The following is a 57671-nucleotide window of genomic DNA, read 5'->3' as shown; positions in this document are numbered from 1 at the left end:
GACGGCAACCGCCTTATTCGCCCTCGCGCCCAATACGCTGGTGACGATGGCAAGGCATGGGTCGCCTTGAGCCAACGTTAACCGGCACTTTGGCGAACACACAAATTTCTTGCCACACTCCCGCCCCTGTCGCATAGCAGGGGCGCTGTTTTTTACCTATGAATCTCCACGAATATCAGGCCAAACAATTAATGGAACGCCACGGCGTGAAAGTGCCGCCGGGCGAACCGGCCACCAACCTCGACGAAGCCAAGGCGGCCATTGCGAAACTTTTTGACGCGGGCAACGCACGGGTGGTCGTAAAATCCCAAATCCACGCCGGCGGCCGTGGCAAAGGCACATTTAAAGACGGCTTCAAAGGCGGGGTACATTTGGCCGATAGCGTGGAGGATGCCACCGTCAAGGCCGAGGCAATGCTCGGCAACGTGTTGGTCACCAAACAAACCGGCGAGGCGGGCAAACAAGTCAACCGGTTGTTGATCACTTCCGCACAGGAAATCAAAAGTGAATTTTACGTGGCCGTGCTGCTCGACCGCGCGCTGGGCAAACCCATCGTCATGGCCAGCGCCGAGGGCGGCATGGACATCGAAGAGGTGGCGGATAAGACACCCGAGAAAATCATCAAAGAAGTCGTTGACCCCGCGCTGGGATTGCAACCGCACCAAGGCCGCAAGGTTGCCATCGCGCTGGGGCTGCGCGGTCGCCTCATCGGGCAAACCGCCGGATTGTTGCAAGCGCTCTATAACACGTGGCACGATTGCGATGCCTCGATGCTGGAAATCAATCCATTGGCGCACATCGCGAATGAAGACGACACCGAAGCGGTGGTGGCGCTGGACGCCAAAATGTCCATCGACAGCAACGCGCTCTTTCGCCATCCGGACATCGTCGCGATGCGCGATCTATCCGAGGAAGACCCACTCGAAGTAGAGGCCGGCGAGCACGACCTCAACTACATCAAGCTCGACGGCAACATCGCCTGCCTCGTCAACGGCGCCGGCCTCGCGATGGCCACTATGGACGCCATCAAACATTACGGCGGCGATCCCGCAAACTTTCTAGACGTCGGCGGCGGTGCCACAAAGGAACAGGTGAAAGCCGCCTTCGAAATCATCGTGGGCGACCCCAACGTACAAGCCATCCTTGTAAACATTTTTGGCGGCATTATGAATTGCAACACCATCGCCGAAGGCATCGTCGCCGCCGTGCAGGAAACCCAACTTACACTCCCACTCATAGTGCGCCTCGAAGGCAACAACGTCGAAGCCGGCCGCGCCACCCTCGCCGCATCAGGGCTAACGCTCATCACTGCTGAAAGCCTGTCGGAAGCCGCCGAAAAAGCGGTAGCCGCAGTAAGATAATTCCTATGTCCATTCTCGTAAAACCCGACACCAAATTTCTCATCCAAGGCATCACCGGTGGCTTTGGCGGTCGACACGCGCAGCTGAGCCTCGACTACGGCTCCCAGCTCGTGGCCGGCGTCACGCCCGGCAAGGGCGGACAAATGTTTGCCGACACGGTTCCTATTTTTGACAGCGTAGCCGAAGCGATGGCCGAAACCGGAGCCACGGCGAGTGCGGTTTTTGTGCCGCCGCCTTTTGCGGCCGATGCCATTCTTGAGGGGGCGGCGGCGGGATTGGATTTGGTGGTCTGTATCACCGAGGGCATTCCGGTGCGCGATATGATTTCGGTAAAAGAGGCGTTGAAAGACAGCTCCACCACGTTGCTCGGCCCTAACTGCCCCGGCGTGGTGACACCCGGCGAGGGCGAGGATTCGCACGGCGGTTGTCGCATTGGCATTGCACCGGGGTACATTCACAAAAAGGGAAACATCGGCGTCGTCTCCCGCAGCGGCACGCTCACTTACGAGGCGGTGTGGCAGCTCACCAGCCGCGGTGTGGGGCAATCCACCTGCGTGGGCATTGGTGGCGATCCCGTGCCGGGGATGACGCATCTCGATGTGTTAAAACTTTTCAATGATGACCCCGAAACCACGGGCATCATTATGATCGGCGAAATCGGCGGCACCGCTGAAGAAGAAGCCGCCGCGTGGGCCAAAGCACATTGCACCAAACCCATCGCCGGATTTATCGCCGGTGCCACCGCGCCTCCCGGACGCCGCATGGGTCACGCGGGCGCGATCGTCAGTGGCGGCAAAGGCACCGCCGAAGCCAAACAGGAAGCCTTCCGCGAAGCGGGCATCGGCGTGGCCGAAACGCCCTCGGAAATGGCCGACACGCTACTGAAAATGATGTAGCCCCCGCGCCGGATGAACGCATGGACTGGCTGCATGGAATCCTGAATCTCGCCGGGCTCTTACTGTGGGTCAGTTGGCGGACAGGCACGATGCCGCGCAGCCAACCCCCGCGCAACCTCGCCGGCCCCACGCCCCGCCAAGGCCCGGTGTATCGGCATTCTTGGATTTACCTGCTCGTGCTGCTGGCGTTGCTGGGCGGGCGCGCGGTTTTTTACAATCAATTCGGCCCGGGACTGGATTGGTATCCGCACCTCAACTTACTTGACGTATTTCACCCCTTTAAAAGCGATTCGCTTCCGCACGCGTTGGCCTACTCGGCGCTCAGCTTCGCGCACTGGCTGGCGGCACTGTATTTTTGCCTCGCGCTGCTGAGCACAGTGCAACCGCGCTCCGAGGTCACCGGTCAATGGCGCGAATTTCTCATAGCGCAATTCGGATGGCCGGGCGGGTTGCCGGTGCCCGCGCAATGGTTGGGAGTCTTGGCGCTCGCCGTTGGATTTCGATTTGTCGAGGCAAGCTGGATTGAATCGCTAGAGGCAATCAACATCCCCACAAACCATCTCCCTCTACTGGTGCTGCTGGATTTGCGGGCAATGATTTATTTAATCATGGTGCTGCTCGCGTTATATTTATTGAACTGCTTTGTGTATTTCGGCGAACAGACTGTTTGGAAAACCGTGGATGAATCCGGCAAGCGCCTCCTCGCGCCCCTGCGCATTCTGCCGTGGGAAACACGCAAGATGGATTTCGCCCCCATCGTGGCCTTGGCGATCGCCTACGGATTGAGCCACGCGCTCACGCCGGAACACGTAGCGAGCTTGCTGCACTAACCCAGCTTCGGAAAAAAAGTGTGAGCCGTCGCGCAGGTGGCTTCGCTCAATTCAATCAGCGACACGCCCTTCACTTCCGCCACGCGCTCGGCGGTGTGGCGCGTGTACGCGGGCTCGCAGCGTTTGCCGCGAAAGGGCATTGGCGCGAGAAAGGGGCTGTCAGTCTCCACCATCAATTGATCGAGTGGCGTGGCCTCGACAGTGTTGCGCACTTCCTGCGCGTTCTTAAAGGTCACAATGCCGGTGAAGCTCACCAGCGAGCCGAGGTCAAGAATGCGCCGCATACTCGCCGCGTCATCCACGAAACAATGAAACTGCCCCCGCACGCGGTCAGCGAATTCCTCAAAAATTTCCAGCGTGGGCTCCAGCGCGGCGCGTTGATGAATCACGGCGTTGAGTTTTAATTCCGCGGCCAACTCAAGTTGCTGGCGGAAGATGTTCACTTGGCGAGCCTTCCAAATGACATCTTCTGCCTCGGTACCGCCGTTGGTGCTGGGCAGCTGAAAATGGTCGATGCCCGTTTCGCCGATGGCCACCACTTTGGGATGCGCACACAGCTCGCGCAATTCGGGCCGCACATCTTCGGGCGCTTCGGCGAGATCATTGGGATGCCAGCCCACCACGGCGTACACCGGCGCGTGTGCCTCGGCGAGAGCCACGGCGCGTTGGCTGCTTTCGAGATCGGTACCGATGGTGATGATGCGCGTGATGCCCGCAGCGGCGGCGCGTTGGAGCAGCCCAGAAATATCCCTCTCAAAATCAGGGAAAGTTAAATGGGCGTGGGTGTCGAAAAAAGTTTCCATCTTGGTTACGGCAGGCGCATTGTGACGACGAAGATCGCGCACGGCAATCCCGCGATTTGCGCACAACCCGCTCTTTACAAACTCCCCAAACAGGTGCATATTGACTCGTGAGGGGTGCAACAAATCAGATGACTTTTTCCAGACTGTTCCAACTCCAACGCACCGGCTTTCTGGCGCTGATGATGAGCATAGTGCCCGCGGTCACTGCGCTGGAACTCACGCGCGAAATGTTCCAAGGTCGCGATTTCAAGGCCTCCGGTGGCCATGCGCAATTTGCGGTTCACAAATTCAAACTCGATGCACCCATGGTGAATGCCCTGAACTTTGGTATCGCCAAGCTAATCACGGCGCATGAAACGGTTTTTTCTCCACGCAAAGTCGGTCGCAATTTTAATGTGCGATTTCGGATTTTTGAAACATTCGAGGACTACCAAACTTACTCACGCCTGCGCTACAAAAAAAACGTGACCAAAGGCATCCTCGGCTATTTCAGCCCCAGTGCGCGGGAAATTGTCACCTGGAAACAACAGGCTCATCTCAGGTGGCGACTGGTGCCCACGCTGCTGCACGAAAGCTGCCACGCGATCATGGACGAGATGTACGGCCAGTTGCCCTTCTGGATGATCGAAGGCAGTGCCGATTGGTTTGGCGAAGCACCCGCGTGGCTGCTCAAAAGCAACGGCCTGCGCAACGACCAACACATGCGCTGGATTCGGCTCGACGAAATGCGGCGCAAGGGCCAACTGCCCCGCTTGCAAACTTATCTGCTCACAAAGGAATACGAAGATTGGGATAAAATGTTTAAGGGCAACATCGGCCAGGGCTACGATGTGGGATGGTCGGTTTTTGATTTCTTCATCAAGGCCGATCCAAATGGCCAGGCGATGCGGTTTTTGGGTGCCATCATCAACGATCCCAAAGTGCAACGCGCCCGCGGGCTCATAGGCAAAATGGAACAGGAATTTGCTCAGGCCATCAACCGCCACTGGCAGGGCGGCATCCCGTTACTCGAAAAAGGCTGGCACACATGGATTTCCATGCGCGCGGTCGAATCCCGCAAGGCCCTGCAGAAATTCCAGCAGGAACAGCGCGCGAAACAGCAAAAACGCTGATTTTTCCGGTGCCGAATTCAGGTTGCCTTCTCGGGTTTTTCTCGGTACTTTTCGCCACCCAATAACCCTATTCAAGGATTCTTATGGCTAAACCTATCTACCACAGCAGTATTGAAGGCGCCCAGCACGGCGGCAAGGGACTCGATGGCTTTCTGAAGTTCGCCAAAGAAGCCGGTGCCGCGGGCGCGCAGCCGAGCAATTATATGTTGGAGGAGGACGGCTCCGATGGCTCGAAATTTCGCAGCGCCTCCGACATCAAAGAAGCGTTTGAGAAAAACGGCCTCAAGCTCGACGGCGTCAGCGGCCACTGCGCGTTCTGGGTACACACCAGCGCTTGGACCGGCACCAAGAGTGGCCATGCGTTTATCCACGGGCAAAATCAGGATAAAAGCCCGGAAGAGCTGGAGCAATGGTACGAGGATTACCTGCTCCGCATGATGGATCTCTGCGCCGAGTTGGGCATCAAGATTCTACCGATGTTTTGGGGCGTTTCCCACGGCTGGGAATTGGCCACGGGTTATCCGTGGGGATTCTGGACCTCCCCGGACGGCGGCGATCTCAACAAGGAAGGCGATGAGCGGTTCGTGAACAAGACCGCCAAGATTCGCGCTCACGCCAACAGCCTCGGCATTTATCTCGCCCACGAGATTCACCCCGGCACCGCCGCCATGTGCGCGGAGGAGTTTGGCCATCTGGTGAAAATTTGTGATGGCGATAAAACCCTCACCGTCAACGCTGATCCCTCCCATTGCTGGGAAGGCGAAGATTGGGAAACGCGTTTCACTCACGCGGCCGTGAAAGATCGTGTGTACGCCTGCCACGTGAAGAATTTCGTCGTTCGCCCGAACGTGCCCTTACGCCGCATGGACGGCAACTGGCGCAACCGGGCCATGCAGTTCACCGACCTCGGCAGTGGCGATCTCAACATGGTGCGCTACGTGGAAACGCTCATCAACATCGGCTACCCCGCCCGTTACAATAAGATTATGGGCACCGAAACCGCCCCGCTTATCGCTGAGACTGAAAGCAACTACCGCGATCCGGACGCCACCGCCATCGAAGGCATCCAATACGTCCGCGACCAACTTTGCTTCCCGGTTTCCGAAGGCTCCTTCGAAGACGAAATGGGAGCCTGAAAAACGGCCGATACAGTCTTATCAGAACGGTCGCCATCGGCGGCCGTTTTTTAATGACCAATTCCCAAAACCCAACGACCAAGGAAAAACCAATCAACAAAACCCCAATGGATTCTTGATCATTGGTTCTTGGGATTTGGTCATTGAGAATTGGATACCACCCTCAACCCATCCCACGCCAACCGCACGCCTTCCGGCAGCTTGGCCTGATCGATATCGTGGTCATAGTAGTGAGTCAGATGTGTGAAAATCGTTTCCCTCGGGCCAATCTGTTCGGCGGCCGCTAGTGCCTCTCTCGTGCTCATGTGGGTCCAATGTTCCTCCGGTCGCAAGGCATCGAGTACGGCAACCTCCACGCCCTTTACCGCCTGCACCACTTCCTTCGGTACGGCCTTGGCATCGGTGAGGTAAGCCAGCTTCTTCTCTCCGCCCTGTTCGAACAAATAGCCCGTGGACCCCATATCGCCGTGTGGCAAATCCACCGGCGTGATGCGCAGATCGCCAATTTCAAACGGCCCGTCGACGACATTTTGTTCCGGCTTAAAATACCCCTTCTTCATTTCGCCGTCGTGAAACGAATGTGCGTGCACGCGGCGCAAGTGGCCCATTGTCGTCGCGTTCGCATAAATGGGCAGCGACCCTTTTCGGAGATCACAAAACCGCCGGCAATCATCCATGCCCATGATGTGGTCAGTGTGCGCATGCGTCACCAGCACCGCGTCCAGCCAGCGAATGTTTTCGCGCAAACATTGCGTACGAAAATCCGGTGTCGTGTCCACTACCAGTTTCACTTCATCAGTGACCACATAAATCGAACTCCTCAGCCGATGATTCTTGGGGTTTGCCAAAAACTCCGGCGGATACTCCTTCCCAATCACCGGTACCCCCTGCGAAGTACCCGTCCCCAAAAATGTGAACTCAAACGCCATGCGCCCGCAGGGATGCCCGAATGCGCCGGTGAACACAATTTTATTTTCCCGCGCACGTTTATCGGCACAATGCCCGCGGATGTTAGACACGCTGCGAATTCGAAATCTGGCGTTGGTCACCGATCTCACACTGGAGCTCGGGCCCGGCTACAATGCCATCAGTGGCGAGACGGGCGCGGGCAAGTCGATCCTCATCGGTGCTCTCAATCTTGTGCTGGGCGAACGCGCCGATCGTACGCTCATCCGCGCCGAGGCTGATCAATGCACCGTCGAGGCCAACTTCGATGTAGCCCAACTCGATGCGCCACTGCCCAGGTTTCTGGAAGAGCACGGTTTGGAACCCTGCGAGGAAAACCAATTGCTCCTCAAACGCACGTTCACGACCGCCGGCAGCAATCGCCAGTTCGTCAATGGTAGCGCCACCACTCTGGCTGTGCTCAAGCGGATTGGCGAATGGCTGGTGGACATGCACGGACCGCACGATCATCAGTCGCTGCTGCATCCCGCGCGACAGCTTGCCATACTCGATGCCTTTGGCGGACTGCAGCAACCGCGCGCCGCCTTCACCACCCTGCTCCAGCGCCGCACCGAGATTGAGCAGGCCAAGGCCGATCTCGTGGTCGATGAGGCCACCTACGCGCAACAGCTCGATCTGCTGCGGTTTCAGGTCAAGGAAATCACCGGTGCCGCGTTGGACCCCGCCGAAGAGGAAAATCTCGAAGCCGATTACCAACGCTCCAGTAACGCCGCACGTTTGCTAGAGTTATGCCAAGGCGCCTTACAGTTGGTCAGTGAAAACGAAGGATCCCTGCTCGACCGTTCCGGTGATCTCGGCCGGGTGCTGGCCGATCTGCAGCAGGTCGATGACAGCGCTGCCGGACTGGTGGAATTGCACGAAGAAGCCCGCGCCAATTTACAGGAACTGCAAAGTGCCCTGACCGTTTATGCCGATCGCGTGGACATTGATCCCGCCCAACTCGCCTCGCTAGAGGAACGCGTCAACCTCGCGCAATCGCTCAAGCGCAAGTACGGCGGCAGCATCGAGGCGGTAAATACCTTCGGCGAAGAAGCCGCGCAGAAGCTCGCCACGCTCGAGAGCCGCGATGAGGAATTGGCGCGGCTGAATGCCGAGTTGAATTCACTTGAGACCAACCTCATCCAAAGCGGCCAAAAACTATCCGCCCAACGCCAGAAGCTCATCCCCAAGCTGACCAAGGCCGTCACCTCCCATCTCAACGACCTCGGCTTTGCCCAAAGCCAGCTCGATGTCGCGCTCAGTTCCACCGATCGCCCCGCCGAGGTCAAGGCCTCCGGGCTGGACACCGTGGAGTTTCAATTCGCGCCCAACCCCGGCGAACCTGCCCGTCCGTTGCGAGCCATTGCCTCCTCCGGCGAACTCGCCCGCGTGATGCTGGCGCTCAAGACCGTGCTCGCCGCTGAAGATTCCATTCCCGTTTTGATCTTCGACGAAGTCGACGCCAATGTCGGCGGCGAAACCGCCCATGCCGTCGGCGAACGCATGCGACAAATTGCTGACCAACGTCAAGTCCTCTGCATCACGCACCTAGCGCCGGTTGCGGCCGCGGCGCAGGCCCATTACGTCGTCAGCAAAGCCGTCATCGACGGCCGCACCGAATCCAACATCACCCCCCTCAACGCCCAAGCCCGCGTCGACGAACTCGCCCGAATGCTCGGCGGCCAATCCACCGCCGCCCGCAAGCATGCGGAGGAATTGTTGAGGTAATTTTTTACCACAGAGAGCATGAGATGTTCAGGTCGCGGATTCGCAAGCTCGTCCCTCCATTGAGGCGCACTGAAAGGGTGAACTTGCGAGTCCGTTTTTTCTCCTCTGTGCTCTCTGTGTCTCTGTGGTTAATTTGAACAATCGTCGAAACCAATACGTCTCCCTTGGAAAGCTTGATTGAATCTGAAAACGGATTATTCTTTTGGCATGAACAGTATTAGACAGGCGATGGTTTTGTGCTTGGCGGCGAGCTGCGCGTGGGCCGCACCGGTGGAGTTTAACCGCGATGTGCGGGCGATTTTGTCGAAAAACTGTTTCTCGTGTCACGGGCAGGATGCGAAGAAGCGGAAGGGTAAGCTGCGGCTGGACACTGCGGACGGCGCGTTTGCATCCAAAAATGGAGCGGCAGCGATTGTGCCGGGGAATGTTTCGGAAAGTGAATTGTGGGCGCGGATTAATTCAACGGATTCGGATGAAGTGATGCCGCCGCTGAAAACGAAAAAATTCCTCACGCTCGAAGAGAAACAAACGCTCAAAACATGGATCGAGCAGGGGGCCAAGTACGAGGAGCACTGGGCTTTCATTGCGCCGAAGAAACCGGCGGCACCGAAAGGCGCGCCGAATCCGATTGATGCATTTTTGCAACAGCGTCTGACTCGGGAAGGTCTGAAACCCGCGCCCTTGGCCACGCCGGAGACGTTGGTGCGGCGCGTGTTTTTGGATCTGACGGGATTGCCGCCCACGCCCAAGGAGGTTGATGCTTTTCTCGCAGACAAATCGCCGGACAAGCTGGAGCGGTTGATCAGCGGTCTCATGAAGCGGCCGGCTTATGGCGAGCACATGGCGCGGTATTGGCTCGACCTCGCGCGGTATGCGGACACGCACGGGCTGCACCTCGACAACGAACGGTCCATGTGGCCGTACCGCGATTGGGTGGTGCGGGCGTTCAATCAGAACATCAAGTTCGATGATTTTACGCGCTGGCAGTTGGCCGGGGATTTGTTGCCGGAACCGACGTTGGACCAGAAGATTGCCTCGGGCTTCAACCGCTGCAATGTAAGCACCAGCGAGGGCGGAAGCATCGGGGAGGAATGGATTTACCGGTACGCGGTCGATCGCACCTCAACGGCGGTGGAGGTGTGGATGGGTCTCACGGCTGGTTGCGCGGTGTGCCACGATCACAAGTTTGATCCACTTTCGACCAAGGAATTTTACTCGATGTACTCCTTCTTCCACAGTGCGGCCGATCCGGCGATGGACGGCAATAAAAAGGACACGCCGCCGATCCTGCGCGTGCCGCGTCCGGGCGATCAGGAAAAGCTCGCGGCATTGGAAAAGAAAATTGAGGCGATGGAGAAACGCATTAGCGAAGCGGCATTGAAGGTGGCTTATATTGATCCCGCGCAGCTCGACGTGCCGCCCTCGCCGATCGTCAAAGAGAATGTGTGGATCGAGGATGCCGTGCCTGCGAAAGGCGCGGCGCAGGGCAATACGCCGTGGAAATTCGTGAGCAACCCGGAGCCGGTGTTCAGCGGCAGCAAGGCGACGGTGCGCGAGGCGGCAGGGTTGAGTCAGCATTTCTTCACCGGCGCCAACCCGCCGTTGATCGTTGAGAAAGGCATGAAACTGTTCGCGCACGTGTATCTGGATACGCTCAATCCGCCCAAGCAGATCATGCTGCAATTCAATGACGGCACTTGGGAGCATCGCGCGTACTGGGGCGAAAACAAGATCGAGTGGGGCACGGACAAATCGGTCAGCCGCCAACGCCTCGGCGATCTGCCGGAGGTGGGCAAGTGGGTGCGCTTGGAGGTGGACGCCGCCAAAGTGGGGCTGAAGCCGGGCGCGAAACTGAACGGTTGGGCGTTCACACAATTCGCCGGTAAAGTGTACTGGGACAAGGCAGGCGTAGCGTCCGTCACCGATCCAGTGGGCGATCCTGCGTTCTCATGGACGACGTGGAAAGCGCAGCCGGAAAACGTCCGCAAAAAGGATTTGCCCGATGCGGTGTGGCGCCGGTTGCGCGGCAAGACACCGGACAAGTGGACGGAGGCCGAGCAGAAGGAAGCCTTCCTGTTATGGGTCGAGCGCGTGTACGCCAATCCGCCAAAGGCCTTGGCGGATTTGAAAAATGAAAAGGCCGCGCTCGCGGGCGAGATGGAGGCTATCAGCAAGAATACTGCGATCACCTTCGTGATGGCGGACCTGCCCAAGCCACGCCAGAGCTACGTGATGGTTCGCGGCCAATACAATGTCCGCGGGGAAAAGGTCAGTCGCAATGTGCCGGCTTTCCTGCCGTCGCTGCCGGCCAAGCCGAAGGATCGCGATTACAACCGGCTGGATTTCGCCAACTGGCTGGTCAGCGGTCAGCATCCGCTCACCGCGCGCGTGGCGGTGAACCGCATGTGGCAGCAGTTCTTTGGCACAGGCCTTGTGAAAACGAGCGCGGACTTTGGCACGCAGGGCGATCTTCCGAGCCATCCCGAGTTGCTCGATTGGTTGGCCGTGCAATTCGTTGAGGACGACTGGGATATGCAACGGCTGATCACGCGACTGCTCACCAGCCACGCCTACCGCCAACGCTCCGCCGTCACGCCGGCGTTGCTGGAGAAGGATCCGGAAAACCGTCTGCTGGCCCGTGGCCCGCGGCATCGGCTGGATGCCGAGGTGTTGCGCGATCAGGTGCTGAGCCTCAGTGGATTGATGGTGCCCACGCTCGGCGGACGCGGGGTGAATCCTTATCAGCCGCCCAACATCTGGGAGCCGGTCGGGTTTGCCAGTAGCAACACGCGCAACTACAAGCAGGGCACGGGCGACGAACTGTATCGCCGCAGCATCTACACCTTCCTCAAGCGCACTGCGCCGCCGCCTTTTATGTCCAGCTTTGATGGCCCGAATCGCGAGCAAAGCTGCGCCGCACGCGGCCGGAGCAACACGCCGATGCAGGCGTTGCAGCTGATGAATGATGTGCAGCATGTTGAGGCGGCGCGCAATCTGGCCCAGCGCATTCTCAAGGAAGGCGGCGAGGACGCCGATGCCCGCGTCCGCTGGGCGTGGCGCGTGGCGACGGCCCGGCATCCCGCCGCGGCAGAGACCCAGATCATCACCAACGTACTGGCTGGTCATCGCGCGCGCTTTGCCAAGGACACCGAGGCGGCGAAGCAACTCATTGCCTTTGGCGAAAGCAAGGCCGACCCCGAACTCGCGCCTGTGGATCTCGCGGCGTGGACGCTGGTGGCTAATCTCCTTTTAAACCTCGACGAGGTCGTGAACAAAAACTGACATGAATCCCGCAAACGAATTTTTCCAACTGCAGAACCGCCGGCAATTTTTCCAGGGCGCCGGCCTCAAGGTGGGCGGCATCGCGTTGGCCTCCATGCTTGGCCAACGCGCGTGGGGCGCCCAGACCGGGGCCGGTGAGGACATGCATCCGGCCCTGCCCGACCTGCCACATTTTGCGCCCAAGGCTAAGCGGCTGATCTACCTGCACATGAACGGCGCGCCGTCGCAGATTGATCTCTTCGATCATAAACCGCGACTGACCGATCATTTCGATCAGGACCTGCCGGACTCCATCCGCAACGGCCAGCGCATCACCACGATGACCAGTGGCCAAAAGCGGTTTCCGGTGGCCCCGAGCAAATTCAAGTTCGAGCGGTGCGGCCAGTCGGGCATTGAGATGAGCGAGCTGTTGCCGCACATGAAAACCATTGCGGACGACATCACGATGATTCGTTCCGTGCACACCGAGGCGATCAATCACGATCCGGCTTGCACCTTTGCGATGACCGGCAGCGAGGTGCCCGGCAAACCCAGCCTCGGTTCCTGGCTCAGCTATGGGCTCGGCAGTGATTGCCAAAACCTACCGGCGTTCGTGGTGTTTACGCCCACCGTCAAGAATCCCAGTCAGGCGCTCTTCACGCGCATGTGGTCCAGCGGTTTTCTGGCGTCCAAGTACGATGGCGTGAAACTGCGCGGCAGTGGTGATCCGGTGTTGTACGTAAAAAATCCTCCCGGCGTGAATCCCGGCGACCGGCGTACGATGCTGGATGCGCTCGGTCAGTTGAACCAAAAGACCTTCGAACGCTTTGGCGATCCCGAGACGCAAACGCGCATTGCGCAATACGAGATGGCCTTTCGTATGCAGTCAAGCGTGCCGGACCTCACCGATCTTAGCGGCGAGAGTAAGGCCACTTTGGAAATGTACGGCCCGAACGCTACCAAGCCCGGCACCTACGCCCACTCGGCGCTGCTCACGCGGCGATTGATGGAGCGCGGCGTGCGCGTGGTGCAGATTCTCCATCGCGGCTGGGATCAGCACGGCTCGTTGCCCGCGCAGATCAAGAACCAGTGCATGGACACCGATCAACCGACCGCCGCGTTGATGAAGGATCTCAAGCAACGTGGTTTGCTGGATGACACGCTCGTGGTCTTCGGTGGCGAATTCGGTCGCACCGTGTACTGCCAGGGCAAACTCACGCGCGAAAATTACGGGCGCGATCATCATCCGCGTAACTTCTGCATGTGGGTCGCCGGCGCCGGCATTAAGACCGGCATCACCCACGGTGCTACTGATGATTTCAGCTACAACATCACTCGCGATCCCGTACACCTCAACGAGTTGAACGCCACCCTCCTCGATCGGATGGGCATCGATCACTCGCGCTTCACGTATCCGTTCCAAGGACTGGACCAACGCCTGACCGGCGTGGAGGAAGTGCACCCGATCAAGGCGCTGATGGCGTAGGCGCGATCATTAAGCGATCAACTCCTTGATCACGTGGCCGTGCACATCGGTGAGCCGGCGCTCGATGCCGTTGTGGTAGAACGTCAGCCGTTCGTGATCAATGCCGAGTAGGTGCAGTGCGGTGGCGTGAAAATCGTAGGAGTAGGTGGGGTTCACCGCCGCTTTCCAGCCAAGTTCATCCGTGGCACCATAGCTTGTTCCTCCCTGAATGCCGCCCCCGGCCAGCCACGCGGTGAAGGCGCCGGCATTGTGGTCGCGGCCTTGGCCTTTACTGCCTTGGGCGGCGGGTTGGCGGCCGAATTCGGTGGTGCAGATCACGAGCGTTTCATCGAGTAGCCCGCGCACCTTGAGATCCTTGAGGAGCGCGGCGGCGCCGCCATCGAGGACGCGGCCCCAGTAACCATGATCGCGCGGGAGATCCTCGTGGCTGTCCCAGTTGGGTCGGATTTTGCGCGCAGTGGTGTTTTCCGCGCCACAGAAAATTTGCACGAACCGCACGCCGCGCTCCACCAACCGTCGGGCCAGCAGGCATTGGCGGCCGAAGGGGCCGATGTCCGCATCTTCCAGCTGATACAGCTTTTGGGTGGCCGCACTTTCGCCGGTGATGCGTGTGGCTTCCGGGGCGCTCATCTGCAGCTTGGCGGCCATCTCATAAGCTTTGATGCGCGCTTCCAGCTCGGAATTGCCCGGGCGCTCCTGCGCGTGACGGCGATTGAGGAGAGTGAGCAGTTGATGATCGCGCGGGTGATTCTTGAAGGCCTCGGGCGCAAACAAATCAGCCAAAGGCGGTTTGTCTGCGGCGGTTTGCATGGGGGTCCCTTGTTGCTTGGCGGGGAGAAAACCGGCGCCCCAATTGAGCACCCCGCCGGGCGGCAAACCGCGCGGATCGGGCAGGACGACGTATGCCGGCAGGTTATCCGCCTCACTGCCGAGCCCATACGTCACCCACGCGCCCATCGAGGGAAAGCCGGGCAGGATGAAGCCACTGTTCATCATGAACATCGCCGGGCCGTGCAGCGCGGATTTGCTGTGCATGGAATGCACGAAGGCCATGTCGTCCACGCAGGTGGCCAACCGCGGGAAAAGCGCGCTCATGGGCCGACCGCAGGCGCCGTGTTTTTGGAACGCCCAGTGGCTGCCCTGACAATTACCGGGTTTGGACGCAAAGAATTGTAAATGACCTCCGGGATCGAACGGGGTGCCGGTGCGCTTGGCTAGCTCCGGTTTGTGGTCCCATGTATCCACCTGACTCATGCCGCCCGGGCAAAAAATTTGGATGACCGCCTTGGCTTTGGCGGGGTGATGGCCGACGGCTTGCGGCGCGCGTGCCAACAGATCGCCCAGCGCCATCAGGCCGAAGCCGCCACCCAGATGGCGGAGGAACTCTCGGCGTGAGCTAGTCGACATAGGCGAATTCATTGGCGTTGAGCAGCGCGTGGCAGAGCGCGAATAGCCCCTTGGCGCGGACCGTGTGCAGCGCGGCCTTGGCTTCAGACGGTACCGGCGGACGACCGAGGGCCAGTCGGAAGGCTTGGTCGATTTGATCTGCAGTATTTGCGCCGGCCTGCTGTTTCAAGCGCGCGGCAAAGTAACCGGCCTGCTTGAGCATAAACGGATTGTTGCTGAGCGTGAGCGCCTGCAGGGGGGTGGTGGTGGTGAGGCGCTTGGGCGTGAGGTTGGCGGGATCCGGGCAATCAAGCGTGGTGAGAAACTCATGCGGCGTGGTGCGGACGACAAACCGATAAATGCTGCGCCGCCAGAGGTCGGGAGTGTCCGGCGTGAGGTACTGGTAAATGGGGGCGTACGCCTCGGTGTATTTGAAGTCGCGATAGCCCGGGCCGCCGGCCTTGAGGTTGAGTTTGCCGCTGGTGGCGAGCACGGCATCCCGCATGGCTTCGGCCTGCAGTCGGCGCGGGTTTTGCCGCCAGAGCAAACGGTTATCCGCATCGGTGGCCGTGCCGTGGTCGGTGTGGGACACTTGCCGGTAGGCGGCGCTGGTGAGGATGAGCCGGTGGATGGCCTTGAGCGAACCGTTTTGTGCGTGCAACTCCACCGCCAGCCAATCGAGCAGGGCGGGATGCGAGGGCGTCTGGCCGCCGCGCCCAAAATCACTGGGCGTCTCCACTAAGCCGCGTCCGAAATGCCATTGCCACAGGCGATTGACCATCACGCGGTGGGTCAATGGGTTATCCGGATGGGTGATCCACTTGGCGAGCGCGGCACGGCGTTTGCCTTCGGGGGTGTCGTGATCGCCGAAGTCGGGCTTGAGCTCTTCCACCCAACGCAGCGTGCCCGGCGTGGCAGCTGCGCGCGGCGCCTCGGGATTGCCGCGTTGCAGCACCTTAACAACCGGCGGTTGCTCGGCGATCACGCCATAAAACTTCGGCGGCTCGCCGAGGGTGGCGAGTTCCTTTTCCAGTTGGACGGCTTGTTGGCGGAGCCGTTCCAGCTTCTGTTGTTCGGCTTCCGTCAACCTGCGGGGAGTCACCGGCACCAGTCGAGGGTCGCCGAAGCTGATTTGGTCGTGGGAATAACCGTTGCCGCCATCGGTCGAAATCAATGTGAGAAATCGCACGCTGGCGGGGATGTTGAATTTTACCGGCACGGCGTCGTTACGGCCGATTCGTTGGTGCGCCATGCGTTTGCCATCGAGCAACACCCAAAACTCCGCGCTGGGCGGCGCGGGCTGGCCTCCATAGCCAACTACCGTGCTGAAGCGCAGCGCCTTCAGGCCGGTGGCTTGCCGAATGGCGGCGAGGTCAAAAGTGATGCCGGCATTGGCGTGCAGGCCGAGCAGCGAATGGCCGGCTTGCGCGTAGTCCACGCCGCCCCATGTTGTGGAGTACTGGCTGGCCACGGGGCCGTTGCGAATCATGTCCCACGCCTTGCCGGCATTGGCGGGGAGACCGGTGGCTTTTAATCCGGTAGAACTGATTTGCGTTTCGCCCTCAGCCGGGACGAATACGCCATCCACAAAATCGGTCGTGCTCTTGGCATAGTGGCCCGGCTTCACGTTGCCGAGGTTGCCGAACTGGCGTTCCTGCACTTTGCCGGTGCGCGCGTCCAGCCCGATGCCTTTCCGTCCCGTCCCAAAGCCATTGCCGCCGCCAACCACATCGGCCAGATCCACGCCGCGGCCTTCCAGTTCGCCGATGGCAAACAGTGCCTGGTCCAGCTTGTCCTGAATCGCCTGTTTCCACGTTTGATGCTGCGCGAGCGCGGCGTCACTGATATTGCGCGTGCCGCGCTTCAACCCGGCAAACACGGCGGTGAGTCGGTAGTAATCCTCCTGCGGAATGGCGTCGAGTTTGTGGTCATGGCACCGAGCGCAGTTTACGGTCATCGCCGTGGTAGCGGACATCACCTGCGTAACCATGTCATCAAGATCCAGCGCACGGGCACTGCGGCGCAGGATGGGGCTTTTGGTTTCTACCTGACCCACAAAATCCCACGGGCCGGCCGCCAGAAAGCCGGTGGCCATCACGGCATTCGGATCGTCCGGCCATAGAATGTCGCCGGCGATTTGTTCCTGCAGAAAACGGGCGTACGGTTTATCGGCGTTGAAGGCGGCGATCACGTAATCGCGATAGCGCCAGGCGTTGGGCCGGAGCTTGTCGCGCTCGAAGCCGTGCGTGTCGGCGTAGTGGGCAATGTCCAGCCAGTGCCGGGCAAAGCGTTCGCCGAAATGCGGCGAGGCCAGCAGACGATCGACGAGATTCTCGTAGGCCTTGGGATCAGGATCGCGCACAAACGCCTCCACGGCCGCCGGTGTGGGCGGCAGTCCATGCAGATTAAAATGCAGCCGACGAATCAGCGTGCGCCGGTCGGCCAACGCGGACGGCTTGAGCCGGGCCTCCTTGAGGCGTTGCCCAATGAAGGCATCAATGGCGTGGGTCGTCTTGGCCGGCGGCACGGCCGGTCGCGTGACGGGGCGCAGGGACCAATGCGGTTGCTGCGCTGTCAGACTGATCAGCAGGCCGTGCCCCAGCAACATCCATGCAAGCAGTCGTTTCACCAACCGAAGGATGTCGTGCCGACCAAATCTTGTCAAATGGGACGACCAGAGGTTTTGGGGGTGTGATGCAGCAGACCGGTTATCACACCGCGGCAATCGGCGTATGGCATATGGGAATTCTTTGGTCATTCAAAGCTCGTCCTCGCTGTCCCCGAAAAACAGTCGGTGCGCGCGATCGTAATCCGCTTTGGGCACCCATACTTCCACCGGGCGACTAAATTCATCTTCTCCTTCTGGCATCGGCTCGATCATTTTTTCCTGGGCGTTGATGCCGTGCTTTTCGAGCATTACCGCCAACAACTCGGCGTCGTTGACGGGACTGGTGTAAAAAAGCCGATGATTTTCCATTACAAAATTGCTGGACAAAACTTTGCCCACACGGCGAGATTGCGCCAATGAAATTCGGTATCTGCAACGAGATTTTTGAGGGCTGGTCAATGGAAGACACTATGACCTACGCAGCGAAAACCGGCTACGACTGCCTGGAGATTGCGCCCTTCACGATTTCCAATTACGTCACCGACATCTCCGCCACCGAACGCCAGCGCGTGAAAGATTTGGCGACCAAAACCGGCATCGAGATTTCCGGCATCCACTGGGTGCTCGTGAAGGCCGAAGGCATGCACATGACCCATACCGACGCGAGTATCCGCGAAAAGACCGCGAGTTACTTCGTGGACCTTGTGGATTGCTGCGCCGATTTCGGCGGTCGCTCCATCATCGTCGGTTCGCCGTACCAGCGCAACTTGATGGAAGGCGTGAGCTACGAGCAAGCGTGGGAATGGGCCACCGACGTGTTCAAAGACAGCGTCAAGCATGCCGCCGAGCGCGATGTGGTGATCAACTTCGAACCCCTGGCTCCGAGCGAAACTAATTTCGTGAACACCCACACCGAGGCGATCCAGTTTGTGCAGCAACTTGAGAGCCCCAATTTCAAAGTGATCCTCGATGTGAAAGCCATGTGTTCCATGGGCAAGCCGATCCCCGAAATCATCCGCGAGAGCGCCGGTGAATTCGGCTACTTCCACGCCAACGACGAAAACCTCAAAGGGCCCGGCTTTGGAGACGTAGATTTCAAGCCCATCGGCGCCGCGCTCAAGGAAGTCAACTACGATGGCGTCGTGTCTGTAGAAGTATTCAAATTCGACGAAGGGCCGGAGGTGATTGCCGCTCAAAGCTTGGAAAATTTGAAAGAGGCTTTTGCCGATTAAGGGTGGCTAAAAGATTTCGACACCGAATTTCCCAAGCAACACCACAAATATTACAATCGGACACACAATCCGCAGGAAGAAAACCCAAATATCCGCCGGGGCCACATTTCCAAATATGGGTTTAGTGAAACCGGCACAACCTTGCTCCATTTCGGACACCATCTTCCGTGAATCCATCATCCAGCCGACATAAAGGCTGACTGACAACGATATGATCACTAGGCAAAGCGTGCCAAAATATTTGTCCATGATGTCAAAAAAGGTGGTCGACTCGGTCGACAAATCTATGGAGGCAAAGCCCAGCGCGGCTTTGTTTTCGACGAGTGCAGAGTAAACTGCATTGGTATTTGAGTGTGGTACGGTAAAGGATACATCCGTTCTAGCTTTGGCACTGTCGGAAGTGGGGGACAAGCTGACGGCACTTTCGGGAATGCGAATGTCCTTTCTCGCCAACGCCCGGCGAACTTCCGCCACAGCTTTTCTGCCGCCATCCACGGAAACGAGCGTGAATTCCACCCAGTCTCCGTTGCTGCTTTCGGCATGGCTCAAGTGTTTCAGCTGGTTGGTTTTGAGCGTGGCGATAATCGACAGCGTGGTATTGTGCTCAGAAGCTGGAACCGCGAATTTTAAATCTTCCAGTTTAACGACCGAAAAATTCATCGGACCTACCGAGGCATTTGCATCGTTGAAAACTGTGGACATTCGTTGCGGCGTTGCCACCTTGCCATCGATGCCAAAAAGCTTGATGGTCGATTCATCAGTCGTAACGATTTTGCTAAACGTCTCTGAGCCACCAAACGACAAAGCCGAGGGCAAGCCAACCGCAAAGGCAACGATACCAACCAAGATAGCCGCCTTCTTGCGGGTGGCGCGTTTGCCATCAACAAAATATGAAACGGGCACCTCCAGCATAGAGATGGATGAGGTGAGCGCAGCCACGGTGAGCAGTAAAAAGAATAAACCACCGACAACAATGCCGAAGGGCATTTTCTCGAACACCACGGGCAGAGTTTCGAATGTGAGTGTTGGCCCGGCATCCACCGGAAAGCCCAGTGCAAACACCGCCGGAATAACCATCAAACCGCCCAGCAGTGCCACCCCGGTATCCATCAAAGCCACCCAGAAACCATTGGACACGATGTTCTGGCTCTTGGGCATGTACGAGCCGTAGGTGATCATGAGCCCCCATCCCACGCTCAGAGAAAAGAACGCCTGCCCCAGCGCCGCCAGAACGACTTTGCCATTCAAGGCGGAAAAGTCCGGCGAGAGAAACCATTTAACTCCTTCCGATGCACCTTCCAAAGTGAGACTTCGGATAATGACCACAAACACCAACGTGAGTAGCAGCGGCATCAGAATCTTTGACCATTTCTCGATGCCCTTTTCGATGCCGGCTTGCACGATATAAATCGTGCCGCAAATAAACACGGCGAATAATGGGATCACCCAATTGGGATTGGCGGCAAAGGATTTGAATTCCAAGCCGGCCTTCGCGAGCGTGTCGTAAATGTAACCGATCGTCCAACCGGCAATGACTCCGTAGTAACTGAGCACACAGAAACACGCTGCCAAGCAAAGCCAGCCCACTGCCGGTCCGGCAAATTTGTAGAGCCAGACATTCTTGGCCTCCCCAGTGTCGCGAAAGGCATCCACGGGGTTCTTGCCCGTGAGCCGGCCAAACGCCAATTCGGCCCACATCAATGGCAGCCCGATAAACAAAACGCACGCGAGATAAACGAAGACAAATGCCGCGCCGCCGTTTTCGCCGGTGACGTAAGGGAACCGCCAAATATTGCCAAGCCCCACCGCGGAGCCGGCGGCGGCCAGAATGAAGCCGAGCTTGGATCCCCATTGGCCGCGATTTTCTTCTGAAGAATCTGGGGTGTTCATGCGAATCCTCCTGCGGATTAGTGTCGATTATTAGTAGTTTTGGAAGGGGAAGTTATTCCGACTACACATTCAACTTCGTCCAGCGTGCGTTGTTTTGGGAGGAATTCACGACGGCTTCGATGAAGGCCATTCCCCGGATGCCGTCTTTGATTTTGGGGTAGTCCAGCGCGGGATCGTCCTTGGTGAGTTTGCGGCGATCGAGCTTGGCCCGAATATGGTTGGCGAAGTTGACGTAAATGTTAGCGAATGCTTCGAGGTAGCCTTCGGGATGCGAGGGCGGTGTGCGGGAAGCATTGGCGGCGGCGGAACTGAGGTAGCCGTTGGCGGTGCGGTAGACTTGCATCGGCTGGTCGGGCCATTTTAGGAGCATGCTGTTGGGGTCGTTTTGATGCCACTCAAGGCCGCCGCGTTCGCCATAAACACGGATGCAAAGATTATTTTCCTCGCCAACGGAAATCTGTGAGCTGTGTAGCACGCCCTTGGCACCACCGGTAAAACGCAGCAGCACGTTGCCGTCGTCATCAAGTTTGCGGCCGCTGACGAAGGCAGTGAGGTCGGCGGCGAGTTCCTTGATTTTCAGGCCGGTGATATACTCGGCGAGGTTTTCCGCGTGCGTGCCGATGTCGCCAATGCAACCGGCGGCGCCGCTGCGTTTGGGGTCGGTGCGCCAGCCGGCTTGTTTTTGGCCGGTCAATTCCAGCCGCGTGGCCAGCCAGCCTTGCGGATACTCCACAACCACCTTGCGAATCTTGCCCAGCTTGCCATTGGCAACCATATCGCGCGCTTCTTTCACCAGCGGATAACCGGTGTAATTATGCGTGAGGCCGTATAGGCATTTGGATTTTTTGACGAGCTTCTCCAACGCCTTAGCTTCCTTGAGGTTGAAGGTGGCGGGCTTGTCGCTCAGCACGTGGAAGCCATTTTCCAAGGCCATTTTCGCGGGCGGAAAGTGCATGTGATTCGGCGTGACGATGGACACAAAATCCATCCGCTCATCAGCGGGCAGCGCGGATTCCTTGGAGATCATCTCCTCAAACGTGCCATAGCAGCGCTTGGCGGGTAGGAACAAATCTTTGCCGCTGGCTTTGGATTTGCGTGGACTGCTGGAGAACGCGCCGCACACGAGTTCCATTTGGCCGTCTATGTTCGCGGCAATCCGGTGCACCGCGCCAATAAACGCGCCGCGACCGCCGCCAACCATTCCGTAACGAATTTTTCTGCTCATAATTTTTTGGGTGATTACACGAAAAGAGATTGTAACCGGTTGCGCGGCCTTTATATTGACCGCCCTTCGCCAAGTCAACGGTGTTTGACCTTGTGTGACCATGCAAATCCAACTGCTCAAATCGAAAATCCACCGCGCAGCGGTGACCGATGCCAACGTGAATTACGAGGGTAGCATCACCATCGACCGCGAGTTGATGGATCGCGTGGGCCTTCGCCAGTACGAGCGAGTGCTCTGCGGAAACCTCGCCAATGGCGAACGCTTTGAAACCTACGCCATCGCGGGCGAAGCGGGCAGCGGCGCGATCATTCTCAATGGCGCCACAGCGCACCTCGGCAAGATGGGCGATCGCCTTACGATCATGTCCTTCGCCAACGTGGATAATGCGGAAGTAGCCGACTGGAAACCGAATGTGATTGTACTCGGCGAAAATAACGGTATCATCACCACCCGTTAGGCGTTTTAGCGCCACAACATTAACCAAACAGAAAGGCTTTCGCCATGCTCTTCACAGCGGGAGATATCGCTGCAAAACTGGGCGGCAACGTGCTGGGCGACCGCACCATGCCACTCACCGGATTTCAAGCCGCCGACCGCGCACGCGCCGGCGACCTCACCTTCGCCGAGAACCGCACCTTCTTCGAGCGCGCTGAACAAAGCGCTGCCAGCGCGATCATCATTGATAAAAACTTCACCTCCGAGCGCAAAGTGCTCATCCGCGTGCCCAGTGCACGCATTGCCTTTGCAAAAGTCGTGCCGCTCTTTTATCCCGAGCCCGGCCCGCCCACCGGCATCCATCCTTCCGCCATCATTTCCGAAAAAGCCGAGGTTCACCCCGAGGCGTGTGTAGGCGCGCACGTCATCATCGGCGACGACGCAAAAATCGGCGCACGGACCGTTTTGCACGGCAACAATTATGTGGATGAAAACTGCATCATTGGCGAAGACTGCGCAATTTTTCATAATGTCTCACTTTACCCACGCACCGAGCTGGGCGATCGCGTGCGGATTCACGCCGGCACCATCATCGGCAGTGACGGCTTTGGCTACGTGCAGGAAGGTGGCAAACATTTAAAGGTACCGCAAATCGGCAACGTGGTGATTGACGACGATGTGGAGATTGGCGCGAATGTCACCATTGACCGCGGTGCGCTCGGCCCCACTCACATTGGCAAAGGCACCAAAATTGATAACCTCGTGCAAATTGCTCACAACGTAAGTACCGGTGAAAACTGCCTCGTCGTCGCCCAAGCCGGCATCGCGGGCAGCACCAAGTTGGGCGATTACTGTACGATCGCTGGGCAAGTGGGAATCGCAGGGCATTTGCGGATTGGCAATCACGTAACCATTGCTGCGCAGAGCGGCGTGATGCGTGATATCAATGATGGCGGCAAATGGTGGGGCACCCCCGCCCAGCCGGATAAACAAATGAAACGCCAGTTATTGGCCCTGCAAAAACTGCCGGATTTACTGCGGCGCTACAACCGGTTTGAAAAATTTGCCAAACCACGCATCATGACCCCCGAAGAACTAGCCGAATCCAAAGCCAAATCGGAAGCTGCAAAAGAAGCAAAAGCAGCCAAAATCGCTGCTGCCGCTGAATTAGCTGCAGAAAAAAACGTATAAAACCACCAGAAACCTGTTGACCCGCCAGTGTTTTCTGGTATTTTCCTCGCCCCTTCGATCATAGAAATGAAGACTTTTTTACCAAAAATAGATATGCAAACGCGTGGCTGGCACGTGGTGGATGCCGAAGGACTGGTGCTTGGGCGCCTCGCCGAGAAGATCGCCAACGTTCTGCGGGGTCGCAATAAACCCACGTACACGCCCCATCTTGATGCCGGCGATTTTGTCATCGTTATCAACGCTGAGAAAATCAAGGTGACCGGCAACAAAGAAGACGCCAAAGAATACCAGCGTTACAGCGGCTGGCGCGGCGGGCTCAAGCGCATCCCCTTTGCAGAAATGCGCACCAAACACCCCGAACGCATCATCATGGCTGCAGTAAAAGGCATGCTCCCCCGCAACCGACTGGGCTCGAAGATGCTCACCAAGTTGAAGGTGTTTAAAGGCAGCGAACATCCGCACGCCGCACAAAACCCTGAACCGATGACTTTAAATTAAGATGCCTGACGCAATCACTGGAGAATTCCTCGGCACCGGCCGTCGCAAAGCAGCGACCGCCCGCGTGCGAATCAAACCCGGCAACGGAACCATCACCGTCAACCGTCGCGCGTTTGACAATTATTTCCCTGTCGAATCGCACCGTCTCATTGTGGGCGAGCCCTTTGTGGCCACGGAGAATGTTGAAAAATTTGATGTGCGCGTAAACGTCCAAGGCGGCGGCCAAGCCGGTCAAGCCGATGCCGTGCGGCTGGGCATCTCCCGCGCGCTGCTGGAGTACGACGCTGAGCTGCGCCCCACCCTCAAGGCCGAGGGCTTGTTGCATCGCGACTCCCGCGTGCGCGAGCGCAAAAAACCCGGCCAGCCCGGTGCGCGCAAGCACTTCCAGTTCAGCAAACGCTAAACTCAAAAACGCTTTCGCAACCCCCGCTGGTTCAACAGCGGGGGTTCTTTTTTTATCCGCTGGTTCGTCGGCGGGGTTTTTGTTTTCAATTTTTGATTTCAATTGCCCTCAAAAAAACGCACAACACAATCGATATGAGCGCAGCTCAAACAGTAAAAACCGCCATTGTGGGCGCCTCCGGCTATTCGGGCGAAGAGCTCGTGCGGCTGCTGCTCGGCCATCCGCGCGCAGAACTCGCCGCCGTCACCTCACGCCAATACGCCGGGCAACCCTTGTCCGCGATCTTTCCACGCTTCGCCGGCAATGCCGTGGCCGACTCGCTGCAATTCATCGAGCCAAATGTGGAAACGCTGGCGGAGACTGCCGAAGTGGTGTTCCTCGCCCTGCCCCACGGCGTGGCAGTGGATTTCGCCAAGCCACTCCTCGCGGCGGGCACGAAGGTCATCGATCTCTCCGCTGATTTTCGGTTGAGTGATGCCGCCGTGTACGAGGAATTTTACGGCAACAAACACCCCGAACCCGCGCTCTTGGAGCAATCGGTTTACGGCCTGCCCGAGCTGCACCGCGCCGCCATTCGCAACGCCCAACTCATCGCCTCGCCCGGTTGTTATCCCACCAGTATTTTGCTGCCCACCGTGCCCTTGCTGCGCGCGGGGATCATTAAACCCACCGGCATTATCGCCGACAGCCTCAGCGGTGTCAGCGGAGCCGGCCGAAATGTCAGCGCGAATTTTATGTACACCGAGTGCAACGAAAGCGCGCGGCCCTACGGCATCCCAAAACACCGGCACCTATCAGAAATTGAACAGGAACTTTCGCTCGCCGCCGAAGCGAAAGTTACCCTTCAGTTTTCCCCGCATCTCATCCCCATCAATCGCGGTATCCTCACCACGCTCTACTTGGCTCCCACCCCAAAATTTGAAACCGAAGCGGAAGAAACCGCGCTGGCCGAACAAATCACTGATTGCCTCGCCACCGCTTATGGCGACGAACCTTTCGTGCGGCTCCTCCCGCCCGACCTGTTGCCCGACACCAAAAACGTCGCCCACACCAATTACCTCGACCTCGCCTTCCGCCTCGATCGCCGCACCGGACGCCTCATTATGACAAGCGCCCTCGACAATCTAGTGAAGGGTGCCAGCGGCCAAGCCGTCCAAAGCCTCAATTTGCTCTACGAATTTGATGAAACCACGGGGTTAACCTTATAAAGATGCAAACGATTAAACACTTTTTCCCGATTGCGGCACTCATTGCCGCAGGGTGTTCCACCCCTTCGTCGCCGGTCATTGAACAGGCCGAATACACTTTCGACCCATCGGGGCCGCCTGCGGGGCATTCCAGCCACGGCACGGAGCTCAACAAAGGACCGCGCCAAGCCGCGTATTTGATGGGCACCACCAGCAACGTTACATTTCCCATCACCACGGATTCACCCAAAGCGCAGAAATTTTTCAACCAAGGCGTGGGACAGATTCACGGCTTTTGGTATCACGAAGCCGAACGTTCATTCCGCCAAGTACTCAAACTAGATCCCGGCCATCCGATGGCCTACTGGGGCATCACGATGGCCAACGCGGGAAACCGGACCCGCTCCAAGCCGCTCATTGCCAAAGCTGTGGCTGGCAAGAGCCGCGTGAGCGAACGCGAACAAATGTGGATCGACGCGATGGCCGCATATCAAAACGAATCCGATTCCAAAAAACGCAAGGCCGGTCTACTAAAATCCGCTCAAGCACTCGCCGCCAAATTCCCTGATGACCTTGAAGCTCAGGCATTTCTCGCGCTGCGAATGTACCACGATTCCCGTTTCAAAAAAAATACCGAGGCGATTGAAAAACAAATCGCAAAAGTCCTCGCCAAAAACCCCAACCACCCCTGCCATCATTATCGGATTCATCTTTGGGACTATAAAGATCCCAAACGTGCCGTGCCCTCGATCGGCCTCTGCGGCCAAGCCGCGCCCGGTATCGCTCATATGTGGCACATGCCCGGCCACATCCTCTCGCGCCTCAAACGCTATAACGACGCCGCGTGGCAACAGGAAGCCAGCGCCCGTGTGGACCACGCCCAAATGATGCGCGACCGCGTGATGCCCGACCGCATCCACAACTTCGCCCATAACAACGAATGGCTCACCCGCAATCTTGGCCACGCCGGCCGCGTGCGGCACGGGATCACCATGGCCAAAAACATGATCGAATTGCCGCGCCTCCCTTCCGTTAAAACCAATGGCACGTGGACCGTTTCCTCCCGAGGCAGCTACACCTACGGCAAACGCCACCTCAACACGCTTCTCATCAATTACGAACTTTGGAACGAAATCATCGCGCTCAAAGACACCCATTACCTGCAACCCGGTAAAACCGCCGCCGACCAAGCCAAGTACTGGCGACTCCTTGCCTCCGCCCATATCAACACGGGCAACCCTGCCGAAAGTGAAGCGCTTTTAGTCCAAATGGAAAAATTACTCACCACGCAACAGACCGGAAAAACCAAAGCTGGCACTGCCGCAGAATCCAAAGCCAAAGCTGCCAAGAAAAAAGACAGTGAAATTCGCAAAGCCAAAAGCGACGCCGAACGCCCGTACAACACCGCCATCAACACGCTCACCCGAGGCATTGCCGAAGCCAAAATGTACCGCGCGCTGGCAAAGGGCGAGCAAGCCGCCGCCAAAAGTTTTCTGGAAAAAGCATCGGACATCCGTGGCGACCGCAAAGCGCTTCTGCAATTTCACACAGGCGACACCGAGGCTGCTTTGAAATCAGCCGCCGCGGCGGTCAAATCCGGCGCAGAACAAGCCCGCCCGCTGGCCGTGCAAACCTACCTGCTTCACATGACCAATAAACCCGCCGAGGCCAAGGCCGCCTTCGAACACCTGCGTCGCGTTGCGCCGGAACTCGATTTGGATGTGGAATGCTTCGCCCGCCTCGCGCCCTTGGCCAAATCCCTCGGCCACCCCGCCGATTGGCGCAAGGCACAGCCCACCGCCCAAGATGTCGGCTTGCGGCCAAACCTTGACGACCTCGGCCCCTTTCGCTGGCAACCTTTCCCTGCGCCGCAGTGGTCACTCAAAGATCGCAATCAACAAAAATTTTCCCTCGGCGCGCTGCAAGGCAAACCGGTGGTGCTGATTTTTTATCTCGGCAAAGGCTGCGTGCATTGTATGGATCAACTCAATGCCTTTGACCCCGTGGCGGCGGAGTTTGAAAAACAAGGCATCACGCTGCTCGCCATCAGCACCGATACTCCGACTGGATTACGCGACACCTTTATCGGCTACGACGCCAAGGATCGACATTTCAATTTCCCCCTGCTCAGCGACCCCACCTTGAAGACTTTCAAAAAATACCGCGCCTACGATGATTTTGAAGAAACGCCCCTGCACGGCACCTTCCTCATCGACGCCCACGGCAAAGTGCGCTGGCAGGAAATCAGCTACGAACCCTTCATGGCTCCGAGATTCCTACTTGATGAAGCGAAACGTCTGCTGGCGCAACCGGAAAAAAATAGAGGCAATTAATTCTTTGCACGGGCCCGCAGACGCCTACACTTGGCGCACGCATGAAACTCATTTCCCGATTCCTCTTTGTGGCCGCCGTGGCGGTTTGCTCGTTTGGCCTGCACGCCAAAGCCATTTCCATCCTCATCGTCGATGGCCAGAATAATCATAACTGGAAAGCAATGACGCCGTTCATGAAGGGGCAGCTTGAAAAAACCGGCATGTACACCGTTGCCGTTTCCACCTCACCCCAACGCGTAAACCCTCCGCGCAATCTGACTAAAGAACAACGCGCCAAGGCACAAAAAGCGGCTAATGAACTGAACGCCAAAGCCTGGAATCAATGGAATCCGGCGTTTGAAAAATATGACGTCGTGATCAGCAATTACAACGGGCAAGAATGGCCGAAGCCCGTAATGGCGGCGTTTGAGAAATACATGCGTGAAGGCGGTCGTTTCATTTGCGTGCACGCGGCAAACAATTCATTCCCCAATTGGCTTGAGTATAACAAGATGATCGGCCTCGGTGGTTGGGGCGGACGCACTGAAAAACACGGCCCATACGTCTACTACGACGAAACAGAAAAACTTGTGCGCGACACTCAGAAAGGCCGCGGCGGCAGCCACGGTGCACAGCACGAATTCACCATTAAAATCCGCGACGCCAAGCATCCGGTCACAAATGGAATGCCCGCCGAATGGAAGCACGCACAGGATGAACTCTACGATTCCCTGCGGGGCCCGGCTGATAACATGCAGGTGCTGGCCACCGCATGGAGCACCAAAAGCAAACGCCACGAACCGATGATGATGGTGCTGGATTACGGCAAAGGCAAAATTTTCCACACCCCGATGGGACACGAGAACGGCGTGTCGCTCCAATGCGTCGGCTTCATCACCACGCTCAACCGCGCCTGCGAATGGCTCGCCACGGGAAAAGTGACGACGAAGATCCCCAATAGTTTCCCGACAGCAGACAAGGTGAGTGTGCTGAAAAAGAAATGAAAAAACCCAAGGAATGACCAAATCCCAATGACCTTGGGGTTTGGGAATTGAGGGTTCCTTGGATATTGGGTTTTGGTCATTGGAAATTTACAAAAATGAAATCTCCCACCCGACGCAAATTCATCCAATCCTCCTCCGCCGCCGCCCTGTCGCTGCCGCTGGCGGCCCGCGCAGTCGGGGCCAACGAAAAAATCACCGTCGGCATCATCGGCCCGGGCGGGATGGGCAACGCGCACTTGGGCACCTTAAGCCACAACCGCGCGGTGAACATCGCCTACGTGTGCGATGTGGACGAGCGGCGGACTGCGCGCGCAAAGGCAACCGTTGAAAAAGCCAAGGGCAAGGCGCCCAAGGCAGTGGGCGACATGCGGCGAATCTTCGAGGACAAAGCGGTGGACGCGGTTTGGATTGCCACGCCGGATCATTGGCACGCGCCGGCAACCATCCTCGCCTGCGACGCGGGCAAGCACGTGTACGTCGAAAAACCCGCCAGCCACAATCTGCGCGAAGGTCGGCTGATGGTGGAAGCCGCGCGACGCAACAATCGCGTCGTGCAGGTGGGCACCCAGACGCGCAGCTCCGAGGGCATTCGCGAGGCGATGGAGTTGTTGAATGACGGCGCGATTGGCGAGGTGCTCGTGGCCAAGGCGTGGAACAGCCAACGGCGCGGCAGCATTGGCAAAAGCAAGCCCGGCACGCCGCCCGCGCAGCTGGACTTCGACACGTGGCTCGGGCCGGCGCCGAAGGTGGCGTTTCGGCCGAACATGCTGCACGGCATTTGGCGTTGGTGGCATGACTTTGGTACGGGCGACATGGGCAATGATGGCGTGCACGACATCGACCTCGCCCGCTGGGGGCTGGGCGTGGACACGCACCCGTCACGGATTTGCGCGATGGGCGGCAAGTATGTTTTCAATGACGACATGCAATGGCCGGACACCCAAAACTGCCTGTTCGAGTACGAGCCGGACAAGGACGGGCGGACCAAGCAGTTGATTTTTGAGATGCGCATTTGGTCGCCGTACAAGCAGCAGGGCATGGAGAACGGGAATGTGTTTTACGGCACGAAGGGAATGATGGTGCTGGGCAAGAAGGAAGGCTGGAAGATGTACGCCGAGCGCAACCGCTTGGTGAAGGAAGGCGGCGGCGGGCCGAACTTGGGCGGGCATCATCTCAATTTTCTCGCGTGCATTCGCGAAGGGAAAAAGCCGCGCGCGGACATTGAGATTGGGCACCTTTCCTCAAGCCTCTGCCACCTGGGCAACATCGCCATTAGGACGGAAGAAATGCTGCATTTCGATCCGAAGAAGGAACAGATGGTGGAGAATGCCAAGGCGGACAAGCTCGTGCGGCGGGAGTATCGCGAGCACTGGGGGACGCCGAAAGGGGTTTAAACCAATTCACCACAGAGGCACAGAGACCACAGAGATTTTTCCCTCTGTGGTTAAAAAAGTTATTTCAACTCCTTCACGAAGATATTGGCGAACTGCGTTGGCTCCTTGGGGTTGAGAATAAACGGGGCAGGCTTTAACGGCCCGCTCTCGCAAATTTTCTCGTGAACGACCACCTTGCCGTTCAGCTCGATGGTGTTCGAACCCGGGCGGCGGGTGACTCGCACGCGATTCCAACCCTTCGAGAGGTTTTTCATCTCGCCCAATGCGCCGACGTTGGGCAATTCAAACGGCGCTTCTTTTCCGTTGCCACGGAAGTCGGCAAACATCTCGTAACTCGCAAATTTCTTTTCCGTGCGCAGCGCACTGCCGCCCTGGGTGGTGAGGCGCCAGTCGTTGGCGGTCCAGCCTTTGCCTATCCAGCCGGCGAGATCGATGCCGGTGTACAGTGAATGAAACCCCGCCTCCGCCTCGGCGATCTCCTCCGGCTTTGGGTTCGTGCTAGGCAACACCTTGATTTTCATATTGCGGAACTGCACGGGCGACCCTTCAGACTCCAGGCAGATGTAACCCTTGCGCGGACTCGCCGCCTTGCCACGCGTGACGACCTTGCCGTTCACCGCGAGCGAAATGTCGCCGTTGTTGCACACGATGCGGTAGTGGTTCCATTGCGGCGAAGGTTTGCTGCGGTTTTCGGTGGGGAAGGCGCGTTGGCCACCACGTCCGTTGACAGGCGTCATGCGTGCGCCGTGGATTGGGAAGATGTCGCCGTGGGTGGTGTAGCCACGGGTGTTGCCATATTTGTTTTCAAGCACCTGCACTTCCACGCCGCGATGGAAGGGTTGGCCCTTGGCGGGATAGGCATCGGCCCACACAAAAATGCCGGCGTTGCCGCGCGGTTTGAGGTGGCGCCATTCGAGCTCGAGAATGAAATTCTCGTACATGCGCGTGGTGCGTAGTTCGCCGATGGGTTTACCGGTGCAATGAATCATCCCCTCCTTGATCGTCCACGTTTTGGGGCCGCAATTGACATTGTGCCAGCCGTCAAAATTTTTGCCGTTGAAGAGCAGCTCGAAATGTTCAGCCGCAGTGATGGCATCAGCGCACGCCAAGGCCCCAATTAAAAATAAGAAACCGGATTTCATAAATTGAGTGGACGTTACTAATTATCCGCTTTGGACAACTCCGGCGAGTACAACGGCAAGTAGCGGTAATATACTTCCAACGAAAGCGCCGCCAACGCGGTGGTGACCACGCGGCCGGCGGCCGTGGCGTTTTTGCCTTCCGGCTCCCAGGCGCCGCGGTTGTTGCCGCGCTTGATTTGTTTGCCGAGCAAAATGGGTTTCAGCTTGTCGTTCCAGCTTTGCCAATCCTGACCTTGGGCCTGACGCATCGCCAGACTACCGTAGTACCAATAATAATAGTCCACCCGATTGTTGCTGGGCAATTGCTTCTGAATGAGGTTGAGGCACTGTTCCATTTTCGCGTTCTTAACCCCGGCGCTCAGCATTTGCTCGCAAAATAATCCTTCAGCAATCATTGCTGAGGAAGGCGTCCAGCCAGGGCGATATTGAAATCCTTTTCCCTCAACGCCGACTCCATCCAAGAATTTCCGCGCTTTCGTGAAGGCTTCTTCAGGAACTTTCATCCCGCCCAATCGCGCGCTTTTCAGGATCATCATTTGCCAACCGCTAATGGAGAGGTCGCCCTTTTCACTGGGATCTTCGCGGTGGGGTTTATAGCGCCAACCGCCGGACGTTGGGTTTTGTGCCTTGAGGGTGAATTCAAGAATGCGCTCGGCTGGCGCGCGTAGGCGTTCGTCTTTGGTCAGGTTGTATGCTTCCATCAGGGCAATCGAGGCGATGCCGTGGTCGTACATATTTCCGCGATAGCGCAGATCGCCGTTTTTCTCGACGCTCAACATCCAGTCAATGGCGCGCGAAAGAGTTTGTTGATAGGGGCCGGGCTCATTGTGTTTGGTGCCCCATCCCAGGAAGGCCAACATCGCCGCACCAGTGGCGGCGGTGGTGTGACTGGAGCGATGATTCCAGTAGCCATTTTTGCTTTGATTGCGTTTGAGCCATTCCAGTGCGAGCGCAACGGCGGCTTCAGTTTCAGGGCCACCGCCTTGGCGTTTCACGAAGTCGGCACGCAGCTTGGGGGTGAGGCGCAGTTCGTACGGATTCGCCAGTGGCGGTAATTCGGCCAATTCAGCCCCGGGTTCGTTTGCCACCAAAGCGGGTTGGGGATTCGGCTTCACCACTTGAAACGTGGGAATCGTTTGTGGCGTCCGTGTGACCGTGGGGGAAAATGAAGCGCGGCTGCCTGGGTTGCCGCTCATAGCCACGCGAACTGGTGCGGCGGAGGGTTGAGATTCATTGGGGCGGCTCGCATAAGCCCGCAACGGATGACGCCGCGCACCAGCAAAATGAACCGGCTGTGATACCGAATTGATCCGCGCTTGCGCCATCACCTGATCCGTGTTGGTTGGGTCTCCGCCCAAAGTCAATCCCCCGCCGGATGCTGCCGCCGGTGCCGTGACTGAAGGATTGCTTTCAATCCCTGAGGGCGTGGGGCTTTCCATTACCACTCGTGAACTTCCCCGTGAACCGGAAAGTGATGGTGCAAAGGCTCGGCTGCTCCCCGTGCCGGATATGCCAGCCACTTGATGCATGCCACGCGCCGAGCCAGCGGCGGCTCCCGTGCCGTAAGTGCCCGATGGCCCGCTCCTTGCAGAACCCCGCGCGCCAGTTGCGACACCCGTCATCGATTGCCCGGAGGCACTGGCCATTCCCCGGCCAGCTTCCGCGCGCGCGCCACTATTATTAACACCGCCGAGCGCAGAGCCAATTCCTGAAACTCCCGGTGTCGAAGGCGAAAATGAAGCACCCGTGCCAGAGCCGCTAACCGATGAATTAGAATTGGATGCCTGTGCCGAACCGGTGCCGGAGCCCGAGGTTTGGCTTGGGCTGTTCCGCGATGTGCCGCGCGAGCCAGTGGCCGCTTGGGCCATCGATTGCCCGGACGCGCCCGACATCGTTCGGCCTGCCTCGGAACGCGCGCCGTTACTCGCCACACCGGATGTGGATGCGCTGGCTCCGGAAACTGATGGCGAAAATGAAGCACCCGTGCCAGAGCCGCTAACCGATGAATTAGAATTGGATGCCTGTGCCGAACCGGTGCCGGAGCCCGAGGTTTGGCTTGGGCTGTTCCGCGATGTGCCGCGCGAGCCAGTGGCCGCTTGGGCCAATGACTGCGAAGAGGAAGAGGCGCTGGACATATCCCAGCCGGATTCCGCGCGGGCTTGGCTGCTGCGCACGTTGGAGGATGAGGCACTGTTGGAGGAAACTTGCGGGGAAAATGAGCTACTGGAATTCGCAGCGGCCACGGTGCCGGAAATGTTCGCGCTGTTTGCCGGTGCACTGGAAGCGTTGGCGGCTGAGGATGCACTCGGGGCGCTGCGAGCCGAGCTGCTGCTGCCGGTGGCGGATTGGGCCATCGATTGCGCGGTCGCCTGAGCCATTGATTGACCCGGCGAGGATTGGGCGCTTCGTTGGGTCATCACGGTGGAAGTGGCTGCGCGCGGGCTGGAGGGCGATAAAGCACTGCTCGCGCCCGAGGCACTCACTGAAGTGGGCGAATTCGCGCTATTGGCGGAAGCGGACTGCGCGGCCGCAGTTGAAGGCGCGCTGCGGGCGGCGCTCATTCCGCTTGCAGATTGCGCCATCTGCGCCATCGATTGCGCGGATGCCGCACTCATCGTTTGGCTGGACTCAGCCCTTGGCTGACTGGATTGCACCGTGGAGTTGGCCGCCTGCGAAACGGAGGGTGCCAAGGCACTACTCGCACCCGCGGCGGCGGGCGAACCGGGCGCAGCCGCGCTTTGGGCGGCTGCGGATTGCGCGGCGGAACTTTGCGGGTTACTGCGGGCAGCACTCATCGTGGATGCGGATGGAGCCGCGGATTGCGCGGAAGCTTGGGTCATACTTTGGCTGTTTTGCGCGCGGGCTTGGCCGCTCTGCACCGAGGCATTGGGCGTGGTAACCGAGGGCGAAAAGGAACTGCTCGATCCCGCCGCACTGGCGGCGGAGGAGGATTGGGCGCCGCTGGCGGAGGCGGATTGCGAAGATGCGCTGTTGGGGTTGCTCCGCGCGGCATTCATATTGGCGGAGGATTGGGCGGCCGCTTGCGAGGCAGAGGCGGAGGCCATCGGCGTCTCAAGAATGGAGTCTCGAATTTCCTCGCTCATTTCCTGGACGGCGGAATCCTCGCCATTGAGGGAAATGGTCAATTGCTGTTCGCTGCGACCGGCTTTGCGTTTGCCTTCAATGAACCAATCTTTTTCATAAATGTACCAACCGGTGAACAGCGCGGAAATTAGCAGGACGAGCAACCCAAACATGATGTGCCGCCGCTTGATGCCGAGCCGATCGGCCAAGGATTCAAACCCCCATTCGATGAGTTCCAAAATTCCTTTGAATCGAATTTTCATTAGCGGAGTTGGGTCGGTATGTTTCGGTTACTCGATGGGGCTGGTATCCCAGGCAATATTCGCGGAAGGAAACCCCGCTTGGCCGGCGGCGGCGAGAGCGGCAGTCGTTTGGCCGTGAAAGGCCTTGGCGTCACCGCGAATCACTACCCGTTGCTCGGGCTTTTCCTTGAACCGGTCAATGAGTTTCACACGGAGGTGATCCAAATCCACAGTCTCCCCCTGCACGCGATAGGATCCGTCCTGCAGGACATTGATGTAATAGGGGCGCTCTTTGCTTGTTAAGGACGATCCTCCGTGACGCGGCAGTTGGACTTTCTCTTCCTTCTCCTCTTTCTCAAAAGTGGAGGTGACCAAAAAGAAAATAATCAGCGTGAACAGAATGTCGATCAACGGAGCGACATCGACCCGCGATTCTGATTCTTCCTGTGGCGCAATTAACTTCATTTCACGTTTATGTCTGTCACCAAGGGTTCGGTTTCCGCAGTTGCCTCCGCTTCATTATCGAAGCCCGAGTCCGTCTGCGAACTTTCTTGGATGTCCTGTTCCGGCGTATCTCCTCCTCCAAAGGGATAGAATTTTCCCAAGAAAGCCTCCGCTTGTCGATTTAAATTTTCGCCAATTTCATCCACCCGATGGTTGAGCCATTGGTAAATAAACAGGAACGGAATAGCAATCGTCAGCCCCGCTGCAGTGGTGACCAGGGCCTCGTAAATGCCCTTGGACAAAATCTCCACTTTGTCCCCTGCCGCGCCCAGGCTTTGGAAGGAAGCGATCATTCCGTACACCGTGCCCATTAACCCCAGCAACGGCGCCACAGTAACCACGCTTTGCAGGGGCTTCAAGCCGCGCTTGAGGCGGCCCATCTGCATTGAGCCTTCGCGGGTCAAGGCATCTTCCACCGCCCCTTCGCCTTCATAAAGTCGCGCCAGCGCCGCCTGGCATATTTTTGGAAAAGCCCCTTGCGGGCGCTGACTGATGTCTGATTCGATTTCGCTTTTCAAATCATCAAAGGGCATCACGTGCGGATTCAAATGCGCCATTAACGTCTCATCGCGTTTTTCGTTATTCGATAAAATTATGACGTACACCTGCACGCCCGCTTTGAAGAAACCGTACAAAGCCAAAAGCGCCAGCGGCCACATCATTAATCCGCCGTTTTTGATCAACTCCCACAGAGTTTTCTTTTCCATCGACACCTGCTCGGGTTGTTCCTCAACGAGGGTGGAATTCACCGTCTCTCCGCCCGCTCCTGCCGGATTGTTGCTGGGTTGGGCCGAAAGCCCGGGCAGGACAAACAGGAAGGCCGCGGAGCACGCTCCGATGAGTAAGGATGATTTAAGAATTTCCATTGGAATCATTTGTAAAACTAATTAAGGCGCTTCAGTTGGGATTTGGCCGCAGTGGCGGCGGGGGTGTCAGGGTAGGTTTTCACTAAGCGTTGAAATTGCTGACGAGCGCGATCCCGATTATCCTGCCGCAAAAAGGACTGTGCCATTTCGTAGGCCGCTTTGGATTGCCAGGCGGGAAATGCGTAGAGCGCTTCCACCTTGGAAAACTCAATGATCGCCTTATCAAACTCTTTCATCTCCAGATAACATTCGCCGAGCAGAAACTGCGCGCGCGCGGCCACATCATCCCGGGTACCGTCGGCCACGGCTTTCTCCAAGGAGTCAATTGCGCCCGGATACTTTTCCTGATTCTGCATCGCCCAACCCAGCCCTTGGTAAGCCGTGCGAATCAAAACATGTTTCGGATTGTCCTTAATGAATTGTTCGTACGATTTTTGGGACGCCGGCCACTGTTCCAGTCGGGCTTCGGTTTCTCCAATTCGAATGAGTGCCTGTTGCTGGAATCGCGCCAGTTCTTGTATCCGTGCCGGCCCAGCTTTCGCCGGGGCTTTGGCGTTCAATGCCGATTTATAATTTTTGAGTGCGGCCTTGTTCTCTTTGTCTCTGGCGTCTCCTTCTTGCGAAATCGCCACCAACCGCCGCGCTTCGCCCGCTTGCCATGCGGCATCGATGGCCAAGCCCACCGGCGGACCCTTTAGCATTTCCTCAAATGCCTCAGCAGAAGCTTCGTGGTTTTTCTCCGAAAAATGCACGATCCCCAGCTTAAACAGAGTTTTCTGGCGCAACATCGGGTTGGGTTTTTTGTCCAACAACGCCGTGAGCCGATTCACCGCGGCGTCCCCGCCATTCTGGCCGCCTTTTTCAAATTCCAGTTCCGCAAGTTCAAAGGCCACATCATTCGCCATTGGGTGGCTCGCGTATTGCTCTAAAAACTCCTTGTAGAAAGGAATCGCCTCGGCGTCCTTGCCGCCAAAGCGCTTGCTTCGGCCGGATTGATATAAGGCCCGATGGTGCAAAGGCGAATCCTCCGACACCTTCTTGTAACTCCTGATGGCGTCGCCCCACTTTTTCAATTCCATTTGCGCCTGCCCAAGGTTGAAGGCGGCTTCGTAAAACATTTTGTGCTCTGAAAATTCAGCGATGAATTCGGCCAGAATTTTCTCCGCTGCACCAAAACGGCCCCGCTCATATTCGGCGATGCCTTGATACAATTTGGCGAGCGGGATAAGCCGGTGCCCCGGTGCTGATTTTTTCAATCCGTCACTCAATTGACCAAATCGTTTCGCAGCCCCGGCAGGATTTCGATTATTCAAATCCGACCACGCCAAAAAATAATCCGCATCGGCGCGAAGCGGATGGCGCGCCGGGATTTTATCAAGCGGCTCCTGAGCTTTTTCAAACCGACCGGCGTTAAAATGAATGATGCCCAGCTTCAATCGCGCGCTGGGTAGCGTCGGACTGCGCGGGCATTTTTGTTCCAGCAATTCATACGCCGCGATGGCTTTGTCAAAATCCGGTCGATCAAGAACCGAGAACGCCATCCCCGCGTTGTGCAACGCCACATCAGCGTTTAATGCCGTTTCGTTTCCCTTGGCAAACGCCATATATAACTTTGCCGATTTGTCCCAATGTTGAAGGCGATGATGGCTGTCGGCCACCAGAAATACCAACTGGCTCAACGCCGGTTCCTTGTTGCCAAGGATCGGTTCCAACGAGGCCAATGCAGCTTCCCATTGCTTCTGCGAATGCTGCAGCTTGCCCGCGTAAAACCGCGCCGTATCGGCCAACTTATGCCGGGCGTTGGCCTTGGCAAACGCATTGAAACGATCAACCGCTTCGATTAAGTGTTCGTCTTTTCCAGTGTAATAACTGTGGAAATAGCAGAGCGCCTCATTGTAGGCGGCGTCCGGTTGCCTTTCATTGTTTCTAAATTTGACCGTGAAGGATTTAAAATCCTTCGCCGCACCCATATAATCTTTGAGTTGGTTCAGGCGAATCATCCCCAAACTAAACAAGGCACTTGATGCGTCATTGCCTTCCAGCTTCGCGCCTAACGCAAATGCCTCGGCGGCGGCCTTGAAATTCCCTGTCCGCTCGAAGGCTTCGCCCGTGAACACCCGCACGCGTTGTTCCGCACCGGTCTTTTGAATCAACGCTTCAAATGCGGCTGCTTTATTGAGAACCGATTTCCAGTCGCTCTGGAAATAGGTCGCCTCTATTAGGCCCAGAAACACATCCGCCGCAATTTGCTTCCGCTCTGCATCCTTATTTTCGCCCAGCCATTTCTTAACATTCCCCTCATCCCAAGACCGGCTAAAGATTCCAGATTTGGAGAAGCCCAGCGAATTCAGGCTGGTTTCAAACGCGTCCTCCGCATCTCCAAAATCAGCCGGCACTTTTTTCATCAGCGCCTGTCCTAACAATAAATTCACCCCCACCGGATTAGGCAGATTTGGTCCGCGACTGTTGGCCGCCGCTTCTAATTCCCGCGCGGCTGCCGCGTAGTCTTTCATATTAAAATAGCAAAGCCCAAGTCCGTGATGCGCGTGGCCCGCCATTTCGTGCTTGGGAAATTTTTTAAAATATTCGAGATATCCCTTGGCCGCCGGCTCCCACAGACCCAGTCCCACCAACCCGGCCGCGCCTTCGTAAGCGGCTTCGGCTGCCTTGTTTTGGGCGGCAATTGTGGATGAAGGCAAAAGCACCATCAGTGTCAGAAGCACCCCACTGATCCAGTGAAGTGTTGCGTGAGAGTTCGTTGAGGGGGTTTTCATTCCGATTTAGTTTTCTATTAGGGGTTCAATTTTTCCTTCGCCTTTTCAGCGGCGCTGGAGTTTGGAAATTGGGTGAGCAGTTTATTTAATCTTTCCGTGGCCTCCGCCGCATCGCCTTTGCCTTCGAGGGCCAATGCTTGTCCTAAAAGCGCATCCGCCCGCCAAGGCTCGTGGAGCTTAAAGGCGTCCACCTTCGCGTACTCGACAATCGCTTCATCAAATTTTTCCTGAGCACGGTAAATTTCGCCACGCAAAAACTGCGCCTCCGCACCCACTTCATCGCCTTCCGCGCCCCGCACTGCGGATGACAGCGAACGAAGCGCGTCGTCGTCTTCGCCCTGCTCAATTTGCACCCGCCCCAGTCCGAGCCGAACTTTGCGGGTGAGTTCGTGACGCGCATTTTTGGTGAGAAAGGATTGAAATGCTTCGTCAGCTTTTTCCCAATCCTTCAACTGACTATGACAATGGCCGAGGCGAAACTGAGCCAATGCCAACCGCCGCCGATCGGTGTCCTCCTCGATAATTTTTCCCAACCGGCCGACGGCCTCTTTATATTTTCCGGTTTCGTATTCCAGCTCGGCCAATTCCAGCTTGGCGTCAGGTGCTTTGTCACTCTCGGGATGATTGGAAATCAACGCCTCGTATTTCTTCCGGGCATCCGCCACTCGGCCCGCCTTGCGTTCGCACCAGGCGGATTGGTAAAGGGATTCATCCTTCCATTCGGATTTGTCGCCCACCGCAAGGTGGCTTTTGATGGCCGCATCCCATTGCTCCTGCCCCGCCTGCGCTTGAGCGAGGAAGAAATGCGCGTCATCCGCCCGTTTGTGATTCGGGAATGCGTTGAAAAATCCCTCATAAGATTTTTGTGCGGCTTCAAATTTCTCAGTGCTGAGTTGCAACTCACCCACCTTTAATCGCGCATCGGCGGCATTCGTGTCTTTAGGGAAATCATTGGCGAGTTGTTCGAGCAACGCGATCGCCTCGTCCGATTGCCCCGCGGCTGCTTCGGAATAGCCCAGATAATAAATTGCCAGCGACTGATTGGGATCGCCTTTCTTTTGCGCCGTGGACTTCAGTACGTTCCGCACCTTGGCGTATTGTTTGGCTTCAAAATAAATCCGGCCGGCCATTACCGCGGCGTGGGAGTGATGAGTGCTCTTGGGATAATCCTCGGCAAGCTGTTCGTAAACAGCCAGCGCATTGTCAGTTTGCTCTTGAGCTTCCAGCGCGTGCGCGGTGCGGATCAACGCCACATCCGCATTGGGGGCGGTGGGGAAACGCGTGATAAAAAGTTGGAAAGAATCCACAGCCTTTGCCCAATCTTCCAATCGATAATGGCAACTGCCCATCAAGAAATCGTATTGTTGGAACGAATTGCCGATGCGTTTTTTGTCTGCCAGATTTTCCAATGCTGCCCGTGCATCCTTCCATCGTTCGCCAAAGAAATGGCATTCGCCAATATGCATTTGTGCTGCTCGGGCTTGGGCGTGATTCGGATGGGCTTTGAGAAATTGCTCAAAGGTTTCAGCTGCGTCGCCATATTTTTCGAGGAAAAACTGATTCTCACCTTGTAGAAAAACCACCGCCGCCGCCTCAAGATGCTTCGGGTACGCCTCCAGATAATTCGTGCACAATGCCAGCGCGGCAGCATAGCGACCGGTGCGGAATTGAGCTTGGGCGCTGAGGCGCAGGATCATTTCCCGTTGGCGGTGTTTCGGGTAGTCTTTCAGCAGCCGTTCAAACGCCGTGGCGGATTCAACGTACTGTTCGGCGCCAAAATAATTTTCCGCCAAATCCAAAAGCAATTGACCCATCAAAACATCACCGCGAAATTGTTTTACCGCGGGCACCAAAATTGCCGCTGCGGCAGCGTATTTTTTTTGCCGCTTGAATACCCGGCTGTGCCACAGGGCGATTGACGCATTCGCCCCCCGTTCCATAGCCAAACCGATGAAGACAAAGTCCGCCTCTTTGTAATTCCGATTTTCTAAATGAGCCTGCCCGAGGCTCAATCCCGCCGCGCTGCGGAGCCGGTGTTGCAGATATTGATCGCGAAATTTGCCAAATAACCCGGCGGCTTCCCGGTAGTTCTTGATTTGGAAATTTAAAAACCCTTCGCGGTACAGCGCGTCGGCCGCGTACTCGCCGGGCAGTTTGTGCGCCGCTGCGTATTCAGGGATTGCCTCTTTGATTTGGCCCAACTCGCGCAGTGATTCCGCGAGGAAGAATCGCGTTTGATGCGCGAAGGGCGCCGCGCCAACTCTTTGCTTCAACGCGCCCAGTTCTTTGGCTGATGATTTGAAATCACGCAGCATAAAACTCGCGTAACCGGTCTGAAATAATACCCGCCCATCGGCGCGCTGTTCTGCGGGCAATGCGGCCACCGTGGCTTTTACTGATTCCCATTTTTTCTGCTGGAATCGCGCTTCCAACAACCCCATCTGAAAGCCATCCAGGCGCGCCGTTGGTTTCAGCTTAAGGCCCGCGAGGAAAGCCGCTTCGGCGTTGGCTGGCTTGCGCAACATCAGCAAACTTTGGCCCCAATAATAGTATGCGCCGGCTTGGTCCGTTGAAGTTTTGCTCACCGCCAACTCGCCCATGAGCGCAGCGGCTGATGCCCATTGCTTTAACTGAATGTACGCAAGCCCCAATCCCCATTTGGAATCGGGAACCCGCGGATGTTTTGGTGCGGCTTTGAGAAATCTCCGGTGCTCCCGAACCGCCAGCGGGAAGTTTCCTTTGTCGTAATAATCTCTGGCTTTAAGGAATATGTTAAGATTCGGATCGCTCCCGTTTTGAGCGGAGACGGAATCGGGCGCGGCAAGGAAAATAACGGCGAGGAAAAGCAATGCACGCGCGTGCCAGCCCAATCCGCGGGGGGAGGTTTGGCAAGGTGCAAGGGTCTCCATAGTATAAGGTCGTTCCAGTTTGTTTTTTCGGCAACCGTTTTTATCAAAAAAAACTCGCAATCCCGCGTGTACGTATCAACGCGGGACAGCTGGAAAATTCGACGTAACGAACGGTGAATCCCATCAATTCCTTTCAACGAATTCGACAGCAGACCGGCGCATCAAAGCGGTTTCCTGCCCATAACACACCGGAAAAATATTGAAAGGTTATTCACATTCGCCGCACACCGCCGCGGCCTCTGGCAATTCGCGCACGCCAATCGCCTCGCCATAGCCGAAACCACTCCCCCCTAACGTGGACAAATCCACCTTGCCCCCGCGCCGCTGATACAGCCCCGGATGCACCGCGGCCTCGACGGTGGAAGCCGCAGGATAAAACTGCATCGCATTCGTTTCCACGCCCATAATTGTGCCCATCTGTGCGGACAGTCGGCAATGCGGCACTTGCGCGAGCATTGGGTTGGTCAAATCCTGTACCATCAGCCCCATTCCGTGTGCTTTCGCCCAGCACGCTGATAGCAGTGCGCCGGTTTGGGTTTTGCAGGTTTTGAGCGCCACGCCGGTCCAGCCCAGTTTGCGTCCCAGCCGCACGTGTTGCCAATCGTGCGCGCTTTCATCTAGGAACAGGGGCTTACGCTTGCTGCAACTGTGGGTGTCGATGGCGTGTTGCTCGAGGTCGTACGGGAACGGTTGCTCGACATACAAAAGCATCTCAAACAATTTCGGGTGCTCAGCGCGCAGGTCATCCAAAATCGTGTTCACATATTCCGGCTCGGTGACGGTGCAATTGAAATCGGTGGTCAACCATTCCACGCCGCCGGCTACTGCGATCTCGCCCACTTTGACAATGCGCGCGTAATCCCACGCTGCATCGGTGCCGCGCAGTTTTATTTTGAGGCACTTGAGGCCGTCGGTTTTTATCCAATCGGCGAGCAACACCGGATGCTCGTCATCCGGTTCGTTGCCGGTCAACTCGCTTTCATCGAGCGGGTCCACCCCGCCGACGAGATGCCACGCGGGTAATTGCGTGGACGGTTCGGCCACAAAAAAATCTTCCGGATATTTTCCTGCGAAGGAAACTGACTCTGCCGCCGGCTCCAAAAATTCCTCCAGCGAACGATTCATCCACTCGGCATTGTACGTTTTGTAAACATCCCGCCCGTGCAAATTTCCAAACGCGTCGTGCAGCGCGATATCAAAAAGTGAATTGCACACGAGCGCCCCGAGCCACGGCATCGGCTCCGTTGCTCCTTCGTTGTGCTGCTCGAGCAGCCCCGGCAAAACGCCTTCAATAAAATCCTGCCCCACTTCCATCGGATGCCCGCTCGCGGAAAAGTCCGCCCACGCGCCGGCCAGTGTTTCACAAAAGGCTTTCATCGCCTCGTGCCGCTCCTTGTAACCCAACGTGCTCGGCCAAACCCACGTGACGCTCAGCGGTGTTTCGCCCCAGCCGTCCGCGGTGCGACCGGCGGCATCGCGAACCGTCACCCGCGCGCGGGCGCACGTGACGTACGTCACCGTCTCCCCGCCAAACTTCAGCGGCATGCGGGTGTGGACAGGTAGAAAATAAAGTGCCGCGCCTATGGCGCGAATGTCTGTGGGTAAGCTCATATGATCGATGATCGCGTGAACGCGAAGGATGAAAACCAGTCGGCCGATTAAGTCGAGCTTTTCTCAGCCAATTCGGCGTCGTCCAGCTCAGGCACAGCGACAATCTTTGGGCGACGGCGTTGTAGAAAAACACCAAACCCAACGAGCCCCACCAACCCTCCGACACTCAATAACATCATCCGCCGCCGCGCCGCGAGGGCCTCGGGCGATTGCGCCGCCGCCAAGGCTTTGGCGTTTTTGATTTGCGTGTCGAGAATGCCCAGATGCACGCGCGCCATATCGCCCGCGCGGATTTGGCCACCGGGGCTGTTGCCGATGAAGCCTTCATTGCGATAGGCGATGCCAAGCGCTTTTTCCACAGACTCACGCGCCTCCACCAGTTTGCCTTCGGCCTGTCGATGGACGCCAATGTAATAATTTGCAAAAAATTCGCGCTTGGAGCGCTCCGTTGCATCGGGCGCGCCCTGCTCCACCGCCAGCCACACATCAGCCTCGGTGAGTTTGCCCGCATAAAAATTATAAAGCGCCTCCATCGGCACGCGTTTGTCCTCGCTCAGATTCACTTCCATCATCGCGCCACGCGCTTTTTCTAATCCATCCAAACGCGCTGTGCACATAAAGTGCCACAACGCCACTTCGACGTCTTGGGTGTTCGCCGTCCAGTGCCACTCGAATTGACTACGCCCTTCACTAAACTGCCCTTGCAACGCGTAGGCCACGCAGATCTGCCAGTGCAACGCCTCCTTTTCAGGTTTAAGGCTAATAAACAGATTCCAATCCGCCACCGCATCCTCCAATCGCCCGGCCTTGAAGTGGTTGCAACCGCGCAGTTGATACACGTCGGCAAAAGTAGGGTCGTACGAAATGGCGATGGTATAATCCTTCACCGCGCGTTCATCGAGGCTGAAGATATCCAGCAATTGCGCACGCTTGATGTAAGCAAAACGATTGGTGACATCCACGCCTACCGCGCGGTCCACCAACTCGAGCACCGCGTTGGTATTGCCCGCTTGCAAGGCGTCGATGGCTTGCAGGAAAAACTCCTCCTGTTCCACCTTGGGAAAAGCCACCGGCTTCTGATCGCGCTGGCCATTTTGCTGCGCCTGAAATTGCTGTGCCGCCACGCCTACCGCAAAGCACAGCACGATCGCACAAATTATTTTGGAATAACCTCCCCTCACCGGTGCGAATCTAAGGCGTTAACCCCACCCCGCCAAGGTCAAGCTATTCACAATGGTGAATATAAATGATCACAATGGTGAATACTTTCAGTTATTTTTCGACTTTGGTTTTTGGGATTGGAATTTTATTCAACTCCGCGTGCACTCGCGCCACGTCACCCATATAGCCATGATTATCCGCCACCGCCGCGGAGAGGCCAATGTATTGGTCGCGCAGTTTCTTTTCCCCCGTCGCCTCGTACCAAAGCCCAAGATAAAGATGCGCATAAAATAATTGCCGTTCCAATCGCGCACCCTTCACCCCGCCCGCGCGCGCCTTGGCCAAAACTTTTTTCGGCGTGCTCTTGCCGCCAAAGAGCGCCAGCACTTCCATCATCGGCACGCGGCCATCGCCCACAATGGGGATGAGTTTTTTCTTCGCTTCTTTAATTCCCTTCGCCCGTGCCAAACACAAAAAATGCCACACCGCATTTTCCACGTCATTGCGGTTCACCGTTTGGTGCCGCTCGAATTGCTCGTAGCCTTTCTTGAATTCGTTCGCATAATAATACGAAATGCCGCGCTGCCAATGATGCGGGTCTTGTCGCGGATACGCTTTAATAAACACGTCGAAATCCGCAATCGATTCCTTGATTTTTCCCAGCTTAAAATACGCCTCGCCGCGTTCCTGATGCGTGTCGGCGACGCGATCATTTTCCGGCTTCAACGCCAGCACCTTCGTGTATTCCGCCGCGGCTTTAGCGTGCTGACCCAGTTTACTGTGGAGCTGCCCTTTGAAATAGTGCAAATTCGCATTCTTCGGCTCCACCTCCACCGCCTTCGCCGCCAGCTTTAGCGCCTCGTCCGTTTTCCCTTCGCGAAACGCCTTCGCCGCCGCCTCCACAAATTTCAGCGCCGCCCCATCTTTATCCCCCCCCTGCACGCAATTAACATTCAAGTTCATCATCAACGCCAAAAAAATCCAAAAAACTTTCATCGGCAAAATTCTAACCACTTGTCCACCATTCGCAACCCAAAACCCTGGCCCCAATCCTGCAACTCAATGTTAAACCCGTGACAAACTGCCCGCAACCGCGTACCCCTTCGCGCGATGTTAGCGGCTTTATTGTGCACGGTTTTGTTTTCCGCCTCCGCCGTTTCGGCGCGGAAAACTACCGAGCACATCGGCGGCACCGAAGCCAACTTCACGCGGCTGATCTTCGCTCCCATCGTGCTCTCCGCCATCGCGTTTCTCTTTTTTGCAATTGGCGCGAAACATTTTCAGCCAGACATTTTCTGGCTGCTCTTTTTAAGCGGCGCCGTCGGCTTTGGCCTTGGCGACATCGCGCTCTTCCAGGCCCTCCAACGCATCGGCTCGCGGCTTACGGTGCTCATCGTCCATTGCGTCTCCGTACCGCTGGCGGTGGGCATTGAGTTCGCGTGGCTCGATACGCTGCCTTCGCTCCCGCAAATCATCTGCGCCGTCGTCATCCTCTCTGGCGTGGCCATCGCGCTCGCACCGCGCGAAAACCTCCACCTCGACCGTCGCACTCTTTGGGAGGGCATCGGTTGGGGACTCGTCGCCGCCTTCGGCCAAGGCTTCGGCGCGGGTGTCCTCGTGCGCGTCATCACCGAGTCCTTCACCGAATTCAACACCCTCACCGGCAGCGACGCCTTCCACGCCGGCCTCACCGTCGCCGTCCAGCGCCAGCTAGGCGGCATGGTTTTCACCGGCCTTTGCCTGTGGGCGCTGCGCACTTATATAAAGAGTCACCCCGATTCCCCCAGCGCCCGCGCCCTCACCAACCCCGCCAGCGACTGGCGCGCCGGCCGCCGCTGGCTCATCCTCAACGCCCTGGCCGGCCCCGCCTTCGGCGTCACCTGCTACCAATGGGCCCTGCTCAACAACCCCACCGGCGTCGTCCTCCCCATCGTCGCCATCACCCCGCTCGTCGTCATCCCGTTTGCTATTTTAATGAAAGAAGAAAAGCCAAGCTGGCGCGCATTGATTGGCGGAGTGATCGCAGTGGGCGGCGTAGTCGGGATGGTGGTTTTGACCCAGTCCCAATGATCGTTGAAAATTCCAAATTCCAAATTGACACCCCCCGCCTTCCCGCCTATATTTCCCGCCGAATGAACCTGCAGACTCAATCCAAGTCTTCGCGTCGACGCCGCCGTTAAGGTTGCGTTGGGTTCTCCTATTCTTTTCCCAATGCTCCCCCTCCCAAAGAGATGAAATCTTTTCATTCCATTGATGGTTCCATTATCGCCCCGCAAGGTTTCCTGACGGCTGGGTTGTTTTGTGATGTTAAACGGCTCGGCACCGGCAAAGGCAGCAACAAAGGGCAAAAACGCGATCTGGCCGTGATTGTCTCCGAGGTACCGGCCACGGCGGCGGGGATGTTTACGACCAATCAAATCTGCGCCGCACCGGTGAAGGTGTGCGTGGACCACATCGCCGACGGAAAGGCGCAGGCGGTCGTCATCAATTCCGGCAACGCCAATGCCTGCACCGGCCCGCGCGGATTGAAGGATGCGCAGGAAATGACTGCGCTCTTGGCCGAGGAATTGTTGCTCCAACCGGAGGATGTACTCGTCGGCAGCACAGGCCGGATTGGTCTGGAGCTGCCCATGCCGAACATCCGCGCCGGCATCCGGCAGATCGTCAAGGAACTCGATGATTCCCCCACCGCGGCGCACCACGCCGCTGAGGCCATCATGACCAGCGACACGCGGCCGAAAGAGATCGCCGTGGAATTTCAGCTCGGCGGCCAAACCGTGCGGCTCGGCGGCATTGCCAAGGGCGCGGGCATGATTCAGCCCGGCATGAGTCCCACCGGCGTGCGGCCCGCGAGCATGCCTCTGCATGCCACCATGCTCGCCTACCTCACAACCGACGCAAAAATTCCCGCCGGCGCATTGCGCAAGTGCCTGCGCGAGGCCGTGGCCAGCAGTTTTAATTGCATCACCGTGGATGGCGACATGAGCACCAACGACACTGTGCTCCTGCTCGCCAACGGTTTGGCTGGAAACAAAAAACTCAGCGCGCGCGACTTGAAAACATTTCAGGCTGCCCTGAATCACGTCTGCCTCGAGCTTTCCAAAATGATGGTACGCGATGGCGAAGGCGTCACGCGACTGGTCACCGTGCGGGTGCGCGGCGCCAAGACGCAGAAGGAAGCCGATGCTGCCGCGCGTGCAGTGGGCAACAGTGCGTTGGTGAAAACCAGCTGGAACGGCGGCGACCCAAACTGGGGCCGGATCATCGATACCCTTGGCTATTCGTCTGCGAAGGTGGTGGAGGAAAAAGTCGACATCGCCTACAGCGCGCCCGAAACCAAGAAGCTAACCTATTCCCTCAAGAAAGGCAGACCCACTCGGACGACCTTTGAGACCTTGTGCGCGGCCGTCGCGCCGACGGAGTTTGACCTGCACATTAACCTGAATCTCGGAAAAGGCCAGGCCACGCTCTACGCCGCCGATCTCACCGAGGAATACGTGGAATTCAACAAGGGCGACATCAGCGACCCCACATCGCTCGGAGGCTGACATGCAGGAACTCATCTCCAAAGCCGCCACATTGCTCGAAGCGCTGCCGTACATTCAGCGTTTTGCCGGGGCAACGTTCGTAGTGAAGTACGGGGGCAGTTTCATGGACAGTCCGGACGAAGCCGTGCGCACGGGTGTTGCGCGGGATGTGGTGTTCCTAGAAGCGGTCGAGATCAATCCGGTGGTGGTGCACGGCGGTGGTAAACGCATCAGCCGCGCGCTGGAAGCGTCCGGCGTGGAGACGCGCTTCGTCAATGGTTTGCGCTACACGGATGCCGATTCCGTGGCGGTGGTTGATCAGGTGTTGTCGCAGGAAATCAATGCCGAGATCGTGGAGATGATCAATTCGCTCGGCGGCGTGGCCAAGGGCTTTGCCGGCACGGATATTTTCACCTGCACCCGGCATGCCCCCGATAATCAGGATTACGGCTTTGTCGGTGAGGTCACTGCCGTGAACACTGCGCCGCTGGAGGAATGCATCGCCCAAGGCATCACGCCGGTGATCTCCCCCACCGCGCGCGATGCGAACGGACAAATTTACAACTGCAACGCCGATGTCGCCGCCGCCCAAGCCGCCATTGCGCTGGCCGCCAAGCGGCTGGTGTTCATGAGCGATGTGCGCGGGCTGCTGCGCGATCCTGACGACGATGCCACGCTCATTTCGCACCTCGACATCGCCGAAGTTGATGAACTGAAACAAGCCGGCATCATCGCCAGCGGGATGATTCCCAAAGTCGACAGCGCCGTCACTGCCATCAACGCCGGCGTCGACAAAGTCGCCCTCGTCGACGGGAGAATTCATCACGCGGTGTTGCTGGAAATTTTTACCAACCAAGGCGTGGGGACGGAAATTGTAAAATGAAAACCATTTCTCACCACAAAGGCACAGAGAACACAGAGGTTTTGAAAATGAACTTCTCTGCGCTCTCTGTGTCTCTGTGGTAAAATTAAAATGAGCGACTCAAAAATCCAACAACGCATTGACGCCCACGTCATCCCGACTTATGCGCGTTTCCCGATCGCCATCACTCACGGCGAAGGCAGCCACGTGCACACGGCCGAAGGCCGACGGTTGCTCGACTTGGGCGCGGGCATTGCCACCGCCTGCCTCGGCCACGGCCATCCTGAACTGGCCGATGCTCTGGCCGAACAAGCAGGCAAGCTGACGCATATTTCCAATCTGTACTACACCGAGCCGCAGGGATTGCTTGCGAAGAAACTCACCACGCTCGCGGGCGGCAAAGGCAAAGTGTTTTTCTGTAACAGCGGCGCCGAAGCCAACGAGGCACTCTACAAACTCGCGCGACTGCGCGGCCATGAGGAGGGTCAGTTTGAAATCCTAACCACACTCGGCTCATTTCACGGGCGCACACTCGCGGGCATTGCGGCCACCGGCCAACAGAAGGTGAAGGACGGGTTTGCGCCAGCCCTGGAAGGCTTCCGGCATGTGCCCTATGGCGATCTGGACGCCATGCGCGCGGCCATCACGCCGGCGACTGGCGCGATTCTTCTGGAGCCAATCCAAGGCGAGAGCGGCATCAATTGCGCCACGCCCGAGTATCTGCTCGGCCTGCGCGCGTTGTGCAATGAACGTAATCTGCTGTTGTTGCTCGATGAAGTGCAATGCGGCCATTTTCGAACAGGCAATTTTTTCGGCTGGCAAACCATCATGAGCGCGCATCCGGACTTCGCGCCGGACGCCTGCTCGATGGCCAAAAGCCTCGCAGCCGGTCTGCCGATGGGCGCGATCTGGGCGAGCGAACCGTTGCAGGATGTGCTCGGCCCGGGCACGCACGGCACCACCTTTGGCGGCACGCCGCTGGTCAGCGCGCATGCACTCAAGGCGCTGGAGATCATCGAGCGCGACGGCCTCGCGCAACACGCCGTGACGCTGGGGAACCATTTGGCCGGGAGAATCCAAACGCTGATCGAGGCGCATCCCACCGTGCTGAAGGAAGTGCGCGGGCTCGGCCTGATGATCGGCATCGAATTGGCCGAGGGCATCCCCGCCTTTGCCGATAGCAAACGGCCCGCTTCCGTGCAAATCGTCGAGCGACTCCACGACGCTGGTCTGCTCACCATCCCAGCCGGCGCGCGGGTCTTTCGTCTGTTGCCGCCATTGAACCTTTCGCAAACCGACGCCGATGAAGGTCTCGCCATCATCGAGGGTGTCATTAAGGAACTAGCATCATGAAACATCTGTTAAGCATTGAGGCGATGGACACCGCGTCCATCGAGACCATTCTGGGAAATGCCACTGTCATCAAGGCGCAACGCGGCGACAGCCAACACCAACCGCTCGCCGGCCAGACGTGGGCGATGATTTTCACCAAATCCTCCACGCGCACCCGCGTGTCCTTCGAGACCGGCATCCGCGAGCTCGGCGGCGGCGTAATGTTTCTCAACGCCAACGACCTGCAACTTGGTCGTGGCGAACCCATCCAAGACACCGCCCGCGTGCTCGGCCGCATGGTGCACGGCGCCGTCATCCGCACTTTTGCCCAGAGCGATGTGGAGGATTTCGCGGAACACTCCGGCATCCCCACCATCAACGCCCTAACCGATGCCGAGCATCCCTGCCAAATCTTGACTGACATTTTCACCTACCAGGAAGCCCGCGGCCCGATCGCCGGCAAGACCGTCACCTTCATCGGCGACGGCGCCTGCAACGTGCCCATCAGCTGGATCTGGGCCGCTGATAAACTCGGCTTCGAGCTGCGCATCGCCGCACCCAAAGCCCACCAGCCTTGCCCGGACCTCATCACCAAGGCCGGCGGCAATATCACCGTCACCGAAGACTGCAACGCCGCCGCCGAAGGAGCCGACCTACTATACACCGATGTCTGGGTCTCCATGGGCATGGAAGAGGAAACTGCCCAACGCGAGCAAGACTTCGCCGGGTACCAAATCAATCAAGCCCTCGTCGCCCGCGCCAACGAAGGGGCCCTCGTCATGCACTGCCTCCCTGCCTACCGCGGCAAGGAAATCGACGCCCCCACCCTCGAAGCCCACGCCGACACCATCTTCACCCAAGCCGAAAACCGCCTGCACACGCAGAAATCGATTTTGAATTGGTTGGTGAGTTAAGGGATTCATCTCGACCCTGCCAAAGACACTGTGCCAAGCTGACGCCGATGGCCCCTGAAGCCCCCAATCAACCCGTATCCAAACCGAAGCCCAAGCGCATTAACCTGCGCCGGCCGGATATCATGGAGCAAGTGAAGGCGCAGGTGCTGACGCATTATCGCAGTGACTTGGTCGATCGACTGCGGGCCACAGGCGAAGTGACGAGCGTTGACGCGCGGATGACGATTAAGTTGGCGAAGGAGTTTGGGTTTTGTTACGGGGTGGAGCGTTGCATTGATTTGGCGTATGCGGCGTTGAAGGTTTTCCCGGACAAGCCGCTTTATATTCTTGGCGAGATTATTCATAACCCCGAGGTGAACGATCAGATTCGCGATATGGGGATTCGCTTTCTTTCGGGCCCAAACAAGGTGGCGGATATTGATGATCTCGGCGCGGATGACGTGGTGATTATTCCGGCGTTCGGCACGGAGGTGGCCACGTTGGAGAAGCTCAAGGCGAAAGGTTGCCAGTTTGTGGATACGACCTGTGGCGATGTGATGAGTGTTTGGAAGCGTGTGCGTAATTACGCCAAGGAGGAGGTCACGAGCATTATCCACGGCAAGGCGTATCACGAGGAAACCAAAGCCACGAGCAGTCAGGCGACCGCCAAGAACGGCCATTATCTCGTGGTGCTCACGTTGGATGAAACGGATTACGTTTGTGATTACATCGAAAACGGCGGCGACAAGGCGGCGTTTCTGAAAAAATTTGAGGGCGCATTTTCGGAAGGCTTCGATCCCGATCAACATTTGAAAGCCGTGGGCGTCGCCAACCAAACCACGATGATGCGCAACGAAACCGAGGAGGTGCAGCGCCGCATCAAATCCGCCATCGAACGCAAGTTTGGCGAAGAGAAAGCAGAAGACCATTTTCGATTTTTCGATACCATCTGCGGTGCCACGCAGGAACGACAGGACGCGCTGGACGTGCTCCTGCAAAAACCAATGGACCTTTTGCTCGTCATCGGCGGCTACAATTCCTCCAATACCGCGCACCTCGCCGAGATGGGCGAAGGCGTGCTGCCGACATTTTTTATCAAGAACGCCGACGAGATGGCGGATGCCAATTTGATCCGCCATTGGAATCAGCACACCAATCAAGTGGACGAAACCCGCAACTGGCTGCCGGACGGCACGTTGACCATCGGCGTCACCGCCGGCGCCTCGTGCCCGAATAATCTTATTGAGGATGTGATTTGCCGATTGCTCGAATTGCGCGGTTCATCGGCGGATGAATTTCTTTCCAGCTGAGGGCCATGCCCTATTCCCGTTCCCAACTCGAAGACAACGAGCGCAAGACGCTTTCGCCCTTCGCGCAGTTCAGCGCTGATTCCCGCGGGCGGGCGCACGCCGAGGAGCCGCATCAGTGGCGCACGCATTATCAGCGCGACCGCGATCGCGTCATCCACTCCCGCGCGTTTCGGCGGTTGGAATATAAAACGCAGGTTTTCTTGAATGGCACTGGCGATCACCTGCGCACGCGGCTCACGCACACGATGGAAGTTGCCGCCGTCTCGCGAAACATCAGCCGCGCGCTCGGCCTCAATGAAGACCTCGCCGAGGCCATCGCGCTCGCGCACGATCTTGGCCACTCGCCATTCGGGCATAAAGGCGAGAGTGCGCTCAACGCCTTGATGGCTGATCACGGCGGCTTCGAGCACAACCGCCAAAGTCTCCGCATCGTCGAGGAGTTGGAGCAAAAATATCCCAATATCAACGGCCTCAATCTCACGTGGGAAACACGCGAAGGGCTCATCAAACATTACACCGCCTACGATCACCCCAGCAAACGCGAAGGCTTCGACGCCAAATCCAGCTCGCTCGAGGCGCAAGTCGCCAACCTCGCCGATGAGATTACCTATTACAGCCACGACCTCGACGACGGCCTCGACGCAAATTTACTTTCCGAAGAGGAACTCAAAACGAACGTCAAACTCTGGCGCGACGCCGATGCCGCCATCCGCGCCGAGCACGGCGAACTCGCCGACGAATGCCGCCGTTACTTCATCATCCGCTGCCTCATCGACAGCCAAGTGCACGACGTCGTGGAAACCAGCGGCGCGCTCATCCACAAAGCCGGCGTGTTGAGCGTTGACGAAGTGCGGCTGCAGGAAAACCCCCTCATCCAATACAGCGCCCAACGCCGCGAAACCAATCTCGAATTGCGCGAGTATCTTTACGAAAATCTGTACTTCAACCCCGTCGTGCACGAGCCCAACAAACGCGGCGTGAAATTGCTTGAGGAACTCTTCGCGTATTTTCTGGAACACCCCGAACAAATCGGCAGCCAATCCCGCGCCCGCATCGAAAGCGAAGGGCAACACCGCGCCATCTGCGATTACCTCGCCGGCATGACCGATCGCTACGTCGTCATCGAACACGAGCGGTTAGGGCTATAAGTAAACGCCGTGAGGCAGGGCGTGCTCTCCGGGCGTGAGGCAGGGCGTGCTCTCCGAGCGCGCCGTAGCGGTTTCGGAGAAACCGCCCTACCATTTCTCCTCTGCGCACTCTAGGCCTCTATGATTAATCCAACAGCGCGCCGTATCGCACGCCGCGCATTGATGGGCGCAGCGTTTGAAATCCGAACTGCTCCATGACCGCTTCGTAAATGGCGGCTCCCATGAGCAGAACATCGGCCCGATTGGCGGACATGCCCGGGAGTTCCCGGCGCGCCGCCAGCGGCAGCGACCAGAGCTTATCCGCGAGCTGTCGAATTTCCCCGACGGTCACCTCGCGCTTTTCGATTTGTTCGATCGACAGATCACGTGTTCCTTCCAGGAGCCGAGTGAGAAACTTCGGCGAACCGCCGGAAGCTACCAGCATACTAGGCAATGGGATGCCGCGCAATTGCGGCACAACGGCAGTTTGTAGAAATTCAATGATGGAATTGCGAACCGCCAATCGGTCGGCCTCAGTGGGCGGATCTTGGGGGGGAAACTTGTCCAGCCAGCGCACCGTGCCGAGCGGATGGCTTGCCTGTGTGAGCAAATTGCTCTCATTGGCCACGAGCAGCTCGGTGCTTCCCCCGCCGGCGTCCATCACCGCCACTGTTCCGTCTGCAAAATCCGGATGCGTGCGCACCGCACGGAGGATCAGGTTCGCCTCTTTTTCACCCGAGATAATTTCCAACTCGAGCCCATACGCGGCAACCGCCCGCGCGAAGTCCGCGCCATTCGCCGCCTCGCGGGCGGCGCTGGTGGCGAGCACCCGAAGAGATCCCGCGCCGAGTTCGGATGCTTTTGCGGCAAATTTGCCGATCACACGGGCAGTTTCATCGATGCGCTCCGGTTGCAGTTTGCCCGTTTCGAACACCCCTTTGCCCAGCCGGGTTTGTTTGCCCTTTGCCTTCACGGGCAAGACTTGCCCTGCCGACACATCGGCAACGAGGAGTTTCACGGAATTACTGCCCACATCGATCACGGCGCGGCGGTTTTGGGTTTGGTGTTCAGGGGGAGTGTCCATTAGATTGCGCGCGTGTTTGCGTTCTTCATCCAAAATCTATTCGAGCCCGAGAAGCAACTGTTTTTCGGTTGCGTGGTGGTCACGGTCATCATTTCCATTGTGCTGCACGAGCTGGCCCACGGCTGGGCCGCCATCTGGCAGGGCGACGATACCCCGCGCCAAATGGGCCATATGACAGCGGATCCCATGGTGCACATGGGCGGGTTTTCGATCCTGATGCTCGTACTGGTGGGCATGGCGTTCGGGTTGATGCCGGTGAACCCGCGTAACTTCCGCAGTCGCTATGGCGATGCGCTGGTTTCAGCGGCGGGCCCGGCGATGAATTTTCTATTAGCATTCATCGCCCTCACCGCGCTTGCGATTTGGATAAACACTGCAGGCGGCGCGATTGAAGGCACGGCGCGAAACGGTCAATACTTCCTGCAAATTTTCGGCATCACCAACATTGCCCTTGGCATTTTTAATCTGCTGCCCGTGCCGCCGCTGGATGGCTCGACGGTGCTGGGAAATTTTGTGCCCGCGTACAAGCGCTGGCTCGACTCGTTAGGCAATCCCACTTGGATGCTCTTCATCGTGTTTATGATTCTGTGGAATGCGCCGTATGAATACAATCCCTTCGGCATCGCCAACAATGTGATGGACGCTTATCTGTCATTGTTTGGGCTGGGCCGAGGCTAACGCTTGCACGCGGTGCAGCCGACGGGCATACTCCGCACCTTTAATGACTGAAATGAGCAAAACTCCTATTCGAATTGCGGTGACCGGTGCGGCCGGTCAAATTGGTTATGCACTTTTATTCCGGATTGCTTCGGGCCAAATGTTTGGGCCGGATCAACCGGTGGCGCTGAACCTCATTGAGATCGAACCCGCCCTGCCCGCGCTGGACGGCGTGTGTATGGAGCTGGACGATTGCGCCTTTCCACTGCTCACCGACATCGTGCCCACCGCGGATTTGAACACCGGCTTCAACGGCGTCAACTGGTCGCTTCTCGTCGGCAGTGTTCCGCGCAAGGACGGCATGGAACGCGGCGATTTGCTGGGCATCAACGGCAAAATTTTCACCGGCCAAGGTCAGGCCATCAACAACCACGCCGCAAGCGACACACGCGTGTTGGTCGTCGGCAATCCGTGCAACACCAACTGCCTGATCGCCATGAACAACGCGCCGGACGTGCCCAACGACCGCTTCTTTGCCATGACGCGCCTGGACGAAAACCGCGCCAAAACGCAGCTCGCCCAAAAAGCCGGTGTGCCGGTCACCGCCATTTCTAATATGTGCATTTGGGGCAACCACTCGGCGACGCAGTATCCGGATTTTACTAACGCGCAAATCAACGGCGCACCCGCCACCGACACCATCGCCGATCGCGAATGGCTCGAAGGTGAGTTCATCAGCACCGTCCAAAAGCGCGGCGCGGCGATCATCAAAGCCCGTGGCCTCTCGAGCGCCGCCAGTGCGGCCAATGCGATTGTGGGCAGCGTGCGCTCCATCACCGAGCCTACTGCCAAAGGTGATTTCCACAGCGTCTGTGTTTGCTCCGATGGCAGCTACGATGTGGAATCCGGATTGATTTCCTCTTTCCCCTGCGCCCATCGCGACGGCTCATTTGGGATTGTGCAGGATGTCGCCATCGACGATTTCAGCCGCGCCAAAATCGATGCTTCAGTGAATGAACTGAAGGAAGAGAAAACGATGGTGGCCAATCTATTGAATTCACACTGATAGGCAGGATATTCAGGATTCATTTCAAAAATTCCTGAGCATCCTGAACATCTGTGTTCAATCCATTTTAACAATCTATGTCCGACCTCGCCCAATTTATTGACCACACGCTGCTGAAGCCTGACGCCACTCGGGCGCAGATTGAAACTTTGTGCGCCGAAGCCGCCGAGCATCATTTTTCCACCGTGTGCGTGAATGGCAGTCGGGTGGAATTGGCATATTCGTTGCTGGAGGATAGCGACGTGCAGGTAGCCACGGTGGTGGGGTTTCCGCTGGGGGCGACGGAGGCGGATGTGAAGCGCTACGAAACCGAAGCAGCGATTGACGCGGGCGCGGGTGAGATTGATATGGTGATGAACGTGGGCCGCTTCAAGGATGGCGACCACGATTTTATCGTGCGCGAGATTCGCGATGTCGTGGAAGCGGCGGATGACCGCGTGGTGAAAGTAATCCTGGAAACGTGCCTGCTTTCTGATGACGAAATCGTGCAAGCGTGCAAACTGGCTGTCCAAGCACAGGCGCATTTTGTGAAAACCTCCACCGGCTTCGGCAGCGCGGGCGCGACGCTGGAACACGTGCAGCTGATGCGCGAGACGGTGGGCCAATTCGCCGGCGTGAAAGCCGCCGGCGGCATTCGCAATGCCGCCGATGCGCGTGCGATGATCGAGGCCGGCGCCACGCGATTGGGCACCTCCGGCGGTGTGGCGATTGTGGGCGACACGGAAAACCCTAACGGGTATTAACCAACACGCCAGCCCCCTGCACGGTTGATGATTGAATTTGCGTCACAACTCCGGTAGACTTTTGGCAACCTCCGCTGGTGCTTTAGCCCCAAAATGGATCTAAAATTTGCATGCCCAACCTGCCGGACTGAGTTGACCGTGGACGACACCGCGGCCGGCCAATCCTTTGCGTGCCCCTCGTGCAGCGCCAAGGTCACCGTGCCCGCCAGCCAACCAACGCAATCAACCGCCAGCCCGCCGCCCCCGAGCAAACCCGCCCGCGCAGCCAGCCCACCACCGCCCCGCCCCCCCCGCGGCCCCGCCCCCCCCCCCCCCCCCCCCCCACGCCCCCCCCCCCCCCCACCCACCCCCACCCCCCCCCCCCCCCACTCCCTTCCCCCCCCTCACGACCACGCCCCCCCACACCCCCCATATTCCTCCCGCTTTCATCCGGAGCACCCACGGCTGAACACCC

Annotated in this window: 48 protein-coding genes (1 of these 48 running past the window's edge); 31 read left to right on the top strand and 17 right to left on the bottom strand. The window is 57.8% G+C overall.

The window, feature by feature from the left end:
• The 4 genes from H8E27_09510 to H8E27_09495 form a co-directional block, all read left to right on the top strand.
• On the top strand, window positions 1-81 hold the 3' portion of the coding sequence (locus H8E27_09510) for a citrate synthase (GenBank protein ID MBC8325847.1). 1050 nt of this gene lie to the left of the window's left edge; only the last 81 of its 1131 coding nucleotides appear in the window; its start codon lies beyond the left edge, outside the window; the stop codon is at window positions 79-81.
• Window positions 82-158: 77 nt separating this feature from the next.
• Entirely contained in the window at window positions 159-1361 is a 1203-nt protein-coding gene (sucC, locus tag H8E27_09505) for an ADP-forming succinate--CoA ligase subunit beta (protein ID MBC8325846.1), read from the top strand.
• Window positions 1362-1366: 5 nt separating this feature from the next.
• The gene (sucD, locus tag H8E27_09500) at window positions 1367-2257 is read left to right on the top strand and encodes a succinate--CoA ligase subunit alpha (protein ID MBC8325845.1); all 891 of its coding nucleotides are present in this window, start codon (window positions 1367-1369) and stop codon (window positions 2255-2257) included.
• A gap of 20 nt (window positions 2258-2277) precedes the next feature.
• Complete coding sequence (locus tag H8E27_09495) at window positions 2278-3087, top strand: hypothetical protein (protein MBC8325844.1); 810 nt, start codon at window positions 2278-2280, stop codon at window positions 3085-3087.
• On the opposite strand, the gene H8E27_09490 is transcribed toward H8E27_09495, so the two are convergent.
• The gene (locus H8E27_09490) at window positions 3084-3890 is read right to left on the bottom strand and encodes a TatD family hydrolase (GenBank protein ID MBC8325843.1); all 807 of its coding nucleotides are present in this window, start codon (window positions 3888-3890) and stop codon (window positions 3084-3086) included. The genes H8E27_09495 and H8E27_09490 overlap by 4 nt on opposite strands.
• Window positions 3891-4018: 128 nt before the next feature.
• On the opposite strand from H8E27_09490, the gene H8E27_09485 reads away from it, so the two are divergent.
• Window positions 4019-5002: a hypothetical protein gene (locus tag H8E27_09485; protein MBC8325842.1), complete on the top strand. Its 984-nt coding sequence runs from the start codon at window positions 4019-4021 to the stop codon at window positions 5000-5002.
• A gap of 83 nt (window positions 5003-5085) precedes the next feature.
• Window positions 5086-6138, top strand: a complete 1053-nt coding sequence (locus H8E27_09480) for a sugar phosphate isomerase/epimerase (GenBank protein MBC8325841.1) — start codon at window positions 5086-5088, stop codon at window positions 6136-6138.
• A 140-nt stretch (window positions 6139-6278) separates the two neighbouring features.
• Here the strand turns inward: H8E27_09480 and H8E27_09475 are convergent, their stop codons facing one another.
• Window positions 6279-7067 carry an MBL fold metallo-hydrolase gene (locus H8E27_09475; protein MBC8325840.1) on the bottom strand — a complete coding sequence of 263 codons (789 nt, stop codon included), beginning with the start codon at window positions 7065-7067 and terminating at the stop codon, window positions 6279-6281.
• 79 nt (window positions 7068-7146) lie between these two features.
• On the opposite strand from H8E27_09475, the gene recN reads away from it, so the two are divergent.
• From recN to H8E27_09460, 3 genes are all read left to right on the top strand, one after another.
• The gene (gene recN, locus H8E27_09470; GenBank protein MBC8325839.1) at window positions 7147-8811 is read left to right on the top strand and encodes a DNA repair protein RecN; all 1665 of its coding nucleotides are present in this window, start codon (window positions 7147-7149) and stop codon (window positions 8809-8811) included.
• Window positions 8812-9018: 207 nt separating this feature from the next.
• Window positions 9019-12093 (top strand): PSD1 domain-containing protein, encoded by a 3075-nt coding sequence (locus H8E27_09465; protein ID MBC8325838.1) that lies wholly within the window; start codon window positions 9019-9021, stop codon window positions 12091-12093.
• Between the two features lies 1 nt (window position 12094).
• On the top strand, window positions 12095-13558 hold the full coding sequence (locus H8E27_09460; GenBank protein MBC8325837.1) for a DUF1501 domain-containing protein: 1464 nt from the start codon (window positions 12095-12097) through the stop codon (window positions 13556-13558).
• A gap of 9 nt (window positions 13559-13567) precedes the next feature.
• Here H8E27_09460 and H8E27_09455 read toward each other — a convergent pair whose 3' ends face one another.
• The 3 genes from H8E27_09455 to H8E27_09445 are packed head-to-tail and all read right to left on the bottom strand — an operon-like array spanning window position 13568 to window position 17921.
• Window positions 13568-14965 (bottom strand): DUF1501 domain-containing protein, encoded by a 1398-nt coding sequence (locus tag H8E27_09455; GenBank protein ID MBC8325836.1) that lies wholly within the window; start codon window positions 14963-14965, stop codon window positions 13568-13570.
• Window positions 14955-17702, bottom strand: coding sequence for a DUF1553 domain-containing protein (locus tag H8E27_09450; GenBank protein MBC8325835.1), 2748 nt, complete (start codon window positions 17700-17702; stop codon window positions 14955-14957). Before H8E27_09450 ends, H8E27_09455 begins: the two co-directional genes overlap by 11 nt.
• The gene (locus H8E27_09445) at window positions 17703-17921 is read right to left on the bottom strand and encodes a hypothetical protein (GenBank protein ID MBC8325834.1); all 219 of its coding nucleotides are present in this window, start codon (window positions 17919-17921) and stop codon (window positions 17703-17705) included.
• A gap of 47 nt (window positions 17922-17968) precedes the next feature.
• Between H8E27_09445 and H8E27_09440 the strand changes: the two genes are divergently transcribed.
• Window positions 17969-18784 (top strand): sugar phosphate isomerase/epimerase, encoded by an 816-nt coding sequence (locus H8E27_09440; GenBank protein MBC8325833.1) that lies wholly within the window; start codon window positions 17969-17971, stop codon window positions 18782-18784.
• 6 nt (window positions 18785-18790) lie between these two features.
• Here the strand turns inward: H8E27_09440 and H8E27_09435 are convergent, their stop codons facing one another.
• Window positions 18791-20674 carry a sodium-dependent transporter gene (locus H8E27_09435; GenBank protein ID MBC8325832.1) on the bottom strand — a complete coding sequence of 628 codons (1884 nt, stop codon included), beginning with the start codon at window positions 20672-20674 and terminating at the stop codon, window positions 18791-18793.
• 61 nt (window positions 20675-20735) lie between these two features.
• On the bottom strand, window positions 20736-21899 hold the full coding sequence (locus H8E27_09430; GenBank protein MBC8325831.1) for a Gfo/Idh/MocA family oxidoreductase: 1164 nt from the start codon (window positions 21897-21899) through the stop codon (window positions 20736-20738).
• A 100-nt stretch (window positions 21900-21999) separates the two neighbouring features.
• Between H8E27_09430 and H8E27_09425 the strand changes: the two genes are divergently transcribed.
• The 8 genes from H8E27_09425 (at window position 22000) to H8E27_09390 (ending at window position 30323) form a co-directional block, all read left to right on the top strand.
• Entirely contained in the window at window positions 22000-22356 is a 357-nt protein-coding gene (locus tag H8E27_09425) for an aspartate 1-decarboxylase (protein ID MBC8325830.1), read from the top strand.
• 44 nt (window positions 22357-22400) lie between these two features.
• The gene (gene lpxD / locus H8E27_09420) at window positions 22401-23525 is read left to right on the top strand and encodes a UDP-3-O-(3-hydroxymyristoyl)glucosamine N-acyltransferase (GenBank protein MBC8325829.1); all 1125 of its coding nucleotides are present in this window, start codon (window positions 22401-22403) and stop codon (window positions 23523-23525) included.
• Window positions 23526-23591: 66 nt separating this feature from the next.
• On the top strand, window positions 23592-24023 hold the full coding sequence (rplM, locus tag H8E27_09415; protein ID MBC8325828.1) for a 50S ribosomal protein L13: 432 nt from the start codon (window positions 23592-23594) through the stop codon (window positions 24021-24023).
• Between the two features lies 1 nt (window position 24024).
• Entirely contained in the window at window positions 24025-24426 is a 402-nt protein-coding gene (gene rpsI, locus H8E27_09410) for a 30S ribosomal protein S9 (GenBank protein ID MBC8325827.1), read from the top strand.
• A gap of 134 nt (window positions 24427-24560) precedes the next feature.
• Window positions 24561-25634 carry an N-acetyl-gamma-glutamyl-phosphate reductase gene (locus H8E27_09405; GenBank protein MBC8325826.1) on the top strand — a complete coding sequence of 358 codons (1074 nt, stop codon included), beginning with the start codon at window positions 24561-24563 and terminating at the stop codon, window positions 25632-25634.
• 2 nt (window positions 25635-25636) lie between these two features.
• Window positions 25637-27946 (top strand): redoxin domain-containing protein, encoded by a 2310-nt coding sequence (locus H8E27_09400; protein ID MBC8325825.1) that lies wholly within the window; start codon window positions 25637-25639, stop codon window positions 27944-27946.
• 41 nt (window positions 27947-27987) lie between these two features.
• Window positions 27988-28929, top strand: a complete 942-nt coding sequence (locus tag H8E27_09395) for a ThuA domain-containing protein (protein MBC8325824.1) — start codon at window positions 27988-27990, stop codon at window positions 28927-28929.
• A 95-nt stretch (window positions 28930-29024) separates the two neighbouring features.
• Window positions 29025-30323, top strand: coding sequence for a Gfo/Idh/MocA family oxidoreductase (locus H8E27_09390; GenBank protein MBC8325823.1), 1299 nt, complete (start codon window positions 29025-29027; stop codon window positions 30321-30323).
• A gap of 59 nt (window positions 30324-30382) precedes the next feature.
• Here H8E27_09390 and H8E27_09385 read toward each other — a convergent pair whose 3' ends face one another.
• A complete protein-coding gene (locus H8E27_09385) occupies window positions 30383-31465 on the bottom strand; it encodes a DUF1080 domain-containing protein (protein ID MBC8325822.1) in 1083 nt (360 codons plus the stop codon).
• 17 nt (window positions 31466-31482) lie between these two features.
• Complete coding sequence (locus tag H8E27_09380) at window positions 31483-32661, bottom strand: terpene cyclase/mutase family protein (GenBank protein MBC8325821.1); 1179 nt, start codon at window positions 32659-32661, stop codon at window positions 31483-31485.
• Window positions 32662-33211: 550 nt separating this feature from the next.
• Here H8E27_09380 and H8E27_09375 point away from each other — a divergent pair.
• From H8E27_09375 to H8E27_09365, 3 genes are read left to right on the top strand one after another with little or no spacing between them, the layout of a single operon-like run.
• Entirely contained in the window at window positions 33212-33838 is a 627-nt protein-coding gene (locus tag H8E27_09375; protein MBC8325820.1) for a hypothetical protein, read from the top strand.
• A gap of 54 nt (window positions 33839-33892) precedes the next feature.
• Window positions 33893-34108: a hypothetical protein gene (locus H8E27_09370; protein ID MBC8325819.1), complete on the top strand. Its 216-nt coding sequence runs from the start codon at window positions 33893-33895 to the stop codon at window positions 34106-34108.
• A 12-nt stretch (window positions 34109-34120) separates the two neighbouring features.
• Window positions 34121-34669: a hypothetical protein gene (locus tag H8E27_09365; protein ID MBC8325818.1), complete on the top strand. Its 549-nt coding sequence runs from the start codon at window positions 34121-34123 to the stop codon at window positions 34667-34669.
• A gap of 170 nt (window positions 34670-34839) precedes the next feature.
• Here the strand turns inward: H8E27_09365 and H8E27_09360 are convergent, their stop codons facing one another.
• The 7 genes from H8E27_09360 to H8E27_09330 form a co-directional block, all read right to left on the bottom strand.
• Entirely contained in the window at window positions 34840-35256 is a 417-nt protein-coding gene (locus tag H8E27_09360; GenBank protein ID MBC8325817.1) for a biopolymer transporter ExbD, read from the bottom strand.
• Window positions 35253-36161 carry a MotA/TolQ/ExbB proton channel family protein gene (locus H8E27_09355; GenBank protein ID MBC8325816.1) on the bottom strand — a complete coding sequence of 303 codons (909 nt, stop codon included), beginning with the start codon at window positions 36159-36161 and terminating at the stop codon, window positions 35253-35255. The genes H8E27_09360 and H8E27_09355 overlap by 4 nt, the downstream gene beginning before the upstream one ends.
• A gap of 17 nt (window positions 36162-36178) precedes the next feature.
• Window positions 36179-38935, bottom strand: a complete 2757-nt coding sequence (locus H8E27_09350; protein ID MBC8325815.1) for a tetratricopeptide repeat protein — start codon at window positions 38933-38935, stop codon at window positions 36179-36181.
• Window positions 38936-38952: 17 nt separating this feature from the next.
• The gene (locus tag H8E27_09345; GenBank protein MBC8325814.1) at window positions 38953-41844 is read right to left on the bottom strand and encodes a tetratricopeptide repeat protein; all 2892 of its coding nucleotides are present in this window, start codon (window positions 41842-41844) and stop codon (window positions 38953-38955) included.
• A gap of 207 nt (window positions 41845-42051) precedes the next feature.
• Complete coding sequence (locus H8E27_09340) at window positions 42052-43455, bottom strand: mandelate racemase/muconate lactonizing enzyme family protein (protein ID MBC8325813.1); 1404 nt, start codon at window positions 43453-43455, stop codon at window positions 42052-42054.
• Window positions 43456-43502: 47 nt separating this feature from the next.
• A complete protein-coding gene (locus H8E27_09335) occupies window positions 43503-44600 on the bottom strand; it encodes a hypothetical protein (GenBank protein ID MBC8325812.1) in 1098 nt (365 codons plus the stop codon).
• Window positions 44601-44727: 127 nt separating this feature from the next.
• Window positions 44728-45612: a tetratricopeptide repeat protein gene (locus H8E27_09330; protein ID MBC8325811.1), complete on the bottom strand. Its 885-nt coding sequence runs from the start codon at window positions 45610-45612 to the stop codon at window positions 44728-44730.
• 114 nt (window positions 45613-45726) lie between these two features.
• Here H8E27_09330 and H8E27_09325 point away from each other — a divergent pair, with 114 nt between their 5' ends.
• The 7 genes from H8E27_09325 (at window position 45727) to H8E27_09295 (ending at window position 53688) form a co-directional block, all read left to right on the top strand.
• On the top strand, window positions 45727-46686 hold the full coding sequence (locus tag H8E27_09325; GenBank protein MBC8325810.1) for a DMT family transporter: 960 nt from the start codon (window positions 45727-45729) through the stop codon (window positions 46684-46686).
• Window positions 46687-46847: 161 nt separating this feature from the next.
• Entirely contained in the window at window positions 46848-48164 is a 1317-nt protein-coding gene (argJ, locus tag H8E27_09320) for a bifunctional glutamate N-acetyltransferase/amino-acid acetyltransferase ArgJ (GenBank protein MBC8325809.1), read from the top strand.
• Between the two features lies 1 nt (window position 48165).
• The gene (argB, locus tag H8E27_09315; GenBank protein ID MBC8325808.1) at window positions 48166-49026 is read left to right on the top strand and encodes an acetylglutamate kinase; all 861 of its coding nucleotides are present in this window, start codon (window positions 48166-48168) and stop codon (window positions 49024-49026) included.
• Window positions 49027-49116: 90 nt separating this feature from the next.
• Window positions 49117-50358 carry an acetylornithine transaminase gene (locus H8E27_09310; protein MBC8325807.1) on the top strand — a complete coding sequence of 414 codons (1242 nt, stop codon included), beginning with the start codon at window positions 49117-49119 and terminating at the stop codon, window positions 50356-50358.
• Window positions 50355-51251, top strand: coding sequence for an ornithine carbamoyltransferase (argF, locus tag H8E27_09305; GenBank protein ID MBC8325806.1), 897 nt, complete (start codon window positions 50355-50357; stop codon window positions 51249-51251). Before H8E27_09310 ends, argF begins: the two co-directional genes overlap by 4 nt.
• A 47-nt stretch (window positions 51252-51298) precedes the next feature.
• Window positions 51299-52540 carry a 4-hydroxy-3-methylbut-2-enyl diphosphate reductase gene (locus H8E27_09300; protein MBC8325805.1) on the top strand — a complete coding sequence of 414 codons (1242 nt, stop codon included), beginning with the start codon at window positions 51299-51301 and terminating at the stop codon, window positions 52538-52540.
• Between the two features lie 5 nt (window positions 52541-52545).
• Entirely contained in the window at window positions 52546-53688 is a 1143-nt protein-coding gene (locus tag H8E27_09295) for a deoxyguanosinetriphosphate triphosphohydrolase (GenBank protein MBC8325804.1), read from the top strand.
• Window positions 53689-53812: 124 nt separating this feature from the next.
• Here the strand turns inward: H8E27_09295 and H8E27_09290 are convergent, their stop codons facing one another.
• Window positions 53813-54751: a hypothetical protein gene (locus H8E27_09290; protein MBC8325803.1), complete on the bottom strand. Its 939-nt coding sequence runs from the start codon at window positions 54749-54751 to the stop codon at window positions 53813-53815.
• Window positions 54752-54763: 12 nt separating this feature from the next.
• On the opposite strand from H8E27_09290, the gene H8E27_09285 reads away from it, so the two are divergent.
• The 3 genes from H8E27_09285 (at window position 54764) to deoC (ending at window position 57217) form a co-directional block, all read left to right on the top strand.
• Window positions 54764-55429 (top strand): site-2 protease family protein, encoded by a 666-nt coding sequence (locus H8E27_09285; GenBank protein ID MBC8325802.1) that lies wholly within the window; start codon window positions 54764-54766, stop codon window positions 55427-55429.
• Window positions 55430-55481: 52 nt separating this feature from the next.
• Window positions 55482-56474 (top strand): malate dehydrogenase, encoded by a 993-nt coding sequence (locus H8E27_09280; GenBank protein ID MBC8325801.1) that lies wholly within the window; start codon window positions 55482-55484, stop codon window positions 56472-56474.
• A gap of 77 nt (window positions 56475-56551) precedes the next feature.
• Complete coding sequence (deoC, locus tag H8E27_09275; GenBank protein MBC8325800.1) at window positions 56552-57217, top strand: deoxyribose-phosphate aldolase; 666 nt, start codon at window positions 56552-56554, stop codon at window positions 57215-57217.
• The last annotated feature ends 454 nt before the right edge of the window (window positions 57218-57671 follow it).

This window comes from Limisphaerales bacterium, from assembly GCA_014382585.1.
Taxonomy (GTDB): Bacteria; Verrucomicrobiota; Verrucomicrobiia; order Limisphaerales; family UBA1100; genus JACNJL01.
The sequence above is the reverse complement of the archived record's forward strand: the minus strand, read 5'-3'. Positions and strand labels throughout refer to the sequence as shown.

Coding starts and splice junctions, on each gene's coding strand:
- sucC (MBC8325846.1), top strand. CDS start 159: ATGAATCTCCACGAATATCAGGCCAAACAATTAATGGAACGCCACGGC.
- sucD (MBC8325845.1), top strand. CDS start 1,367: ATGTCCATTCTCGTAAAACCCGACACCAAATTTCTCATCCAAGGCATC.
- H8E27_09495 (MBC8325844.1), top strand. CDS start 2,278: ATGGACTGGCTGCATGGAATCCTGAATCTCGCCGGGCTCTTACTGTGG.
- H8E27_09490 (MBC8325843.1), bottom strand. CDS start 3,890: ATGGAAACTTTTTTCGACACCCACGCCCATTTAACTTTCCCTGATTTT.
- H8E27_09485 (MBC8325842.1), top strand. CDS start 4,019: ATGACTTTTTCCAGACTGTTCCAACTCCAACGCACCGGCTTTCTGGCG.
- H8E27_09480 (MBC8325841.1), top strand. CDS start 5,086: ATGGCTAAACCTATCTACCACAGCAGTATTGAAGGCGCCCAGCACGGC.
- H8E27_09475 (MBC8325840.1), bottom strand. CDS start 7,067: ATGGCGTTTGAGTTCACATTTTTGGGGACGGGTACTTCGCAGGGGGTA.
- recN (MBC8325839.1), top strand. CDS start 7,147: ATGTTAGACACGCTGCGAATTCGAAATCTGGCGTTGGTCACCGATCTC.
- H8E27_09465 (MBC8325838.1), top strand. CDS start 9,019: ATGAACAGTATTAGACAGGCGATGGTTTTGTGCTTGGCGGCGAGCTGC.
- H8E27_09460 (MBC8325837.1), top strand. CDS start 12,095: ATGAATCCCGCAAACGAATTTTTCCAACTGCAGAACCGCCGGCAATTT.
- H8E27_09455 (MBC8325836.1), bottom strand. CDS start 14,965: ATGTCGACTAGCTCACGCCGAGAGTTCCTCCGCCATCTGGGTGGCGGC.
- H8E27_09450 (MBC8325835.1), bottom strand. CDS start 17,702: ATGACCAAAGAATTCCCATATGCCATACGCCGATTGCCGCGGTGTGAT.
- H8E27_09445 (MBC8325834.1), bottom strand. CDS start 17,921: ATGGAAAATCATCGGCTTTTTTACACCAGTCCCGTCAACGACGCCGAG.
- H8E27_09440 (MBC8325833.1), top strand. CDS start 17,969: ATGAAATTCGGTATCTGCAACGAGATTTTTGAGGGCTGGTCAATGGAA.
- H8E27_09435 (MBC8325832.1), bottom strand. CDS start 20,674: ATGAACACCCCAGATTCTTCAGAAGAAAATCGCGGCCAATGGGGATCC.
- H8E27_09430 (MBC8325831.1), bottom strand. CDS start 21,899: ATGAGCAGAAAAATTCGTTACGGAATGGTTGGCGGCGGTCGCGGCGCG.
- H8E27_09425 (MBC8325830.1), top strand. CDS start 22,000: ATGCAAATCCAACTGCTCAAATCGAAAATCCACCGCGCAGCGGTGACC.
- lpxD (MBC8325829.1), top strand. CDS start 22,401: ATGCTCTTCACAGCGGGAGATATCGCTGCAAAACTGGGCGGCAACGTG.
- rplM (MBC8325828.1), top strand. CDS start 23,592: ATGAAGACTTTTTTACCAAAAATAGATATGCAAACGCGTGGCTGGCAC.
- rpsI (MBC8325827.1), top strand. CDS start 24,025: ATGCCTGACGCAATCACTGGAGAATTCCTCGGCACCGGCCGTCGCAAA.
- H8E27_09405 (MBC8325826.1), top strand. CDS start 24,561: ATGAGCGCAGCTCAAACAGTAAAAACCGCCATTGTGGGCGCCTCCGGC.
- H8E27_09400 (MBC8325825.1), top strand. CDS start 25,637: ATGCAAACGATTAAACACTTTTTCCCGATTGCGGCACTCATTGCCGCA.
- H8E27_09395 (MBC8325824.1), top strand. CDS start 27,988: ATGAAACTCATTTCCCGATTCCTCTTTGTGGCCGCCGTGGCGGTTTGC.
- H8E27_09390 (MBC8325823.1), top strand. CDS start 29,025: ATGAAATCTCCCACCCGACGCAAATTCATCCAATCCTCCTCCGCCGCC.
- H8E27_09385 (MBC8325822.1), bottom strand. CDS start 31,465: ATGAAATCCGGTTTCTTATTTTTAATTGGGGCCTTGGCGTGCGCTGAT.
- H8E27_09380 (MBC8325821.1), bottom strand. CDS start 32,661: ATGAGCGGCAACCCAGGCAGCCGCGCTTCATTTTCCCCCACGGTCACA.
- H8E27_09360 (MBC8325817.1), bottom strand. CDS start 35,256: ATGAAGTTAATTGCGCCACAGGAAGAATCAGAATCGCGGGTCGATGTC.
- H8E27_09355 (MBC8325816.1), bottom strand. CDS start 36,161: ATGGAAATTCTTAAATCATCCTTACTCATCGGAGCGTGCTCCGCGGCC.
- H8E27_09350 (MBC8325815.1), bottom strand. CDS start 38,935: ATGAAAACCCCCTCAACGAACTCTCACGCAACACTTCACTGGATCAGT.
- H8E27_09345 (MBC8325814.1), bottom strand. CDS start 41,844: ATGGAGACCCTTGCACCTTGCCAAACCTCCCCCCGCGGATTGGGCTGG.
- H8E27_09340 (MBC8325813.1), bottom strand. CDS start 43,455: ATGAGCTTACCCACAGACATTCGCGCCATAGGCGCGGCACTTTATTTT.
- H8E27_09330 (MBC8325811.1), bottom strand. CDS start 45,612: ATGAAAGTTTTTTGGATTTTTTTGGCGTTGATGATGAACTTGAATGTT.
- H8E27_09325 (MBC8325810.1), top strand. CDS start 45,727: ATGTTAGCGGCTTTATTGTGCACGGTTTTGTTTTCCGCCTCCGCCGTT.
- argJ (MBC8325809.1), top strand. CDS start 46,848: ATGAAATCTTTTCATTCCATTGATGGTTCCATTATCGCCCCGCAAGGT.
- argB (MBC8325808.1), top strand. CDS start 48,166: ATGCAGGAACTCATCTCCAAAGCCGCCACATTGCTCGAAGCGCTGCCG.
- H8E27_09310 (MBC8325807.1), top strand. CDS start 49,117: ATGAGCGACTCAAAAATCCAACAACGCATTGACGCCCACGTCATCCCG.
- argF (MBC8325806.1), top strand. CDS start 50,355: ATGAAACATCTGTTAAGCATTGAGGCGATGGACACCGCGTCCATCGAG.
- H8E27_09300 (MBC8325805.1), top strand. CDS start 51,299: ATGGCCCCTGAAGCCCCCAATCAACCCGTATCCAAACCGAAGCCCAAG.
- H8E27_09295 (MBC8325804.1), top strand. CDS start 52,546: ATGCCCTATTCCCGTTCCCAACTCGAAGACAACGAGCGCAAGACGCTT.
- H8E27_09290 (MBC8325803.1), bottom strand. CDS start 54,751: ATGGACACTCCCCCTGAACACCAAACCCAAAACCGCCGCGCCGTGATC.
- H8E27_09280 (MBC8325801.1), top strand. CDS start 55,482: ATGAGCAAAACTCCTATTCGAATTGCGGTGACCGGTGCGGCCGGTCAA.
- deoC (MBC8325800.1), top strand. CDS start 56,552: ATGTCCGACCTCGCCCAATTTATTGACCACACGCTGCTGAAGCCTGAC.